This is a genomic window from Actinoplanes sp. L3-i22 (assembly GCF_019704555.1).
GTDB lineage: Bacteria > Actinomycetota > Actinomycetes > Mycobacteriales > Micromonosporaceae > Actinoplanes.
In genome coordinates, this window is the sequence record NZ_AP024745.1 from 10,095,659 (window position 1) to 10,152,500 (window position 56,842).

The window sequence follows — 56,842 nt, forward strand, 5'->3', positions numbered from 1 at the left end:
CGCCGGACGTCGAGCGGTACTACGCGTTCGGGCTGGACCTGCTGATCTCCGGGGTGGAGTCGATGGCGGAACGCCGCCCTTGATCTTCGTCCGCTCTTAACCCCGGCTGCCCCGGCGATCCACCCGCTGCCGATTGGCTGGATCGTCATGCGGGGGACACAAACACTGACGGCAGCCGTTCTGTGCGTCGTGACAGCCATGTCGTACGAATCGCCGGCCTACGCCGGCACGGCCACCCAGCTCACCGGAGGCGGTGACACGGTCGCCGCCACCGCGGTCGATCAATGGGCGGCCGAACTCGGCATGACCGGGCTCCGGATCAACTACAACGGTGTCGGCTCGCGGGCCGGCCTGACCCAGTTCGGCAGCGACCTGACCGATTTCGCGGTCACCGACGTTCCGTTCGACACACCGCCGGCGCGACCGTTCGCCTACGTGCCGATGGTCGGCGACGCGGTCGACCTGGCGTACACCGTGACCGCCGGAGGACGGCGCCTGACCGATCTACGGCTGTCCGAGCCGGCCCTCGCCGGGATCTTCACCGGAACCATCACCCGATGGAACGACCCGGCGATCGCCGCCGACAACCCCGGCGTGGCGCTGCCCGGCGAGGTGATCCGTCCGGTGATCCGATCCGACGCCAACGGCACCACGCTCGCGTTCACCTCCTGGCTGGCGGCGCGCCGCCCGGCCGCCTGGGCCGACTACTGCGGCCGGGCCGGGCAGACCACGCCCTGCGGGCCGACCAGCCTCTATCCGTACGCCGGGGGCGACTTCACCGCGCTGGCCGGAGCCCAGAACAGCGCCGGCTTCGCCCGGGAGACCGAGGGCGCGATCGCGTACGTCGACCACCACACCGCCCGGGCGATCGGCAACCGGGTCGCCCGGATCGGCAACGCCGCCGGCATCCCCACGGCCCCGGCCGCGACAAGCATCGCGATCGGACTCACCCGGGCCGGCGTCGCCACCGACGGGACGGCCGATCTCCAGCCGGTCTACGCCAACCCGGACCCGCGGGCCTATCCCCTGGCCTACTACCACTCCCTGGTCGTACCCACCGCTACCAGCGCCCGGTTCCCCGCGGCGGCCGGCGGCGCCCTGACCCGCTTCGGCGGCTTCGCGATCTGCGCCGGGCAGGAACAGGTCGACCAACTCGGGTATGCGCCGCTCCCGATCAACCTGACCAGGGCGGCCATCGACCGGCTCGGCCGGGTGCCCGGCGCCGACCCGGCCGCGCTGCAGCTCTCGACCTGCGCCAACCCGACGTTCCGGCCGGACGGGACCACGATCCTGGACACCGCGCCGTACCCGCCGTCGCCGGACCTCACCGAGCTGATCACCACGACCGTGGAGGCCGGCACACTCACCGTCTCGGTCGAGACCGGGGACGTCGTGCTGCCCGCTCCGGTCCTCACCGCGGACGGCGAAGCACTCACCACCTCCGGCGACATCCGGACGGTCACGGTCACCGACACCCGCGCCGGCAACCCCGGATGGAACGTCAGCGGCCAGATCACCGACTTCACCGACGGTGCCGCGCACACCATCCCGGCCGAGCGCCTCGCCTGGACCCCGGCGGTGGTCGACCACCTGCCGTTCCAGCACGTGACGGCCGGGCCGGGCGCCGTGCTGGGCCGGCCCGCCACGCTCGGCTCCGGCGACAACGGCACCGCCCGGCTGGGCGCGCATATCGTCCTGAACGCGCCGACCGAGACCCTGCCCGGCACTTACTCGGCCCTGCTGACCTTCACGGCCATCTAGCATCGGACCTCGGAACATGACGTTCATGGAGGAGGTCCGATGCGGCAGGCGCAGCGGCTGAAGAGTGTCCGGTACGACATCCGCGGCCCGGTGCTGAAGCGCGCCCAGGAACTGGAGGCCGCCGGCCACCGGATCCTCAAGCTCAACCTGGGCAACCCGGCGCCGTGGGGCCTGGCCACGCCCGAGCCGATCGTCGCCGACGTGGTGCAGAACATCGTGGCCGCTCAGGGCTACAGCGACGCGCGCGGCATCTACTCCGCCCGGGTCGCCGTCGCCCAGCACTACCAGACCCTCGGCGTGCCGAGCGTCCAGCCGGACGACGTGCTGCTCGGCAACGGGGTCTCCGAGCTGATCGTGATGGTGCTGCAGGCGCTGCTGGACACCGGCGACGAGGTGCTGGTGCCGAGCCCGGACTATCCGCTCTGGACCGGCGCGGTCAACCTGTGCAGCGGCCGGGCGGTGCACTACCGCTGCGACGAGAGCGCGGACTGGGCCCCGGACCTGGAACACATCGAGTCCCGGATCACCGACCGCACCCGCGCCCTCGTGGTGATCAACCCGAACAACCCGACCGGCGCGGTCTACTCCAAGGACATCCTGCTCGGCATGATCGAGCTCGCCCGCAAACACGGCCTGCTGATCTTCGCCGACGAAATCTACGACAAGATTGTGTACGACGGAGCCACGCACCACACGCTCGCCGCCCTCGCGCCGGACGTGCCGGTGGTCAGCATGGGCGGCCTGTCGAAGGTCTACCGGGCCGCCGGCTTCCGCTCCGGCTGGCTCGCGACCAGCGGTTTCAACAGCCCCGACTCGGACTACCTGGACGGGCTCCAGCTGCTCGCCAACATGCGCGTCTGCCCGAACGTCCCGGCCCAGCACGCGATCCAGACCGCACTCGGCGGCTACCAGAGCATCGACGAGCTGACCCGCCCCGGCGGCCGCCTCCTCGAACAGCGCGACCACGCCTGGCGCGCCCTGGTCGACATCCCCGGCGTCGACTGCGTGAAGCCGGCCGGCGCCCTCTACCTCTTCGCCCGCCTCGACCCGGCCATCCACAAGATTCACGACGACGAACGCCTGGTCATCGACCTGCTCGAACAGCAGCACCTGCTGATCTCCCACGGCTCCGGCTTCAACCTCGACACCCCGGACCACCTCCGCCTGGTCTTCCTGGCCCCCACCGACGTCCTCACCGACGCCACCACCCGAATCCGAACCTTCCTCTCCACCTACCACCAGTAGCCCCGCCGGCCGCTCCCCGCCGGCCGCTCCCCACCGTTCCCGCCCGGCCGCTCCCCGCCGTTCCCGCCCGGCCGCTGCCCGCCAGGTGGCGCCACACCCTGCCCAGACGACCCCGCGCGGCCGCGCCACCCCACACCGCGGCCTGCCGTTCCACGGCGATGGCCTGCCAGGCGGCGGGGCTGCCAGGCCATGCCCCGCGTGGCGACCCAGCGCGGGGCATGGCCTGGCCGCGCCTGGCCCCTCACACCCGCCGCGCCGAGGACGCCTATTCCACAGGCGTGAAGCCCGCACCCGCCGACCGGGCTCGCGCACCACCGCGCCCGGGCAGCTCGCGCGGGCCGGCTTCACCCTGGCTGGGTCAGCTTCGGCCCGGTCAGGTTGTTGTCCCGGACCCAGTTGGTGATCGCGACCCGATTCGGCAGTCCGAGCTTGCTCTGGATGCCTGCCACATGCCCTTTCACCGTGCTGAGCGAGATGAACAGCGCCGCGGCAATCTCCTGATTGGTCCGCGCCTGGGCGATCTGGCACGCCACCGCCAGCTCCCGATCGGTCAACCGATGCCGAACCGGCCCAACCGCCGGCCGGCTCGCGGTCAACTGCCGAACGAGCCGAACGGCCACCGACGGCGAAAGCAGCGTCTCCCCCCGATGCGCTGCCCGGACCCCTTCCAGCAGCAGCTGCGCGCCCGAATCCTTGAGCACGAACCCGAGCGCACCGGCATGCAACGCCCCGTCGACATACTCATCCTCGCCGAACGTGGTGACCACCAGCACCCGCATCGGATCCCGGACCCCGGGCCCGGCCAGCGCCCGAGTCACCTCGACGCCGTCCATGACGGGCATCCGGATGTCGACCAGGCAGACGTCCGGCCGCAGCCGCCGCGCCATCGCCAGCGCCTCCACCCCGTCCGCGGCCTCGCCGATCACCTCGATGTCCGGCTCGTTGTCCAGGATCACCCGAAGCCCCCGCCGGATGACCTCCTGGTCATCAGCGATCAGAACCCTGATCGTCATCGGTCCCTCCACCGCTGTCGCTCAATAGCTCGCCACCGCCAGACCCTCCGCGACGAGCCGACCACCAGGCATCCGCCACCAGCGAGACCTCGGTGACCACCCGTCCGCCCATCCACGACCGGCGAGACCTCGATGACCGACCGTCCGACCAGCCGCCACCGGCAAAGGCCTCGACGAGCAGCCGTCCGGGCATCCGCCACCAGCGAGACCTCGGTGACCATCTGTCCGTCAGTCGTAGCCGGTCGGCAGAGTCGCGGCGACCAACCATCCCGTGCCGTCGCGTGGACCGGCCTGGAGCGTGCCGCCCAGGGCCTCCACCCGCTCACGCATGCCGATCAGACCGTATCCCCCGCGGCGGCTCGATCGCCCGCCCGGCGGCCCGTCATCCGCGATCCGCACATGCACGCCGCCGTCGCCGTCCTCGCTGACCGAGACGGTCACCTCGCGTGCCTGCGGCGCGTGCTGGGCGATGTTCGTCAGCGACTCCTGCACCACCCGGTGCACCGTGCCCGCCACCTCCGGCGGCCAGGCGCCAACCGCCTCCGGCAGGTCGAGCCGCACCGGCGGCCCATGCCGCTCGAACCGTTGAACCAGCGCACGCACCTGCTCCGGCGCCGGCCGCCGGGACATCCCGTCGCCGTCGTCACGGAGCAGCCCGACCACTCGCCGGATCGCGTTCAGCGCCTCCGACCCGGCGCTCTCGATCTCCGCCAGTGAACCGTCCAACTCCTCGGGCCGGGTCCGCGCCAGGATCCGCGCGCTCTCGGCCTGCAGCACCAGGCCGGTCAGGTGATGAGCCGCCATGTCGTGCAGCTCGCGGGCCAGTTGCAGGCGCTCCTCACTGCGTACCCTCGCCTCGGTCTCTTTCCTGGTGGCATCCGCCAACCGCAGGGCCAGGCCGGTCGCGACCGCGCCGGCGAAGCCGAACGCGTTCAGCGCGGCCACCACGTTGACCTCGCCGCCCACCGGCTGGCTGGCCAGGAAGACCACCACGACCAGGGTCAGGGCACCGGCGGTGACGGCGGCGGCTTTCGAATACGCACCCCGGCGCACCACCATCCCGACCAGCACCGCGAGCGCGAGAATGCCGGCCGGACCGGGCTCGCGTGGCAGCCCCGCGAGGTTAGCGACCAGGACCGCGCCCATCGCCAGCACCAGGCCGAGGGTGGCCGCCGCGACCGGTTTCCGCCGCCGCGCCAGCGCGATCGCGCCCAGGCACAGGCCCATCGCGGCGCCGAACAGCCAATACCACCCACCCCAGCTGGTCGCGATCGCCGCAGCGGTCAGCACCACCGCGGTCACCACCGCGGCGGCAAGTCCGAGCTCGGTGAGCCGTCTGCGCATCTCCACAGCGGACACGGTACGTCGGCGCGGAGGCCGCCGTACCGGCCGAAAGTACTGCTCACCCCTTCTTTGGAAGGGTGTGCGCGGCCTCCCCGATCAGCACGATTATCGGCATGTCCTCCTTGCTCAAGGCCACCGGCCTCACCAAGCGATACGGCAAGCACCTCGCCCTGACCGACTGCGACCTCGACGTTCCGGCCGGCCGCGTGACCGGCCTGGTCGGGCCGAACGGCGCCGGCAAGTCCACTCTGCTGCAGCTCGCCTGCGGCCTGATCGAGCCCACCGCGGGCACGCTGGAGGTGCTCGGCGGCCGGCCCGGCGCGACCGCCGCCCACCTGGCCCGGGTCGGCTTCGTCGCGCAGGACACCCCGGTCTATGCCTCTCTTACTGTCGAGGAGCACCTGCGCCTCGGCGCCCGCCTCAATCCCCGCTGGGATGCCGGCCTCGCGCGCCGCCGGGTGGAGCGTTCCGGCCTGCGCCCGGGGCAGAAGGCCGGTCGCCTCTCCGGCGGCCAGCGCGCCCAGCTCGCGCTGACGCTGGCCGTCGCCAAGCGTCCCGAGCTGCTGATCCTCGACGAGCCGGCGGCCGCGCTCGATCCGCTCGCACGGGACGCGTTCCTGCGTGACCTGCTGGAGTCGGTGGCGGAGCTGGGCGCGTCCGCGGTGCTCTCGTCACACCTGCTCGGCGATGTCGAGCGGGTCTGTGACCACCTGATCGTCCTGGCCGGTGGCCGGGTCCGGGTGGCCGGCGACGTCGACGCCCTGGTCACCGGGTCGACCTCGCTCGAGACCCTGGTGCTCGACCACCTGAAGCGGGCGGAGGCGATCCGATGATCTGGCTGAGCTGGCGACAGTTCCGCGCCCAGGCCCTCGTCGCGGCCGTCGCGCTGATCCTCCTCCTGGGCTATCTGGTGATGCTCGGCCGGCAGATCCGGGACGGCGACTACTCCGGCGCCGAGCTGCGGGAGCATTTCCAGGGCCGGGTCTATCTGCTGGACGCGGTGCCGCTGCTGACACCCGCGCTGATCGGGCTGTTCTGGGGCGCCCCGCTGGTCGCCCGGGAGTTGGAGACCGGCACGCATCGCCTGGCGTGGAACCAGAGCGTCACCCGACGCCGCTGGCTGGCCGTCAAGCTGTTGCTCGTCGGGTTCGCCGCGCTGGTCGCCGGGGCGCTGGTGAGCGCGTCGCTGACGTGGGCGGCCAGTCCGCTCGATCAGTTCACGGGAGACCGATTTTCCACGATCTTCTTCGGTACGCGGAATCTCGCGCCCGCGGCGTACGGGATCTTCGCTCTGGTCCTGGGGGTGGTCGTCGGTCTTCTGATCCGGCGGACGGTTCCTGCCATGGCCCTCACCCTGCTGGTCCTCGTGGTGACACAAACCCTGACGCCGAATCTGGTCCGCCCCCACCTGTTGCCTGCCGAGCACATGTCCGCGCCGGTCACCGCCGAGGTGGTGCGGAATCTGAGCTTCCTCGGGCAGCAGCCGGAGATCTCCGGGCTGAAGGTGCCCGGCGCCTGGGTGATCAGCACGAGCGAGCTACGGACCGCCGACGGCTTGCGGGTCGGGGCGGACGCCTACGGCAAGTGCGTGGCGGGCTCGTTCGACAAGGCGGCGGACTGCCTGGGCGCGCTGAACCTGCACGTCGACGTCGACTATCAGCCGACGGGTCGCTATTGGACGTTCCAATGGCTGGAGTCCGGCCTCTATCTGGGCCTGGCGCTGCTGCTGGCGGCGCTCGGCCTGTGGCGAATCCGTCGGGCGGCGCACTGACCGAAAGAGCACACCCGGAAACGCGCACTCGAGGGCGCGCACGTCAGCAGTGCGCGCCCGCAAGACACGCAGGAAAGCAGTTGCCCGGCCCGCGCACGAGGCGCGGACCGGGCCGGGCCGGGGATCAGGCCGGGCCGGGGATCAGGCCGGGCCGGGGATCAGGCCGGGCCGGGGATCAGGCCGGGCCGGGGATCAGGCCGGGCCGGGGATCAGGCCGGGCCGGGGATCAGGCCTTCTCGGCCGATTCGAGGGAGGAGGAGTCGTGGGAATCATCGGACGACGGGGACGGCGCCTGCTCGGCCTTTTCCTTCAGGGCCTGCTCGACCGCCTCCGCAATGCGGGTCTCCTCGCGGGACTTGCGGCGCCTCTTGTTGCGGCGCAGCAGCCAGATGAGCGCGATCACGGCCGCGATCAGGACGATCAGCAGCACCGTCAGCGTCCACGGCAACGCCCACACGTGGGTGGTCGCGGAGACCGTGGCGAGGGCTGTCGTGGAGCCGGAGTCGTCGGTGACCAGCGGGGTCAGCGTGGCGGTCGCGGTGAGCAGGACGGCCGGGGCCACGCCGTGCACCGGCACGGACACCTTCCAGCTCTCGCCGGGCAGCAGCTCCGGGGGCGCGGCGATCGCGCTCGCGTCGGTGCGCAGCCAGCCGAACGGGCCGGAGATCGACACGGCCTGCTTCGCGGACTCGACCGCGTTGCCGGTGTTGTGGATCGTGTAGGTGACCGCCGCGTCGCCCTTGGCGAAGGCCGCGCCGGACCAGTCGACCTTGAGGTCCTCGACGGCGAGCGCGGGCACGAGGTCGCCGCCGACCCGCAGCTTTATCTTGATGCCGAGGCGGCGCTCGACGTTGACCTGCGCGGTCGCGTCGGGCGCGGTCAGCGAGGTGACGATGCCGCCGACGTAGTCACCGGGCGTCGCGTTGGCCGGGACGGTGACCTTGAACGGCACCTCGACGACCTTGCCGGCCGGGACGGTGACCGCGGCGGTGTCCGCCGTGACCCAGACGCCGATGCCCTTCGACTGCTTGTCCCGGGCGAGCAGGTCGAGCTGCCCGGCCGAGGTGGTGAGCCCGTCCGCGGCGTAGACCTCGAGCTTGAGCGGGGTGGTCCCCTTGTTCGCGACGACCAGGCCGTCCTCCGCCGAGCCGCCCGGGTTCACGGAGTAGCTGAAGCTGGAGCGGTCGTTGCCGTACGTGTTGGAGGCGGTCCGGACCGCCCAGGTGACGTCGTTGCCCTCGGCCAGGGCGGGAGTGGCGTTGAAGCCGACGACCGCGGACGCGGCTACCAGGAAAGCGGTGGCCCGCCCGGCGAGACTGAGACGCATGTCAAATTCCTCGAGGGGGTACGGCGGAGCGGGCACCGCTTCGAAAAGCGGCGCCCGCCCCAACTTCCGGTCGAACGATCAGCTGCTCAGCGCGGTGATCGTCAGGGTGGTGCGGTAGTTGCCCTTGTCGACGCTGTCCGGGACCTTGAAGTTCAGGGACGCCCCGAGCGTCGCCGAGCCACGGAGGTGGCCCTGCGCGGCCGAACCCAGCACGCTGGACTCGGCGAGACCCTTGCCGTTGTCGACACCGTTCGCGACAGCGGGGCCGGGGTTCGCGCCGGCACCGGAGGACACCAGGTACGGCGTCCAGCCCAGAGCCGAGCCGGCGATGGTCTTGTCGGCGTCCTTGAAGTCGCCCACGTTGGCCGAGATCGACCACGGGGAGAGGGTGCGCCGGCTGTCCGTCACCTTGATCGGGTTGAGCTTGCCGTCCGCGGAGAGGTTGTACGCCGCGTCCTCGGTGGCGGTGCCCAGGTCGACGAGGCCGTTCTGACCGTCGATCGTCCAGCCGAACTCGCCCGGCGCCAGCGTCGGGACGTTCACCTGGATGTCCTGGTTGTCACCGTGGTACGGGTGCACCGTCACCTTGTCGACGACCGTGCCCACGGCCTTGTCCGAGCCGTTGGTGCACGAGCTGCCCAGCTCCACCGCGGCGTTCGGGGCGGCGCAGGTGCCGCTCCGGACGTCCGCGACGACCAGCTTGTCGTTGCGGACCTGGACCTTGACGTACGACCGCACGTGCTCCTGGTTCTGCACGGAGTTGTACCAGTAGTTCTCCGGCTTCAGCGGGTCGGCGCCGTTGCCCGCGCCGCTGGTGCCGCTGGAGTCCGGAGCGGTGATGTCGTAGTACTTGGAACCCGAGGCCGAGTTCGCGGTCACGTACAGCACACCGCCGGGGCCGGCGAACACGTCGGCCTGGCCGGGCTGCTCGGTCGGGTCGGCCTTCTGGCCGTTCTTGATCAGGTAGCTGCGGGTGTACACATGGTCGTGGCCCTGCAGAACCAGGTCGACACCGAGCTTCGAGAAGGTCGTCGGGAAGTCCACCCGGCGAACCTTGTTGTCCGCGTCCTTGGCGTGCGCCGCGGCCGAGTAGATCGAGTGGTGGTAGACCAGCACGGTCCACTTCGCGTCGCCGCCGTGCTTGTTGACGACGTCGGTCACGTACGCGACGTGCGCCGCGTCGCCGCCACCCTTGGTGCTGTCGTAGGAGTTGCTGTTCAGGTCGATGAACAGCGTGTCCTTGTAGATGTACCAGTAGTCGCCGCCGGACGTGGTGGCGCCGGAGCTGTCGGCGTAGTAGGCCGCCGACCGGTCGGTGTTCGGGGTGTACAGGTGCTGCTCGTACGCCTTGCCACCGACGTCGTGGTTACCGATGGTCGCGGCCCACGGGTACTGACGCAGCTTGTCGGACGCCAGGAAGGCGTTCCACTGCGACTCCGTGTTCGCGGTCTCGACCTGGTCGCCACCGGAGACCAGCAGCTCGGCGTTGGGGTTCGCGGTGGTCGACACGGCCAGCGTGTCCTCCCAGCCGGCCTGGTCCTTCGCCACGTTGCCGGAGGCCCCGATCTGCGGGTCGCCGTAGAACAGGAAGTCGTAGTCGCCCTCGAAGTTCTGCGTCTTGAACTCGTACGTCGACGACCAGGCACCGACGGCGCCCACCCGGTACGTGTACGCGGTGTTCTCCTGCAGACCCGACACGGTCGCGTGCCGGTTGTACCCACCGCTGGTGGCGATGTTGGCCGCACCGGCCGCGGCGAAGGTCACGGCGTTCGCCGGGAAATCGCCGTTGACCAGGGAGGCGGTCGGGGCGACCTGGACCTGCTGCGCGGTGTCCACGCTGGAGTACCAGGTCACGATGCGCTGCGCCTCGTTGGCGCCCACACCGAGGATGATCGCGGAGACGGAGCTGTCCGCCGCGACCGCAGGGGTGACAAGACCGCTGCCGAGGGCGACGGCCATGCCGAGGAAGACCGCGGTGGCCCCTGCGGCCACGCGGTTCCGAGCAAGCCCGGAAGCCTGCTTCGAGTGATTGGTTCTCATCGGTGTCCGTTCCTTGTTCCGGATGAGAGAGATGGCTTCCCGCTGAGAAAGTTCTGGGAAGCGAGATCAAGCTGGCCTCGCCGGATGAACCGGGAGTTAACAAGATCAAGAGCGACGGTGGCACCCACCGGAAGACCTCAGCCCTGCGTGATCCGCTGCACGAACCAGATCAGCCCCATCACGGACACACCGGCCGAAATGATTCCGGTGGTCCACAGGCCGGCCCGGGGTGACCTACGTCGCAGGACGATGAGCAGCGGAAAGACCAGAGCGATGAGACTCAGTTGGACGGTCTCGATGCCCACGTTGAACACGAGCAGAGACCAGAGCAACGTCCAGGAGAACGCCTCGTCGATGCCGAGTGCCCCGGCGAAGCCGAGACCGTGCACCAGACCGAAGCAGAACACCACGCCGAGGCGGATCCACCCGGCCCGGTCGAGGCTGAAGTGCCCGCCGCCGCTCTCCAGGTCGGCGACGTGAACGCCGTGCTGCCGCAGCCGCCACAGGTGCCAGGCGGCGACGACGGCGATGGACAGCGCGATGATCGGCTCCACGACCGCGGCCGGTGCGTCGACCAGACCCAGCGCGGCCAGCATGAACGTGACCGAGTGCGCCGCGGTGAACGCGGTGGCGGCCAGCACGATCTCGCGCAGCCGTCGCGAGCCGGCGATCAGCGCCAGCAGGAACAGGATGTGGTCGATACCGGTCAGCAGATGCTCCGCGCCGAGCAGGAAGAACTCACCGAACCGCTGCTCCCACGACTGCCCGGTGGAGAAGCTCGGCTGGCCGGTGTCGAGCGCGGCACTACCGGTGCGACCGTCCAGTTCGTACGTGACGATGGTTTTCGCGCCCTTGATGTAGGTCTCGCTGTCCGGAAAGAGCGCACTGCGCACCTCGTGCGCGTCCGAGGCCTTCGGGCAGGTCCAATCCAGGATCAGGGTGGCGTACGGGACGGCCTCCCGCACGCCCGTCGTGAAGTCCCCCACCGGCGACGCCACGCAGTCCACGCCCGCCGACCGCACGCCGAACCGCTCGGTGACGTAGCGGACCGCGGAGTCCCGGTGCGCGTTCAGCGCCGTGCCCATCGCCGCGTCGTCCTCGGCCTCGAACGCGTCCGTGCCGGCCCGGAACAGCGGGTCGTCCTTCTCGTAGTCCGCGGCCGAGACGATGAACAGGTCGTACTCCAGCTCTACCGAAGTCCGGACGTGACCCGCGTCTCCCGCGGTCACGTCGACGTAGACGGTCGAGCTGAAGCCGTGGGCGAGCACCGGCCCGGCACTCAGGAGGACGGTCGCCGTGGCGGCGACCCCCAGGACGGCGGCGGCAATGACACGGCGCAACACGGTGGCTCCTTCAGATATGGCCTGAGCACCGTGCACGCCGTCGGTGAACAAGATCAAGACGGTAGGCGAACCGCTGGCGACAAGGTGTTCCCGCCCTCTTGAAAAGGCCCGGATCCGGTGTAGGAAGGGGCGTCACCACCCCCCACCACGAGGCAGATTCCCCTTGCGCCACCCGTTCCGGGCCGTCGCCGTTCTCGCCGCGGCCGCCATGCTGATCACCGGGTGCGGCTCCGGCGACGACTGGTCCGAGCCGCACGCCGCGCCGACCCCGATCGGCTCCCTCGCCCCGGGTTTCCTGGCGCCCTCGGCCAGCCCCGCGCCGGAGAGCACGATCACGCCCGCGCCGGGTTCGTGGTCCGGTGTGCACCCGCCCGCCGGCTACCGGGTGGTGCTGCTCACCGTCGGCGACGACGCGCCGACAAAGGCGCTGGTCACCGCCGTGAAATCATGGGCCGAAGCCGAAAAAGCCGATTTGCGGACGATCAATGCCAGCGCTCATGATCCGGTCCCGGGGATCAGTGCGGCGGTCGGCCTCAACCCGGATCTGATCGTCAGCGCCGGTGACTCCCTGGTCGACCCGCTGGCCCTGGTCACCGCCAGCCACCTGGACCAGCAGTTCCTGGTCGTCGGCGCCGAGCTGGCCGAGCCCACCGCGAACGTCACCGCCACCGACTGGGCCGGCGCGTCGTTCCGCGGCGAGGGCCTGGGGTCGGCCACCAGCTACGACCCGGCGTCGTTCACCGCCGAGCGCTGCGACAACGCCATCCGCGCGGGCGTCGCCGCCGTCCTCCACAACGTCACCGGCGTCATCGTCTGGCTCAGCTAGCTCGGCAAGAACAATGTGGACGGACAACCGTCCGGCCGGCGCAAGGCCGACCGGACGATCCCTCCTACGCCGGCGCAAAACCGGCCACATGCGGTGAGAAACCCAGGCCGGCTCGAAACCAGCCGGCCACATGCGGTGAGAAACCCAGGCCGGCTCGAAACCGGCCGGCCACGTGCAGGGAGAACCTAGGCCGGCTCGAAACCGGCCGGCCACGTGCAGGGAGAACCTAGGCCGGCTCGAATCCGGCCACGTGCAGCGAGAACGCCCGGATCGACCCAACGTCCGACCCGGCCCGGTCAGCCACGTGGAACGTCCACGTCCCGTCAACCGGCGACACCCGCAGATCGGCCAACGGATCCGCCGGCCGCCACGAGCCCGTGAACGGCGCGTTCGCCGACGACGCGGAACTGAACGGCGTAGCCGCGGCATCGTCGAACACCACCTGGCACAGGTTGTTCCCGCCACCCCCGGTCCGGGCGAACAGCGTCGCGGTCCGGCCGTCCGGCCCGGTCAACGTGCCGACCAGGTCACCGACGAAGGTGTGATCGAGGCCGACCGTAGCCGAAGCCGTGTCGGTCGAGCACGCCGTGCCGTCGATCGAGAAGGTCAGCGACGACGCGTACCCGACCCCGCTGACGGCCACCGTGGCCGAGATCCCGGTCGGGTCGTTGTCCGGAATCGCGACCGGCGGCCCGGCATAGGCGAAGTCGGTCACGGCCGTCGCGGGTTGACCGGTCGGCACCACCACGGTGCTGCTGGTCGGCGACAGGAACCCGGCGAACGAGATCTTCACGGTCAGCCGGACCGGCTTGCCGAGCGGATATCCGGCGGCCAGTTTCAGCGTGAAGTTCTTCGACTTCGTGGCGCCCGCGGCGAGGTTCCCGTACGACGCGGCGTGCGGCGTGACGGTCGCCCGCGCGTCGTCGGCGTCGACGACCACGCTGACCCCGGTCGCCGTACCGTCGCCGATGTTGATCGCCGGAAGCGCGACCGTCGCGTTCTCCCCCGGCTCCAGATAGGCGTCGCCGTCCCCGGTGACCGGGGTGACCGTCGGCGTGCCCGCTTTGACCAGCGGCTGCGGGGTGGCGCCGGTGTTGCGCAGCAGCAGGTCGGCCCGGACCACGCCGTTGCCGGTGCGGTTGTCGTAGCCGGTGGGGGCCAGGTCGAGGGCGGTCCCGGTGAGCGCGGAACGGATCTCCGCGTTGGTCATCCCGGGGTTGCCGGAGAGCGCGAGCGCGGCGATCGCGGCGGCGTGCGGCGCGGCGGCCGAGGTACCGAAGAACGGCGCGAAGTCGGGGATCGAGGTCAGCACCCCGTCGGCCGCGGTGATCTCCGGCTTGTTCCGGACCGAGCCGCCGGTCGAGCTGAAGTTCCCGGGGGTCAGCGGGGTCCCGTCGGCGTTGAAGAAGACCCGCCGCGGCCCGTCCGAGGTGAACCGTTCCGGCTTGGTCTGCTTGGTGAAGACGTTCGGGTACGGCCCGGCCGGGTTCGGCGGGTCGCCGTCCTCCAGGTCGAACGGCAGCGGCGCGGCGGCCGGCGCCGCGGCGACCGAGAACGCGCCCACGGCGGCGCTGTGCCCCCGGGTGATGCCGGGCGTCGAGAATGCCTTGAGCGTCCCGTCGGGCGAGTCCGCGAACCGGCCACGGAACACGCTGAGCTGGAAGTACCGGTCGGCGCCGGAGTACTTCACCACGGCCAGCTTCTGGTTGCTCCCGGCTCCGGTGGCGAGGATCTCGAACGGATCGTCGTTGCCGTCCTGGGTGTCCTGGGAGAAGTCGGAGACGTTCCCGGCGGCGTCGATCAGGTAGAGGTCGTAGTCGTTGGCCGACGCGCCGAGCGGGTCCGCCCACCAGAGCGCGGTCACGCAGTTCGCGCTGCCCGGCGAGAGCGGGTCGAAGACCTGCACGCCGGCGCCCGGGTCGAAGTCGTGCGCCTCGCCGGCGAACTTGCCGATCCCCCTACCGGAGGCGGCGAAGTCGCCCTCCCAGTTGCCGGCGGTCCCGTCGAGCGTGTTGCCCTCGTTGCCGGCCGAGCTGAAGTAGAAGCCGCCGTCGGCGATCACGGCGTTGACCGCCTGCGCGGGCAGGCCGTCCTGGAACGGGCTCTCGTGGTAGTACACGACGTCGTCCACGATGATGTCGCAGCCGGCGGTGAACCGCAGCGCCCGGATGTTCTCCGCGAAGCTCGCCTCGCTGGTGAACGCGGTGGCGAAGCCGAGCTTCGCGTTCGGCACCAGGTCGTGGATGATCTCCAGCATCGCGGTGCCCTCGTCGCCGTCGCCCTCCTGGCCGGTGAGCACGTCGAGGTCGGCCGGCAGGTCGCCGCTGGCCTGGGACGCGGCGAGCGAGTCGACGCCGTCGGAGAGCGCGCAGACCTTCACGCCGGTGCCGGTGACCTTGTATCTGGTGCGCGCGGTGTCGGCGGCGTGCGTGCGGTCGCCCTCGGAGACGACCGAGCCCTGGTCGGCCGCGACCGCGGCGATCTTCGCCGTGGCGGCCCGCACCGCGCCCTCGACCCGGGCCTCCCGGGTCTCCTTCGACTCCGCGGCGGGCCTGCTCCGCAGATCGGTCTCGTGTGCGCTGATCAGGCCGTGCGCGATGCTGACCCCGGTCACGTCGGACCAGCCGGCGATCGTGGTCAGGGCGCCCAGCGGCGCTTCGACGAGCACCGTCCCGGTCGCCGCGGACGGGTACCGGATGCCGGCGCCCACCTTGCGCAGCCGGCCGAGCAGGTCGTCGCCGATCTTCGCGGCGTGCACCTCGACCCGGGTGGTGCCGGACTTGGTGACCTCGACGCCGGTGCCCAGCCGGGGCAGCGCGCTCGCCGCGACCTTGCCGCTCCGCTGCCGCAGCTCGACGGCGAGCCGGCTGTCCAGCTTCCGCTCGGCGCCGGACAGTGACTTCTTCAGGTCCTGCAATGCCGCGATCTGCCCATATGCCCGATCAGTGACATCTTCTGGTCCCTTCGCGCCGGCTCCCTGCGCCCCGATGCCCACCACCAGCATCCCGGCCGCACATCCGATCACCACACGCCGCAGTCCACGTCCTCTAGCTCCCAAGACATCCCCCACTGACGAACATCGATTCGATGCTCGTGAATGTTAGTTGCCTTCAGAGATCAACAGAACGTGTAACAGCCGATCACTCTCGGTCTTAACAATCAAGATCCGATGATGTACGGACATAGCCCCGTGAACCGGAACACCCACGGATCACGGATCCCCACCAGCGGCGAGACCCGGCAAACCACCCCGAGCCGGCGGGTCCTAGGCGGGAGCCGGCGGATCCTGGGCGAGCCCGCGGAAGACCGCGCCGCAGACGTCGAGGCAGTGCGCCAGCACCACATCCGCGGGTAGCAGCTCGGTCGTGGTGAACACGAAGGCCTCCCGGTCGACCCGCTCGACCGAGTCGACGATCGGCGCCGCGGCCAGCGTCTCCTCGAAGACATCGGTGCCCGGGTTGGACAGGTCGAACCAGATCAGTGCCTCGTCGCCGAAGCTCAGCCCCCACTCCAGGCCGTCGGAGGTGCTCAGGCCCAGCGAGTGCGGCAGGTAGGCGAGCGCCGGATCCCGCGGCAGCCGGGCCAGCGCCTCGGCCACCACCGGGCGCCCGGCCAGCGCGTCGCCTGCCCAGAAGTGCCAGCCCTCGCTGCCGGGGCGCGATTCGACACCGTCGACCGCCCAGCCCGGACGCGAACGTCGTAACCAGCTCATCGGCTCACTATCGGGTAAGGGGGCCCGGTGTCGCCACCGGGCCCCGCGGTCGGGGTCAGGGGTAGAACGAGCCGTTCGACGGGTAGATCTTGAACGGGATCCGCTTGGTCCGCAGACAGTCGAGCAGGTCCTGCGGGATGTCCAGGGTGCCGTCGGCGCCCGGCAGGAAGTGCCACAAAACGTCGTCCACCTTGCCGTTGTCCAGCGCCCACCGGTCCTGCTCGCACTGCTTCAGGTAGCCGGTCTTGTTGTCCTTGCTCGGGTGCGGGCGACCGGTCTTCACCTCGTGCAGCTTGAGCGGCGGCCCGGTCTCCAGGAAGTCCGGCTCGCGGGCCGCGTTCGGGAACGGCACCCCGCCGGTCTCGAACCGCGCGTCCTTGCCGATCTTGCCGGGGACGTTCCCGAGGATCTCCTCGATGACGTACTTCTCGCCGGCCTTCCAGCCGCGGATCCACGGGATCGCGGCGGGCGGCGGCGTGACCGCCGAGGTCAGCGCGTCGGCCAGCCGGTTCAGGCTGTTCTTGCCGTTGGCCGCCATCCGCAGAATGATGTTGTCGGCGAAGCCCGCGTCGGTGAACCGGCCGTACCGGCCGACCATGATGGTCTTGAGCGTGAGGATCTTGACGCTGTCCGAGATCTTGCTGTACTTCGCGACGAACGTGGCGACCTTGTCCAGCCGGTGCAGGTACTTGGCCACGAACTTGGCCGCCTTACCGGGGATCGCGACCGCGTCACCGACGTAGGGGACCAGCCCCATCACCGACAGCCCGGCGCCGACCCAGTCCTGATTGATCAGACCGGCGATGGTGTCCCGCAGGTCCGCCAGGCCACCGAGGACCCAGCCGACCACCGGGATCAGGCTCAGCCCGCCGGAGCACAGGTAGCCCGACAGCCACGCCATCGAGTCCTTCGGCTTGAAATCACCGGCGATCAAACCCACCACAAAATCGCTGACGTACGTCCATTTGCTGACCCGCTCGTCGGCGACCGTCGGGTCCAGTCCCTGGTCCTCGGCGTGCGCCACCTCGTAGGCGTCGGCGATCGCGTCCCCGTCGGTGTCGGCCGACAGCGGATCGGTGTAGTAGTCGCTGATCTCCACCAGGTCGCTGAGCCCGTCCCCGTCGGAGTCCGGGTTCGCGGGATCGGTCCCGGTGTCGTCGACCTCGGTCCCGTCGAGGATGCCGTCCCCGTCGGTGTCGGTGTCGGTCGGCGTGGTCGGCACCGGCGAGGTCGGCTCGCTGACCGGCGGCGGCGGGTTGTCCGCCACCAGCGGGTTCCGGCCCTGGGCCACCTCGGCGCCGTCGGCCAGCCCGTCCCCGTCGGTGTCCGGATCGGTCAGTTTCGTGCCGAGCTCCTGCTCGCGCAGGTTGGTCAGGCCGTCGCCGTCGGCGTCCTCGGCCCCGTCGGTCACGCCGTCGCCGTCGGAGTCCGGGTTGTTCGGCCGGGTGAACGTCGCGAGCTGCTCGATCTCGGTGAGGTCGGTCAGCCCGTCGCCGTCCGAGTCGGCGACCAGCGGGCTCGAGCCGAACCGCAGCTCGGTCACGTCCACCACGCCGTCGGCGTCGTGGTCGCCCTCGTAGGTGATCCCGAACCGGCCGAGCACCGCGAAGCCGTTCTTCCAGCTCTCCGCGGCGTACTCGGTGGCGTCCTCCGGGTCGGCCTCGCCGAGCTGCTCGTCGGCGTTCTTGAGCGCCTTCTTCGCCTTCGTCAGGTCGGCCTGCGCGTCGGCGAGACCGGCGGGCGCCGGCGGCGCCGGGCTGATCACGGTCCACGGCCCGACGATCGCCTGGGCGTCCTGCACGGACGCGTCGGCGAGCAGCCGGACCCCGGTCAGCGACGAGACCAGCGCGTCCAGGTACGGCTGCTTCTCGTCGGCGTCGTCCTCGAGCTCGTCCAGCAGCTCGCCGAGGTTGCCGAACGCCTTCTTCGCGTCGGTCGCGGTCTTGAGCCGGGCCCCGTCGAAGTACCGGGTGTCCAGGTCGTCGACGACCGGCTGGAGCTTCTCCCGGGTGTCCTCGCTGTCGAAGTACGGCGCGACCCGGGTGGTCGCGTCGCGGACGTAGGTGGGCGCGTCCCGGGTGTACTTCGCGGCCGGGATCTTCTTGACCGCGGTCTCCCAGTCCAGGTCGGCCGCGTACGCGGGTGACGCGACCAGGAAGGTCGAGACCAGGGCGGCGACGGACCCGAGGATCCCCGCCTTTCGGGCAGCACGCATGAAGCCTCCCCCGTGTGCGTCACCGGAGGTCGGTGACCGCTGGGCAGACTATCGATGGGCCTGAATGCGTGCAATAGAGCTAGATAAATATGAAAATGAGCTCGGCGGGGGTCAGGACGCGGGCGGGGTGTCGTCGGCAGCGGCGTCGGTGGCGGCGGTCGCCGGTGGCGCGTCCGCGTCGTCGGCGAACCTGCGGTCCGGGTCGCGGGTCAGGTTCTCGCCGGTCGCGGCGTCGAAGACGTGCATCCGTTCCGGGTCGAACCACAGGTCGGCCTTCGTGCCGGAGCGGATCCGGCTGGAGGCGTCCAGGGCGACGACCAGCTGGGTGCGCATCTGCTCGCTGTCGAGCTCGCGTTCCAGCTCCTCGAGCCGCTGGGTGATCTCCGGCGGCGCGCTGTACGGGACGTACGCGTACAGCTGGTTGCCCAGCCACTCGGTGACGTCGACCTCCGCGGTGAACGCCTGCCCCCGGGCCCGCACCCGGCTGTCCACCAGGCCGGCGTCCTCGAAGTGCTCGGGACGCAGGCCGATGATCACCAGTTCCCGTTCGCCGACCTTCCGCAGCCGCGGGCTGGACGCGGCGACCGTCCCGAACGGCGTCTCGATCCGGCCCTTCCGGAACCGCCCGGGCATGAAGTTCATCGGCGGCGACCCGATGAAACCGGCCACGAACAGGTTCGCCGGCTCCTCGTACAGCTGGTGTGCCGTGCCGACCTGCTGCAGGACGCCCTTGCGCAGCACCGCGATCCGGTCGCCGAGGGTCATCGCCTCGGTCTGGTCGTGGGTGACGTAGACCGTCGTCGTGCCCAGCCGGCGCTGCATCCGGGCGATCTCGGTGCGCATCTGCCCGCGCAGCTTCGCGTCCAGGTTCGACAGCGGCTCGTCGAAGAGGAACGCGTCGGCCTTGCGGACGATCGCCCGGCCCATCGCGACGCGCTGGCGCTGCCCGCCGGAGAGGTTCGCCGGCCGGCGTTCCAGGTGCTCGGTGAGCTGGAGCAGGGACGCGGCGTGGGTGACCTGTTCGCGGACCTCCTCCTCGGGCGCCTTGCGGAGCCGCAGCGGGAACGCGATGTTCTCGTAGACGGTCAGGTGCGGGTACAGCGCGTAGTTCTGGAACACCATGGCGAGGTTGCGGTCCCGGGGCGCCTTCTTGTTCACCCGGGTCTCGCCGATGATCATGTCGCCCGAGGTGATGTCCTCCAGGCCGACGATCATGCGGAGCAGGGTGGACTTGCCGCACCCGGACGGGCCCACCAGGATGATGAACTCGCCGTCGGCGATGTCCAGGCTGACGTTGTCGACGGCCTGGAAGCCGTCGCCGTACCGCTTGACGATGTTCCGCATGGTGATGGCGGCCATGAACTCGTCCTCCCCCAGTTCAGCCCTTGACGGCGCCGGCGGTGAGGCCGGCCATGATCCGGCGCTGGAAGATCAGCACCAGGATGACGACGGGAATCGTCACGACCACCGAGGCGGCCATGATGTACGTGATCGGCGACTCGAACTGCGACGCGCCGGTGAAGAACGACAGCGCGGCCGGCACCGTGCGGGCCCGGTCGGTCGAGGTCAGCGAGATCGCCAGCAGGAACTCGTTCCAGCAGAAGAAGAACGTCAGGATCGCCGTGGTGAACACGCCGGGCGCGGCCAGCGGCACGATCACCTTGCGGAACGCCTGCCAGGCGGTGGCCCCGTCGACCTGGGCGGCCTGCTCCATCTCCCAGGGGATCTGCCGGAAGAACGCCGACATGGTCCAGATCGACAGCGGCAGGGCGAACGTCAGGTACGGGATGATCAACCCGATCCAGGTGTCGTAGATGCCCAGGTTGCGCCACATGTTGAAGAGCGGGCCGACGAGCGCGGCCTGCGGGAACATCGCGATCGCCAGGGCCATCGAGAGCAGGAACTTCTTGCCGGGGAACGTCATCCGGGCGATCGCGTACGCGGCGAACATCGCGATCACCACCGCGAGCCCGGTGGCGATCAGGGCGATCCCGACCGAGTTGCGCAGCGCGCTGGTGAACAGCGAGTCGGCGAAGACCGTCCGGTAGTTGTCCCACACCCAGGTCTTCGGGAAGAACGTCGGCGTCCCGCCGCGGAACGTGTCCGGGTCCTTGAACGACAGCGAGACCATCCAGAGCAGCGGGAACAGCGCCCAGACCAGGATCAGCAGACCCCCGACGGTCCACCAGCCGCTGACCCGGCGATCCGTCGCCATCACTGATCACCTCGAACCTGGGAGAGATCGGTGCGGAAGCCCTTGACGAAGATGAACGCGATCACCACGACGGTGAGGAAGAGCAGCACCGAGACGGCCGAGCCGGCGCCCATGTTGACCAGCGTGACGTTCTGCCGGTAGGCCAGGAACGAGAGCGTCTCGGTGTCGTTCGCGCCGCGGGTCATGATGAACGGGTTGTCGAAGATCCGCCACGCGTCCAGCGTGCGGAACAGCAGCGCGACCATGATGGCCGCCTTCATGTTCGGCAGCGTCACCCGCCAGAGCCGCTGCCACGCGGTGGCGCCGTCGACCCGGGCCGCCTCCTGGTACTCCTCCGGCACCTGCACCAGCCCGGCGAGCAGCAGCAGCGAGATGAACGGCGTGGTCTTCCAGATCTCGGACAGCACGATCACGAACAGCGCCGACCAGCGCTGGCCGAAGAAGTTGAAGGTGCCCAGCCCGAGCCACTGGTTCACGAAACCCGAGTCCAGCTGGAAGGCGAACTGCCAGATGTACGCGGAGACGACCGTGACGATCCCGTACGGGATCAGGATCCCGGTGCGGACCAGCGACCGGCCCCGGACGATCCGGTACATCACGAACGCGAACGCGAAGCCGAGCACCAGTTCGACCGCGACGCTGACCACCGTGATGATCAGCGTGGTGCCGAAGTCGGTCCACCACACCGGGTCGGTCAGCACGGTGCCGTAGTTGCGCAGCCCGACGAACTCGCGCCCGGCCGGGTCGGTCAGCCGGTAGTTGTAGAGCGACAGCACCACCGCGTAGATCAGCGGATAGGCGGTCACGAACACCATGACCAGGAACGCCGGTGCCGACAGGGTCAGCCCCAGCCGCCGTTCGCGCCGGGCACGGTCGGTGATCTCGGCGGGTTCCGGTGCCGGTGGAGCGACCCGGACCTCGGTCAGCGCCATGCGGATGCTCCTCTCAGCTCACAGCAGCCGTTTGCCCTGCAGGACATCGGACATGAAGGTCGCGGACTCCTCGGGCGTCGCGGGCGCGGTGACGTCGGTGGCCGGGTGCCAGGTGATCTGCACCGAGGTGGAGACGTCGTTGTAGTACGGCGTGATCGGCCGCGGCCCGGCGTCGTTGATCGACTGACGGATCACCTCGGCCATCGGGTACGCCTTGCGTACCCCCGGATCGTCGTACGCCGCCCCGCGCGCCGCGGGATTGCCGGCGTCCAGCATGTACGCGATGGTGTTCGGCAGCGAGGTGACGCAACGGACCAGGTCCAGGGCCTGTTCGGGGTACTTGGTGAAGGCGCCGACGGTCAGGTTGATGCCGCCCAGCGGCGGCTTGCTCGGCAGGCCGGCGGCCATCCGCGGGTACCGGGCCCAGCCGATGTCGTCGAGCACGTCCTGGGTGATGCCGCCGGACGCGACCGACTCCTTCGCGGCGTTGTACACGTACGGCCAGTTGACCATGAAGCCGCCGGACGAGCCCTGGAAGGCCGAGCGGGCCTCCTCCTCGCCCATCGTCGACATGGCCGGTGGCGCCGCCGCCGACCGGGCCAGGTCACCGATCACCCGGGCCGCCTCGTCGCCGGCCGGCCCGGCGATCTGCGGCTTGGCGTCCTTGCCGGCCTCCACGTCACCGAGGATCTCGCCGCCCGCCGACGCCACCAGCGCGTTGATCCAGACCATGTAGCCCTCGTAGCGGTTGGCCTGCACCCCGATCACCTTGTGCTGGCCGACCGCCGCGCTGATCATCGCGTCCCAGGTGAAACTGGTCGCGGCCGGATCGACACCGGCGGCCCGGGCGACCGACTTGCGGTACCAGAGCAGCTGCGTGTTGGCCCAGAACGGCGCGGCGACCAGCTGGTCCTTCCAGTACGCGGTCTGCAGCGGGCCGCGCAGCACGTCCTTGGTCAGCGTCGCGGCGTCCGCCGGGTCGAACGGCCGCAGGAATCCGGCGTTGGCGAACTCCGCGACGAACGGCGGGTCGAGACTCATCACGTCGATCGAACTGTCCTTGGCCGCCAGCCGCCGGACCAACTGCTCCCGCTGCTGGGACGCGTCGTTCGGCAGCACCTGGACGTCGACCCGGTACGACCCGCCGGCGTCGGCCGCGCATCGCTCGGCGAGCCGGCCCTGCCCGCCGTTGTCGGGGTTGATGTACCAGGTGATGACCGGGACACCGCTGTCGTCGCCGCAGGCCGTCAGCAGGCCGGCGGCCAGGGCGAGGACGGTTGCCGCGGCGAGACGGCGTCTGCCCCGTCCCCCGCGGGTATCGACTGCATGGCCGGCCACGCGCGCCTCCCCGGACAAACTCAGCACCGGGGATCTCGCCGTCTGGCGACGACATCGTCGCGGTGGTGGTCCCCGATCGTGTGCCGCGACGCGCGTGCCGCGCCTCATCCCACAGGAATGAAACGCGGGTCGATGTCTGTGCGCCTACTTCCGCTGGCACACCAGATCGACGGACCGGTCCGACGAGGCGGCCCTGCTCCCGTGCGAACCTCGACAACGCCGCCGACCGCACGGCCACCCACGGCGAGGAATGCGCGAAGTGGGCCCGCCACCGGCCCTGACCACCTGCCCGGGTCCTGGACCTACTGCCGGGCGCTCAACGACGGCGGATCGATGTTCAACCGGGACGCGACCGCGGCGATCAGGCGGACCCGCGCCTCGGAGACGCTGATCCGCGACTTGCGGGAGTAGCACTGCGCCGCCAGCCCGTCGACCAGCGCCGCCGTCTCGATCGCGAACGCGACCGGGTCGGCGCAGGTGAAGACGCCCAGTTCGGTGCCGCGTTCGGCGATCTCCCGCAGCGCGCCACGCCAACCGTCGTAGTGGGTGTTCATCCATTCGCCGTAGGAGTCCTCCCGGGACGCCGCGGCCCAGAAGTCCAGCCAGATCAGCCAGTGCCGGCGGGTGTCCGCGTTGTCCTCGAACATGCCGGCGAGGAAGGTGAACAGCTGCGCCACCGGGTCGTCGGAGTCGCGGACGCTCTCCTGCAACGGCACGTAGAAGTCCGCGGTCTCCGCTTTGATCACCTCCCAGAGCACCTCGTCGAGGCTGCGGAAGTGGTAGACGATCGTGCCGGGCGAGACCGAGCAGGCCGCCGAGATGTCCCGGACCTTGACGTTGAACAGCCCCTTGTCGGCGATCAGGTCACGGGCCGACTCGATCACCAGCCGGCGCCGGACCTCGGTGGGGTGCCGCTGGCGCTCGGCCTCGGGCTTCGCCTTCGCTCTCGGCCGGCCGGAACCGCTTGCGTCGGTCACCACAGATGGAACCCTTCTGTTGTCCCGTGCGGCGTCATACCGAGGAACGATCGATGTCTGTCACGTAGGTCCGTTCGAACCAGACGATATCCCCCAGCGTGGCCCGGACCTCGTTGGACAACCGGAAGTGGGTGGCGGTGGCGGTGATCACCGAGCTGGTGTCGATGGTGACCCGCCAGTCGCCGCGTTCCAGGCCGATCGTCCATTGCGACTCGGCGGTCGCCGACAGCGGATCGTCCCCGGCGATGGTGTACCGCTCCAGCGCGGACTCCCGGTAGGTCAGCCCGTCGGGGAAGGTGCGGTTGCCGCCGTAGTTCGGGTCGACGGTCAGCACCCACCGCTCGGACTCCGGCTCGTAGCGGACCTCCCGCTCGGGCCGGACCGCCGGCGGCGGACCGGCCACGATCGCCAGCGGTGCGGCCTGCTCGGGCTCACCGAATCCGGGATGCGGCCGGTCCAGAGCCGCCGGGGCCAGGTCACCGACCACGAGTTCGCTGGCCGCCGGGTCCACGGTGACCGCCACCCGGGCGCCGTGCGGCCACACCCACGGCCAGTACGTCGTGGACAGCGCCACCCGCAGCCGGTGCCCGGCCGGGACCGTCCACCCGATCGCGGTCAGGTCGAACGTCACGTCCGTCCACTCCCCCGGGGTGAGCTCGTCGGCCCGGTCCATGCCGTCCCGGCGGGCCAGGTTCAGGGCGCCGCGGGTGATCAGCGTGGACGAGCCGTCGGGCGCCACGTCGCAGAGCCGGGCCACCACGTTGGCCCGTGGACCGCTGGCGGCGACCCGCAGCCGCAGCCGGGGGAAACCGAGGATGTTGAGGTCCTCCGCCAGCGGCGGGGTGTCGAAGACGACCGACCGGCCGTCCTCGGCGCGCTGGTCCGGCGGCAGGTCGGAGCGGTTGCCGAACGGGAACCACCGGCCGGCGTCCACCCCGGTGTGCTGCGGCGTGTCGACGAGCACCAGCCCGTCCGGGCCCGCGGCCAGGGTGCGGGTGTCCCGGGCCAGGTTGAAGACCCGGTCGGGCACCTCGGCGGACGGCCAGCCGGGCAACGCGACCCAGGTCCCGGGCCGTTCCGGGTAGTGCGTCGCCGGCCGGGCCGAGTCCTGCTGGTAGACGTGCAGCGGCGGCTCGTCCATCACCCCGTTGTCGGCGTCCTTGAGCCAGTGGTCCCACCAGCGCAGCGTCTCCTGCAGGAAGCCGATGGTCGGGCCCGGGGTGCGCGCGATGTCCGGGTACTGGTGCGACCACGGACCGATCAGCCCGCGGCACGGCGCGTCCAGGTTCTCCATCAAACGCAAAACCGCATTACGGTACGGGTCCGCCCAGCCCCCGACCGCGAGCACCGCCGCCTCGATCCGGGAGTAGTCCTCGCCGACCGACCCGTGCCGCCAGTAGTCGTCACGTTCCTGGTGCGACATCCAGATCTCGGCGTACGGCCGGAGCGCCTCCAGCCGTTCCCGCCACATCGGCTCCCACGCGTCACCGACCCGCCACGGGGCCGGCGGCCGGCTCTGGAAGGCGAGCATGGTGGCCGACCAGGCGGCCATGTCGATGCCGAGCAGCGCGCCACCGTAGTAGTGCACGTCGTCGGCGTACCGGTCGTCGGTGGAGCAGACGGTGACGATCGCCTTGAGCGCCGCGGGCCGTTCGGCGGCGACCTGCAGCGCGTTGAATCCGCCCCAGGAGATGCCGAACATGCCGACCTTGCCGGTCGACCACTGCTGCGCGGCCAGCCAGGCGATCACGTCGACGCCGTCCTGCTGCTCCTGCGCGTGGTACTCGTCGAGCATGACGCCTTCGGAGTCGCCGCTGCCGCGGATGTCGACGCGGACCGAGGCGTACCCGTGGCCGGCGTACCAGGGATGCCGCTGCGCGTCCCGGGGCGCCGTCCAGTCACCCCGGCGGTACGGCAGGTACTCCAGCAGCACCGGCACCGGATTCCGGTCCGCGTCGTCGGGCAGCCAGATGGTGGCGGCCAGCCGGGTCCCGTCCCGCATCGGGATCCACACGTGCTCCCGGACGGTGACGGTCCGGGGGAACTCGGTGGCGATTCTCATCATTCGGCTCCTACGGTGCCGCGCGACGCGAGTTCGGTCACCTCGGCGTGGCAGCGGATGGTGTGGGTGTCGGTGACCTGGAGGGCCGGGGGCGTGTTCGTCCGGCACACGTCCCGGACGATCGGGCAGCGGCTGGCGAACGCGCACCCGTGCTCGGGCGGCGCGTCCGGGATCTCGTCCTGCCGGGGCGGCGCGACCGCGGCGTGGTCGTCCCCGAGCTCGATCACCGCGTCCAGCAGGATCCGGGTGTACGGGTGGCACACCGCGCCGAAGATGTCGTCCACCCGCCCGCGTTCCACCACCCGGCCCAGATAGAGCACCACGATCCGGTCGGCGACCGCGCGGACCACGGCCAGGTCGTGGGTGATGAACAGGACGCCGAGGCCCTTCTCCCGGGAGAGCCGGTCCATCAGCCGCAGGATCGACGACTGCACCGACACGTCCAGCGCCGACACGATCTCGTCGGCCAGGACCAGGCTCGGTTCGGCGGCCATCGCGCGAGCGATGCCGACCCGCTGCCGCTGGCCGCCGGAGAGCTGCCCGGGGAGCCGTTCGGCGTAGCCGGCGGCCAGGTCGACCTCGGCGAGCGCGGACTCCACCGACCGGCCGCGGATGTCGAACAGACGCAGCGGACGGTTGACGCTGTCCCGGACGGTCCGGCGCGGGTTGAGCGAGGTGTCGGCGTTCTGGAAGATGAACTGCACGGCCTGGCGTACGTCCCGGGTGCGCTTGGCCACGGTCGGTGCCAGCGGGGTGTCGCCGCCGAGGGTGAGGGTGCCCGCCTCGTGGCGTTGCAGGCCGGCGACCACGTTCGCGATCGTCGACTTGCCGGAGCCGGATTCGCCGACCAGCGCGACGATCTCGCCCGCGGACACGTCCAGGTCGACGTCCTGGACGGTGGGACCGGTTCCCGGGACGTGTCTGGGCCGGTAGTCGACGCTCAGGCCACGGATCTCGAGCACGGTGGCCGTTTCGGTGGGCGGCTGCCGTACCAGCAAGGGGGTTTCGGTCTGCTCTTCGCCCCGGTCAATGGCCGCGTCGTCGAGGCTCGGCGGGATGCCCGGCACGGCGATCCGCGGGACGCTGGCGATCAACCCCCGGGTGTACGGGTGTCGCGGGCCGCTCAGCACGTCCCGGGTCGGGCCGGACTCGACGATCCGGCCCCGGCGCAGCACGGCGATGTGGGTGCACATCCGGTCGATCACGCCGAGGTCGTGGCTGACCAGGACCATCGACATGCCGAGTTCGCGGTGCAGCCGGGACAGCGTGTCCAGGATCGCGGCCTGGGTGACCACGTCCAGGCCGGTGGTCGGCTCGTCCAGGACCAGCAGCGACGGGCGGGCGGCCAGCGCCATCGCGATGCCGATGCGCTGCTGCTGCCCGCCGGAGAACTGGTGCGGGTACCGGTCCAGGGCGGCCGCCGGGTTCGGCAGCCGGACCATCCGGAGAAGTTCCTCGGCCCGATCCCGCCGCTGTTTGCGGGTGGCCTTGCCGTCCTTGGCGAAGGCCTCGGCGAGCTGGTCCACGATCCGCATGGTCGGGGTCAGCGCGGCGCCGGCGTTCTGCGGCACCATCGCGACGGTGGTGGACCGGAACTCGCGCAGCTGCCGGCCCGTGAGCCCGAACACGTCGCGGCCCTCGACCGTGACGGTCCCGGAGGAGATGAACGACGAGGTCCGCAGCGCGGCGAGCAGGGTTCCGGCCAGGGTGGACTTGCCGGAGCCCGACTCGCCCACCAGGCCCAGCACGTCGCCGCGGCCGAGGCTCAGGGTCACCTCGCTGAGCACGTCGACCTGGCCGCTCCCGGAGGTGTAGGAGACGCCCAGGTCCTTGATGTCGACGACGGCCGTCATCCGGCGATCTCCTTCATCCGGTCCACTCCGAGGCTCTTGGCGAGCCCGTCGGAGGCGAGGTTGAGCCCGACGATCAGGGTCGCCAGTGACACCATCGGCGCGACGGTGGCGAGCGGTACCAGCCCCATCAGGCTGCGGTTCTCCGCGACCATCAGGCCCCAGTCGGGGGTCGGCGGGTTCGCGCCGAACCCGAGGAACGACAGGGAGCTGATCAGCAACAGCACCCAGGAGGCGCGCATCGCGAACTCCACCAGGACCACGTCGAGGATGTTCGGGAGCACCTCGCGGAAGAGGATGTGGAAGGCGCCCTCGCCGCGGGCGCGGGCGGCGGTGACGAAGTCCCGGGGCAGCACGTCCATCGCCGCGGCCCGGACGATCCGGATCACTCCGCCGGTGTAGACCACCACGATCGCCATGATCAGCACCCAGGTGCCGGAGCCGAGGACGGTCACCACCACGAGCAGCGACAGGATGGCCGGTACGGCCAGGATCGAGTCGAGGACCCGGGTGATCAGGTTGTCCAGCCGGCCGCCGTGGTAGGCGGCGATCCCGGCGATGACCGTGCCGAGCAGGACCACCAGCGCGGTCGCGGTCAGGCTGGTGGTCAGCGCGTACCGGCCGCCGTACAGGGTCCGGGAGAGGATGTCGCGGCCCAGCGTGTCGGTGCCCAGCGGGTACGCCCCGCCAGGCAGTTGCAGGACCGCGGCCGGGTCGTTGACGACCGGGTCGTACCCGGCCAGCACCGGGGCCAGGATCGCGAGCACCAGGTGGATCAGCACCAGGGCGAACCCGATGGTGGCGGACTTGGACCGCAGGATGGAACGGACCAGCCGGGTGGCGGTCATCGCACTCTCCTCGGGTAGCGCAGACGCGGGTTGAGCAGGATGGCCGCGAGGTCGGCGAGCAGGTTGCAGACCACGTACGTCACCGCGCTGAGCACCGCGATCAGCAGGATGACCGGCAGATCCCGGTTCTGCACCGAGCGGATCATCAGGGTGCCCAGGCCGGGGTAGTTGAAGATGCTCTCGACCACCACGACGCCACCGATCAGCCAGGCCACGTTCATGGCGATGACGTTCAGGGTGGGCAGGATGGCGCTCGGCACCACGTGCCGCAGGATCAGCCGGGCCGGGGCCACCCCTTTGAGGCGGGCGGTCCGGACGAAGTCGGTCTCCATCACGTCGATGACCGACGTCCGCATCATCCGGATGATGTACGCCGCCGACACCAGCACCAGGGCCAGCGACGGCAGCGCCATCGACGGGAGCAGCTGGCCGATGGTCGCGTTCGACCCGGCGGTGACCACGGCCGGGAACACCGGAAACGTGATCGCCAGGAGCAGCACCAGCAGGGTGGCCACGATGAACTCGGGCACGCTCATCCCGACCAGCGCCAGCGTGGAGATCACCGAGTCCGGCCAGCGGTCCCGGTAGACGCCGGCGACCAGGCCGAGCACACAGGCCAGCACGAAACCGACCAGGATCGTCACCGCGGCCAGGAACGAGGTGTTCAGCAGCGCCCGCCCGACCTCGGAGCCGACCGGATGCCCGCTGGCCAGGGAGGTGCCGAAGTCCCCGGTCACCGCGTTCCCGAACCAGCTGAGGAAGCGCTGCACCGGCGGCTGCTCCAGGCCGAGCTGGGCGCGCAGGGTGGCCACCGCCTCCGGCGTCGCGTTCTGGCCCAGGATCTGGGTGGCCGCGTCACCGGGCAGGGACTGGATCGCCACGAACACGAGCACCGCGGAGAGCAGGATCGTGACGAGCGCCCAGCCCAGCCGGGTGAGCACCATGCGGATCACCATCGGCTATGCCACCAGGCCGATGGCGAGGTAGTCGAACTCGAAGCCGTGCTCCCGGTACCCGGCGACGTTCTTGCTGATCCCGACCAGCCGGTCGGCGAAGAACGGGGTCAGCACCGCGCCGTCGTCGACCAGGATCTTCTGGGCGTCCTGGTAGAGGGTTTTGCGCTTGGCCACGTCGACGGTGGCCCGGGCGGCGTCCAGGGTCTGGTCCAGCTGCGGGTTGGCGTACGCGTTCTCGTTGTACGACGACCCGGACCGGAACAGCTGGTTGAGCAGCTGGTCGATCGGCCGCCCGGTGTACCAGTAGCTGGTCATCAGCGGCTTCTTCATCCACACGTCGGTGTAGTAGGAGTCCGCGGAGGAGTTCTTCACGGTCAGGGTGATCCCGGCGCCGGCGACGCTGCCCTTGAGCGCCAGGGCCAGCGGGCTGAGCACCGAGTCGTAGCTGGAGGTGTAGATGTCCACCGCGAGCGAGGCCATGCCGGCCTGCTGGAGCAGCGACTTCGCCAGGTCCGGGTCGTAGTCCAGGCCGTAGTCGAGGTAGTAGGCGTCGGTCGGCGGGACCGGGTTGTTGCGGGCGATGGTGCCGCTGCCGTGCACGGCGAGCTGCAGCACGTCGGCCGGCTTGTACGCGTGCGCCAGCGCCTTGCGGACCAGCGGGTTACGGAACTCGGCCGAGGTGTTCAGCATCGGCACGGTGTACCACTGGGCGTTCTTGACCGCGGCGACCGTCGCGCTCGCCGAGGCCAGCACGGTCTGCGAGGTGGCGTAGTCGAGGTTGGTCTGGGAGATGAAGTCGATCTGCCCGGCCAGCAACGCGTTCACCCGGGCCTGGGTGTCCGGGATGGAGGAGAACTCGATGGTGTCGAGCTTCGCCTTGCCCCCGAAGTAGGAGTCGTTGCGGGCCACCTTGCCGGGTCCGGCGGCCTGGAACGAGACGAGCTTGAACGGGCCGGTGCCGATGCCGGTGCTGCCGATCGTGGCGGCCGAGCCGTCCGGGATGAGGTAGCAGTTGTAGCTGGTCAGCAGGCTGGCGAACTCGGCGTTCGGCGCGGACAGGGTGAAGACGACGGTGCCGGCGTCCCGGGCCGTGACCGACTTGCCGTCGACGAAGGTGGAAAGCACCGCGGCCTGCGGGGACTTGGTCGCCGGGTCCAGGATGTGCTGGATCGAGTAGACGACGTCCTGTGCGGTGAACGACTTGCCGTCGTGCCAGGTGACCCCGGTGCGCAGGGTGAAGGTCCAGGTCTTGGCGTCCGCGGACGTCTCCCAGGAGGCGGCCAGGTCGGGCTGGACGCTGCCGGCCTCGTCGAGCTTGACCAGCCGGTTGTAGAGGGCGCCGAGATATTCGTACGCCGACAGTGAGCTGGCCGGGTCGAGCGTCTCCGCGGTCGAGGCCGGCGGCCGGGCGATCCGCAGCGTGCCGCCCTGCTTGGCGGTGCCGGTCGCCGCTCCGGAGGCGGCCGGCAGCGCCGATCCGCCACTGCCGCAGGCCGCCAGGAAGGCGGTGGACAGCACCGCCAGGCCGGAGCCGGCGAGCAGCGAGCGACGCGACAACACACCGCTGGCGGGAGTGTTCGAGCGAGCTATCACGGTGACCCTTCCGAGGCGCCTAATCAAACGACTGTACAAGTTATTTGATGTACCGTACGAATAACGCCTAGGGTTCGCAATGGCGGCCTGTAAAGATCATGTAACCGACCGGGGTGGGGAACGTCCGTGCAGTTGGCCTGGCTTCGTCGTCCCGGCACCCTGATGGTGATCACGTCAGCGCCCACCTACGTGGCGACCAGTGAGCTCCTGCGGGTGATCAGCCCGCTCGACCTGACCCCGGTGCGCTTCCTCGGGGCGGCCCTGGTGCTCGGGCTCTACCTGCTGATCCGGCGCCGGCGGCTGGTCGCCCGGCGCGGCGACCTGCTCCGGGCCTTCGGGGTCTCGGCGATCGGCTACGCCGCCTACGGCACCCTGCTCAACATCGGGCAGACGACGGTGCCCGCCGGGACGACGAGCCTGCTGCTGAACACGTCACCGGTCTTCGCACTGATCCTCGGCCGCCTGCTGCTCGGTGAACGGATCACACCCCGCGGCATCGCCGGGACGATCGTCGCGATGACCGGCGTGGCGATGGTCGCGGTCTTCGGCGGGGGGCGTCTCGGCCTCGGCTGGAACGCACTGATCATCCTGTTTGCGGCCTTGATCCTCGCGCTCTACCTTATCTGGCAGCAGCCCCTGCTCAGCCGGATTCCGGCGATCGAGATGGTCTTCTGGGGCTGCCTGTGGGGTGGCCTGCTGACCCTGCCGCCGGCCCCGCTCGACCTGCACCTCGCCGCCTGGCAGGGCCGCACCTGGCTCGCGCTCGCCGTGCTCGTGCTGGTCAGCACCGCGCTCGCCTACGTGTTCTGGGCCCGGGCCCTGGCCGAGACGAGCGTCGCCGAGGGCGGCTCGCTGCTCTTCGCCGTGCCGCTGATCTCCATCACCCTGGGCTGGCTGCTGCTCGACCAGGCCCCGACCCCGGCCGCCGTCATCGGCGGCTGCATCGCCGTCGCCGGCGTGATGCTCGTCAGCCGGTCCGCCGCTCCGCCACCACCCGCCGCCGACGACGTTCCCGCACCCCGACCCGCCCCCGCCGAGGTTCCCGTGCCCGTGCCCGTCGACGAGGCCGTCGTCGATCTCACCATCACGGCGACCGACCGCGCGGCGATCACCGCCGCCGTCGGGCGTGCCGTCGCCCAGATCGGCGCCCGGCTCGCCACCGTCTCGCTGTGGCGGCCCGGCAGCCAGGACCTGGTCCGGATCTACACCTCGATGCCCGAGGTCTACCGGCCCGGCGGCGTCTCGGCCGGCCTCGGCGCCGACTGGATCGACCAGTGCGTGGTCCGGCGGGAGTCCTACCTCACCGACGACCCGGGCGACCCGGAGTCCGACGCGTTCGAACACCACGACACCCTGGCCGCGCTGCGGCTCGGCGCGGCGATCAACGCGGTGGTGGCCCAGGACGGCCGCTTCCTCGGCTGCCTCAACCTGCTGCACAGCCCCGGCAGCTACACCGCCGCGGACCTGCGCGTCGCCGACGCGGTCGCCGCCGACCTGGCCGAGATCCTGGCCCGCCTCGCCCCGCAACCGGACCGCCGCCTGAACGCCTGAGCCCGGCCGGACTCACCACGGCAGCCGGCCGCACACCCCGGCCGAAATGCCGGCCGGCTCGCGCATGCTCCCGCGCGGCGGAGTCGTCGCACCTCGCCATCGAGCAGGCGGACGCCGTTCGCATCCGGTCGGTGCCGCCGACCACCTCCGCGCGCGAGCGTGATCGGCCACGGACCGCCCGGCGATCGCGCCGGGTGCACGCTACGCCGATCTCCGGCAAACATGACGAAAGGCCCACCGCAATGGATCATCGCGGCAGGCCTTTGCGAAGCTCAAAATACTTGTGGGCGATACTGGGATCGAACCAGTGACCTCTCCGGTGTGAACGGAGCGCTCTCCCGCTGAGCTAATCGCCCTCAACGAGAAGGAACTCTACCGGACGCCGAACCGCTCACGCGAATCGGGGGTTCCCGCAGGCGGGAACGGCGATCTCGCCCGCGGCGCCGCCGACCGGCGGAAGCTGGCCTAATGCTTGTCGACGAAGTCCTGCCCGACCTGGATCAGGTCGATCCCGAGGCTGAGCCGTACCGCGAAGTACACGATCGCGGCCACGAAGACCATGCCGACGACGCCGATCAGCCCGCGCATCGGCAGGCTCTGCCGGCCGATCCACTGCGTCCAGTTCTTCACGTGCCGCTTGGTGAACGCGAGCAGGTTCTTCGCCCAGACGAACTCGACGGCCAGGATGGCCAGGCCGAGGATCACGATGGCCCACCCCGGCCCGGGGAACGGGATCAGCACGATGCCGACGGCGACGACCAGGCCACCCAGCACCCCGACGCCGATCTTCAGAGCGAGCCGCCCGGTGGGAGTGGAACGGATACGGTCGAGCAGACGCACGTCAGTAGCCTTCACGTCCGGTTTTACACCCATTTCATCCCCCAGTGTCCCGGGGCCCCGTCACCGCCCGGGACGAATGGACGTTACCGGAGTAAGTCAACTGCTGGACCACCCGACGCCGGGCGGAACCGAGTACATGGGCAGAACAGGACAAGATATCTAATTGCGTCCTGGGCGGAGAGGTTTTCGGAACCGTCTTCCCACTACTGGGTGAGATCAGCGTATGGCGGAGCGTAACGACAGGGATCACCTGAGTATGGGAAACGCGGGGTTCACCAGCCTCGCAGCGGTGCCGGGGGGAGTTCGTCCATGAGTACCATTCGTCCAACGACCGTCGAGGTCGAGACCTCGCTGCGGCTCGTAGCACCAGACGCGACGGCACTGCCGGTGCGCGCCAGTCTGCGCTACGACCCGGCGGACCCTTATGCGGTCCATGTGTTGTTCCACGCGGAATCAGCCGGTGGGGAAGCCGTGAGCTGGTCATTCGCTAGGGAACTGCTGGTTACCGGGCTCGACGAGCCGGCTGGTATCGGCGACGTCCGGGTGTGGCCGTGGGCCACGCCGCGGGGGGATTTCGTCGCGCTGGCGTTGTCGTCACCTGACGGCAACGCGCTGTTCGAAGTGCCGCGCAGTGTCCTCGTCCGATTCCTGCGGCGCACCTATGTGGTGGTGCCGCGTGGACGGGAATCAGAGCATCTGGACGTGGATGCGGCGGTCAACCGCCTGCTCGCCGGTAGGTGACAGGCAGTCCCACTGGAAAGCGGCCAAGGGCGACCCGTACGGACACTGCCGGTCCGTGCGGGTCGCCCTTTATCCGGGGGAAAAGTCTGGATCTCCGAAAAGGAATCGGAATCGGACGTATAGCGAATACCGAGCCACTAATCGGACAAATAGCCCGGTCGGTGCGGTAAGGGATGCGTTAACGGCCATCGACGGTTACCGTCAGGCACGATGCCAGCACTCATTCATCGCGCTGAGCGCGCGCCAGCCAGTACACCGCCCGACTGGGCGGGGGTCGGTGCTTGCGCCCTGCCGGTGGTGGCGGGATCCGCCACCGGGTTACTCGAGTGCCACGCGCTCGTGCTGACCACCACGGGGCCCTTGCATGCCGACGTAGATTTCACCTCCTACCTGGCCGGGCCGGGAACGCTCCTCTGGGTGCGTCCGGGTCAGGCCGTCCACTTCGAGACGGGCAGTCCACCGCCGGACACCGCCACGGTCGTGTTCCGGCCGGGGCTGTTCGGGCCGGAGGAACTTCCCGGGCTGTTCCCGGACGATCCGGATGGGCCGGGGCGGTCACCGCTCGTCCTGCCGGACCCGGAAGTCTTCCGCGCCGCGTTCGACCACCTCGCGGCCGACGCCGCGGGGCCGCCGGGCCGGATCGCCGCCGCCCTGCTGCACCATCAGCTGGCCGCACTGCTGTTGCGGATCCGGCTGCTGGACGGCTCGGGTGACGATCCGGGCAACGTCGAGACCCGCACGTTCGAGCGGTTCCGGCGACGCCTGGAGGACGGTTATCCGCACAGCCGCCGGGTCGAGGACTACGCGGCCGAGCTGGGTTGCTCGGTGCGCACCCTGACCCGGGCCAGCCTCGCGGTGACCGGGCGGACCGCCAAACAGGTGGTCGACGACCGGGTGGCCCTGCAGGCCCGCCGGCTCCTCGCCGCCACCGAGCTGTCGGTGGCGGAGGTGGGTCGCAGCCTGGGGTTCGGGGAGCCGACCAACTTCGGGCGGTTCTTCCACCGGGAGACCGGACTCAGCCCGGGGCACTTCCGGGGCGGGCCACCCGACCCACCCGGGGGCATCCCCGGACCGCGACTGCCCACTGACTGAGGGTTAATTCCCACATCGCCCTGGGGTATGTGCATCCCGGATGCGACGAGGGGGCAGAATAGTCGCGTGCAGATCTCCGCGCGCGGCGACTATGCGGTCCGGGCAGCGCTCAGTTTGGCGCAGGCCTACCCGGCACTGATGTCCGCCCAGGCCATTGCCCAGGACCAGGAAATGCCCCGCAAGTTCCTCGAGGCGGTGCTCGCCGATCTACGCCGCGCCGGGGTGGTGCGGGCGCAGCGAGGTGCCGAGGGTGGGTACACGCTGTCCCACCCACCACGGGACGTGACGATCGGCCAGATTCTCCGGGCGGTCGACGGACCGCTCGCCGGTGTGCGCGGCCTCCGTCCGGAGGAGACGCAGTACACCGGCGCCGCGGAGAACCTGCCGAACCTCTGGGTCGCGGTGCGTGCCGCGGTCCGCGAGGTGGTCGACGAGGTGAGTCTCGCCGAGTTGATCAGCGGCCGGATGCCCGCGCACGTCCGCAAACTGACGACGCGCCCGGACGCGTGGCAACCGCGCTGAGACGCTGACGTTTGTCGAAACGTCTGATCGGGAATCGTGCTGTCATCGCACAGCTGTTCCCCCCGAAGGAGACGTTCCGATGGGCCTCGTATTCCGTAGCCGCAAGAAGTTCGGTCCGCTGATCCTGAACTTCACCGAGAACGGTTACTCGTCGTGGAGCTTCAAGATCGGCCGCTGGTCCTGGAACTCCAAGACCCGCGCGCACCGCGTCGACCTGCCCGGCCCGCTGTCCTGGAAGCAGGACAAGTCCCGGTCCAAGTCATGACGCGCTGATCAGCACGTCCCCGCCGAGCCGGCCGGTCGCCGGGTCGCGGGTGACCGTGCCGGCGTCGAGCATCAGGTGCAGAACCCGGTTCGCGTCGGCCGCTCGATAGACCGTCTCGGTCAGCGTGAACGTACGCAGGTCGCTGACCGTCGCCGCACCCACCTCGGCCAGGTGCGCCAGGATCTCCCGGCGCAACGGGCCGGGGTGCGGCTGCAGCGAGATGTCGATCAGGTGCCGTTCCGGGTCGCCCGGGTCGCGCAACCGCACCCCGGCGAACTCGTCGACGGCCCAGAGCGCCTCCTTGAACTGCTCCAGGCTCTTGCCCGACGCGGTCGCGAACACCACCACCTCACCGGGCTCCTCGCCGACGGCCAGCTCCGCCGCGGTGAGCAACGGGAACGCGTCCCGATAGGGCTCCACCGGCGAGCCCGCCGGCAACACCAGCAGCGCCTCCCCCGGCCGGCCTTCGGCCAGGGCCGTCACGGTGGCCACGGCGGGCGGTTCACTCGCGCTCCCGGCATCGAGAAAACCCAGCGTGGGTACGCCTTTGGCCCCGGCGGCCCGGAGCGCGACCTCGGCCGGAGCCCCGATGGCGAGAACGGACAGCCCCGCCCCCGCGCCGGCCTGGCGCTGAACCTCGGCGAGCCGGGCAGTGATTGTCGTCATGTCGTCACCGACGGCCACCATGAACAGTTCCCGGCCACGGGCCAGATCGGGCAGATCGGCGAGCACCCGGACCGCCGCCTCGGCCGTCGCCCCGGCGTCCACGTCGGCGTATCCGTGCAGATAGATGGCGCGGCGCCCACGATGCAGCGCGGCCGGCGCCCACGCTTCGAGGTGCCGGATCAGCAGTTCGCGTTTGACCGTCGTGACAGACATGCGGAAGTTCTACCCCGTCCCCTCGGTACCGGCCGTCACACCCCAAGACTTGTACCTAGGGTATTCGTCCGAGCACTATGAGATACGTGGCTCCTCCGCTCGCCGAACTCACCGCCCAGGCACAGACCCTCTCGTCAGCCGGCGATCTCACGGGCGCCCGGGCCGTTCTCGCGGACGTCCTGCGCACCGCCGACGCCGATCCCCGCCGCGCCACCGCCGAGCTGGCGGTCGCCGCCGCCCTCTTCGCCCGGGTCCTGATCGCGCTCGGTGACCCGCAGTCGGCCCGGCTCTGGGCCGCCTTCGCGCACGCCGCCGAGGAGCAGTTGCACGGCCGGAACGACGAGCGCACCGTCGCCGCGGCCGCCACCCACGCCGCGGTCCTGCACCGCATCGGACAGTACGGCCGGGCCGCCCTGGTCTATCACGACCTGGTCGGCGCGCTGGCCCATCTGGACGACCCGGAGTCGGCACGGGTGCTGGCCGCCGAGGCCGACCTGGCCACCGCCGAGCACGCGGCCGGGCACTGTGCCGCCGCCCGCGCCCGGCTGACCGGCGCGTGGCGGCGCCACCAGCGCCTCTTCGGGGAGTCCGCGCCGGCCGGCATCAAGATGCTGGCCCGGCTCGGCGCGATGGAGCGCGAGTGCGGGCGGGACGCGGCGTCCCGCGACCACCTGGCCACCGCGCTGCGCCTGAGCCGGGAGCACCTGCCCGCCGACCATCCGCTGGCCCGCCAGGCGGCCGCGCTGGTCGAGGGCGAGCGCTCGGGCCGGCACACCTGCGGGCGGATGACCCGGCCGGGCCGGGACGACGACACCGAGCTGCGGCCCGGCGGCTTCCGGCCGTTCCCGCGCCGCCCCACCGTGCCCGACCCGGGCGGGCGCAAGCCGAGCACGAAGTACCCGCCGAAGCCGGACGACACGTTCGACGACGCCACCCAGCCCCCACCGGACAATCTGACCACCGATCCCAACGGCACGGTCTACCAGCAGCCGTTCTACCTGAGCGACCTGAACCTGCCGGGGGACCCGATCGGCCGGCACGCGCGGGCCGACACCCCGCCACCCCTGCCCGGCTACCGCGCACCCGACTACGGACCGGTCGGCACCGCCCACGCGTCCACCGCCGAGCCGGCGCCGAACAGTCCGGCCGCCCGGCGCGGCGGCCACCCGGCGCTGCTCGCGGCGGCCCTGGCCGGCGGCGTCGCGGTCGCCGCCGCCGTGGTGATCATGACGCTGCCGGACGCGGACGGCGCCACCACCCCGCAGGCCGCCCCGTCGGTGCCCGGCAAACCGACCCTGTTCAGCGCCGGCCCGGGCGCGCCCGGCTCGCCGGACCGGGTGACCCTGCGGGACAACGGCGCCAGCGTGTCGCTGAACTGGGTCTACCCGGCCGCGGCGAAGGGGCCGGTGGTGATCTCCGGCGGCCGGTCCGGGCAGCCGCCGAGCGAGTTCCAGCGGCTCGCCGCCGGCGCCGTCGGCTACGAGGTCTACAACCTGAACGAGCGGCAGGACTACTGCTTCACCGTCGCGGTGCAGCCGCCGGCCGGCAAGCTCGTCTCCTCCGCCCCGGTCTGCACCGCCCGGTGAGCCGCGCAACCGCATCGCACCCGGACGGGACCCGCCCTGCCACCGTGGAGCCGGATTCTTGGCCGTCACGGCGACTACAGGAAGTAGGGACAGTGACGACCGATACGGCGAACTGTGTCCCCACCGCGCTCGACGAGCTCGGTGCCCTCGAGGCCGCCGTCGCGGAGCTCGAGAGCCGGTCCAACTCGCAGTTCCGGACCGTGCGGGATCCGGCCGCCGAGCTCCGTCGCCGGGCCGGTGAGCTCGGCGCGGACGAGCTCTGCCAGCGCGCCGACCTGCTGCTCGCCTCGGTCGACCTGCGGGAGGGCCGGATCGGCGAGGGCGGCCAGACCGCGCACCGGGTGCAGGCCTGGGCCGAGCAGCACAACTCGCCGTACCTGCTGGCCCGGGCGCACCGCCAGCTCTCCCTGTTCTACCGGTACGTCGGCGACTCCGCCGACGGGCTCAAGCACGCCGTGCAGGCCGTCGCGCACATGGACGACGAGTGGCCGGTCACCATGCGTACCCAATTGTTGATGTCCTTGTCGGTGGCGCTGGAGGAGTCCGGGTCGCGGGCCGAGGGCGACCGGCGGGCGCGGGAGGCCCTCGCGCTCACCAAGGCCGACGGCGACCAGGAGATGACCATCCTGGCGCTGAACAACATGGTCTACAGCGCGTATGAGAACGAGGACGAGGCGACCGCCCGCTCGCTGGTCGCCGAGATGCACGAGCTCCAGGCCCGCACCGGGCACCGGTTCGGGGCGAACGAGCTGGACACGATGGCCCGCGTCGAGCTGCTCGGCGGGCACTACGACGAGGTGGAGGCGCTGCTCACCCCGGTGCTGGCCGACCTGGTCGCGGCGAACGAGGGCGACGCGATCGCCGAGTGCCAGCTGACCCTGGCGCTGGCCCGCCGGCTGGCCGGGCGGTACGCCGAGGCGCAGGCCGCGCTCGACGCCAACCTGCGGCTCTGCCAGGACCGTGGGCTGGCCGCGGTCCGGGCCCGGATCCGCGAGGAGCAGGCCGCGCTGTACGCCGCGACCGGCCGCTTCGCCGAGGCGTACGAGGAGCACCGCGCCTTCCACACCGAGAACACCGCCCTGCTCTCCGCGCAGCGGGACGCCCGGGCCCGCGCGCTGCAGGCCGTCTTCGAGGCGAACGAGGCGCGCCGGGCCAGCGAGCACTTCCGCGAGATGGCTCACCGCGACGCGCTCACCGGTCTGTACAACCGGCGGTACGTCAACGAGCGGCTGCCCGCCCTGCTGGGCGAGGCGGCCGGCGGTCACGGCCCGCTCTCGATCGCAATCATCGACCTGGACCACTTCAAGCGGGTCAACGACACGCTCTCGCACGCCACCGGCGACACCGTGCTGCAACAGGTGGCCGAGCTGCTGGAGGAGGCGGCGCCCGGGCTGGCCCTCGCCGCCCGGATGGGCGGCGAGGAGTTCCTGCTGGTCTTCCCGGGGGTCGGCGCGGAGGACGCGGCGATCCGCTGCGAGCGCCTGCGGCTGCGGATCCGGGCGCACGCCTGGGGTCCGATCACCGGCAGCCTGCCGGTGACCACCAGCATCGGGGTCACCACGTCCAGCGACGGGCACGGCACGCCGGCGTCGCTGCTCGCCCAGGCCGACCGCAACCTCTACGCCGCCAAGCGCGGCGGCCGCGACCGCGTCGTCGGTGACCTGGTCATCTGACCGGGTCCGGCGATCGGCGCGCGGCGGTTACTCGCCGACCGCGCCGACCGCCAGTTCGACGACCACGTCCAGGTGGCCGACGTGCCGGGCGTACTCCTGGACCAGGTGGAACAGGATGCGCTCCAGGGTGGGCGGCTCGGCGCCGTCCCAGCGCGGGCCCGGCTGCCCGACCGCGCTCAGCGGATTCTTCGCGAGCACCTCGTCGGTGTGCGCGCCCTGGGCCCGCAGCGCGTCGGCCAGCTCGGTGAAGGACTCGTCCGGGGCGACGTACCAGCGGTCGACGTTGCGGTCGCCCCACGGGTCGTCGAACGCCACGCCCTCGAATCCCCACTCGATCCAGCGCAATTCGACGTACCGAAGATGTTTGACCAGCTCGACCGGGGTCCAGCCGGAAGGTAAGCGGCTGGTCCGCCGCTCCCCCTCGGGGAGCGCGGACGTCTTGGCGAGCAGCGTTTCGCGGAAGTACGACAGGTAGCCCGCGAAGACGTCGGCGGTGCCGGCGGCGGCGCGGGTCGGCGACGGGAACTCGATCGTCATGCCGCGAGTATGCGGGGTGGACCGGCGCGACGCCCGGCCGGATCACCGTGGCGACGTGCTTGTAACACGTCAGAAACGCACGGGAGCCCGGACCGAAACCGATCACCGCGACGCTGACCCGCATGCCCGATCGACTGAACTCCGGGGACACCGCCTGGCTGCTGGTCAGCGCCGCGCTGGTGCTGCTGATGATCCCCGGCCTGGCGCTGTTCTACGGCGGCATGGTGCGGATCAAGAGCACCCTGAACATGCTGATGATGACGTTCGCCTGCCTGAGCGTGGTCAGCGTGATCTGGGTGACCTACGGCTACTCGCTGGCGTTCGGGCCGGACACCGGGCACGGCCTGATCGGGGACCTGAGCCTGGCCGGGATGGCCGGCATCGGGCCGGACTCGGTCACCGGGTCGACGCCCACGCTGGTCTTCGCGGCCTTCCAGATGATGTTCGCGATCATCACGGCCGCCCTGCTCAGCGGCGCGATCGCGGACCGGGCCAAGTTCAGCACCTGGGTGGTCTTCGTGGCGATCTGGGTGACCGTGGTCTACGCGCCGATCGCGCACTGGGTGTTCAGCCCGGACGGCTGGATCACCCAGCACCTGCGGATCCTGGACCTGGCCGGCGGCACCGTCGTGGAGATCAACTCCGGGGCGTCCGGCCTGGCCCTGGCGATCGTGCTCGGGCACCGGATGGGCTTCCGCTCGGAGCCGATGCGCCCGCACAGCCTGCCGCTGGTCGTGCTCGGCGCGGGCCTGCTCTGGTTCGGCTGGTTCGGCTTCAACGCCGGGTCGGCGCTCGCCGCGAACGGCTCGGCCGGGCTGGCGTTCTTCAACACCCAGGCGTCCGGGGCGGCCGGGATCGCCGGCTGGCTGCTCGTCGAACGGCTCCGGGACGGGCACGCGACCACGCTGGGCGCCGCGTCCGGGGCGGTGGCCGGGCTGGTCGCGATCACGCCGGCGTGCGGGTCGGTGAACCCGTTCTGCGCGCTGCTGATCGGGGTGGCGGCCGGCGCGCTCTGCGGGTACGTGGTCGGCCTCAAGCACCGCCTCGGCCTGGACGACTCGCTGGACGTGGCCGGGGTCCACGGGGTCGGCGGCTTCCTCGGCACGATCCTGATCGGCCTGCTCGCCACGGCGACCGCGACCGGCGGGCCGCGCGGGCTGTTCTTCGGCGGCGGGTTCGGGCTGTTCGGCCGGCAGGCGCTGGCCGCGGTCACGGTCGCGCTCTTCGCCTTCGCGGCGACCTGGCTGATCGCGACGGCGCTGAACCGGACGATCGGGTTCCGGGTCACCCCGGAGGACGAGCACGGCGGCCTGGACCTGGCGCTGCACGGCGAGTCGGCGTACGACCTGGGCGTGGCCGCCCACAGCAGCGGCCACCCGACCCGACCGGCCACCGCCCCGCACTGAGTGGTGCCGCGCCGGCGGATCCGCGCGGCGAACCGTCAGATGTCCAGGTCGAGGCGGACCGGGTAGTGGTCGGAGGCGTGCTCGGTGGGGCCGCCGCGCAGCACCCGCATGTCGTGGGCGGTCGTCGCGATCGCCGGCGTGGCCAGCACGTAGTCCAGGCGCATCCCGCCGAACTCGCGCCCGCCGCCCTGCGTGGTCGGCACGGTCCGCCCGTCGCCGTCACCGGCCGTGGTCCACAGGTCGGTCATCCCGAAGGCGGCCACCGCCCGGGTGTCCACCGTCCCGTCCCGGTGCAGGTGGCGTTTGCGGAACAGCGCGGGCTGGCTGGCCAGCGCCGCGGTGTGGTCGGCGACCGGGTCGAGCCCGTTCAGATCACCGGCGACGACGACCCGGTCGCCGCGGACATAGCGCGCGGCCAGCCAGCGTGCCTCCCGCATCCGCCGGTACGGCGCGAACGGGTTCAGATGCGCGCTGATCACGGTCACCGGCCCGGAGCCGGTCGACACCACCGCCACCGCCGCGGCGTGGTGCAGCCGCCACGTGACGCTCGCCGTGTGGGTGATCCGCAGCGGATCGCGGACCAGCACCGCCACCGGCATCCCGAGGCCGGACCGGGCCAGGAACGGGGTCATCCCGACCGCCCCGGCCAGCTCGGTCATCCGCCGCCCGTCGTTGCGGGTGAAGTCGCGCAGCTCCTGCAGGGTGAGGATGTCCGGCTTCTCGGCGGTGATCACCTCGGCGATGGCCGGCAGGCGGAAGCGCTGCCCGCGGTCCACCCCGCCGGTCTTGATGTTCCACGTCATGAAGCGCATCAGGCGTCCACCAGCTGCCGGTTCTCCACCGCTGCCTCCTTCGCGGTGACCGCGTGGGCGTTCGGCCGGACCACGAACCAGAGCGTGGTCAGCCAGGCCGCGGCGAGCAGGCACGCGCCGAGCACGTCGGTCGGGTGGTGCATGCCACGGTACATCCGGGACGTCGCGACCCCGAGCGGCATCACCACCGCGAGCACCGGGAAGATCCAGCGCCACGGCTGCCGGAGCCGGGCGGTCACGATGATCGCGATCGTGACCCACAGGCAGATCGTCGCGGCGATGTGCCCGGACGGGAACGACGAGGTGGGCATCTGCCCGTCCAGCTGCTCGACCCCGGGCCGGGGCCGGCCGACCGCGGCGGCGCTGGTCAGGAACAGGGTCAGCTCGCCGACCATGGCCAGCACCAGGAACAGCACCGGACGCCACTGCCGCCACAGGGCCAGCGCTAGCGGGCAGAAGACCAGCGAGATCATCAGGATCGCGTGGGTGTCCCCGGCCTTGCTCCACACCCAGCTCGCCTGGTCCAGGCCCGGCGTGCGGAACGTCTGCAGCCACCGGCAGAAACCGTCGTCCCAGCTCGGGTTCCAGTTGGTCACGGTCCAGCCGAGGCCGTAGAGCAGGCCGAACGTGAGCACCCAGCCGACCAGGAGCTCCGCGCCCTTGACCCACGGGTGCGGCAGCACCGCCTGCTCGGCCGGCGTGAGCTCGAGGTCGTGGGCGGCCTCCGGTTCGAGGCCGTCGTGCAGGACGTGCTCGGCGGAGTGGCCGGCCTCCCGGCGCCAGACCCGGAAGGCGTACGCGGTCGTGCTGATCCACGCGATCCCGAGCAGCCAGCCGGCCAGCACGTCGGAGAGGAAGTGCACGCCGAGTGCGATCCGGCTGAACCCGATCAGCACCACGATCAGGGCAAAAAACCCCAGGAACAAAGGCCTCCACCGATTTCGTACGCCGGGGAGCAGCACCAGGGCGAGCATCCCGTAGACGATCATCGAGCCCAGCGCGTGCCCGCTCGGGAAGCTGTTCCCCGGGGCGTGCGCGACCGGCGACTCCAGCACCGGCCGGACCCGCCCGACCAGCGTCTTCAGCGACGGGTCCAGGATCATCGCCCCGACCCCGGTGATCACCAGGTAGAGCGCGAGCCGCGGCCGCCGCCGGATCAGCAGCATCGTGACCACCACGGCGACCAGCGAGGTCATGAAGACCCGCCCGCCGAACGTGGAGATCTGCTGGAGGATCTTCACCTTCGTCGCGGAGCCGGCGACCTGATGGTTCAGGCCCTCGGCGACCGCGTGGTCCAGGTCCTGCAGCGGCGTCCAGTGGAACCGCACCAGCAGCAGGAGCGCGGCGAAGCCCAGCCCGACCGCGATCACCGCGATCAGGCCGAGCACGCTGCGCCCGGCGAAATGCCGGACCGGGGCCCAGCCGGCGCGTTCCACCACGCGGTTGTCTTGGTTCTTCGGGTCGGACACGGCACGCTCCCAATGGGGTCGGGGGTGCCGCGTTCTTACCCCGTGGAGTCGGTCGGTACACCGGCCGTGCGTTGCGCGGGCACGTCGTGGCCGGGCTCCCACTGGTCCGGCTGGGCCGGTCTCGCCCCGACCCGGCGGGCCTCCAGCTGCGCGGCGAACGCCAGACCCAGGAAGAACGCCAGGCCGGTCAGGTTCGCCCAGAGCAGCAGCGCCATCATCGCGGTGAGCGGGCCGTAGGTCGCCCCGAAGCTCCCGCTGACCCGGATGTACCCGGCCAGCAGCAGGCTCGCCAGCCACCACAGCACGGTCGCCACCACCGCGCCGAACAGCAGCCAGGACAGCGCCGGCTGCTTGCGCCGCGGCGAGTGCCTGAACAGCGTGCCGACCGCGTAGACGATCAGCACCAGGCTCACCGGCCAGCGCACCACGTCCCACCCGACCCGGAGCCAGCCCGGGAGGTCGAATCGGTGCTCGGCCGACTCCCCGGCGGCCCGCCCGGCCACCAGGATCAGGAACCCGAACAGCGCCGGCAGCCCGGCGGTGAACGCCAGCACCGCGGCCCGGGTGTACTTCTGCAGCGCCGGCCGGTCCCGCTCGACGCCGTAGATGCGGTTGGCGCCGCGCTCGACCTGGGCCATCGCGGTGGTCAGCGCGACCAGCCCGGTGATCAGACCGAGCACCAGGGCCAGCTCACCGGCGTCCTCGGTGCGCTCGTCGTCCATCAGCAGCTCGCGGACCAGCGGCTCGCTGGCACCCGGGGTGAGCGCGATGACGGTGTCCGCGACCACCTCGCCGCCGGACTCGGCGCCCAGGTCGGTGGCGAGGCCGGAGAGGGCGATCAGGAACGGGACGATGGCCAGGCAGAGCTGCAGCGCGAAGGCGCGCGAGTGGCTGAAGCCGTCGCCGTAGCGGAACCGGATGAACGCGTCCCGCAGCAACGGCCAGCCGCCGTAGTTCCGCAGCGCCAGGTAGGCGTCGTCGGCGGAGAGCTCGTCCCCGGCCATGGTCCTGGTCTCGGGGACCGGTTCGGTGCTGCTCACTGGACCTTGGCCCGTTTCGCGACCGCCGCGGCGTCGTAGGCCAGGTCCGGGTCCGCGTCGGGTTGCGGCACACAGAGCAGAAGAGCCTTATGGCGTACGGAAATCTTCATCGCCTTGCCCGACGCGATCAGATCCCCGTCCAACTGCCGCGGCTGCGCGTGATTGCTGTAGATCTCCACCCGGGACGCGGTGAACGTCTCCATCCGCGGCACCCGTTCCCGCCGGCTGGCCACCCCGGCGATCAGGCGCGCCCAGGAGAACAGCCCATCCGGGCTGATGATCGCCACGTCGAGCCGCCCGTCGTCGGGCACCGCCCGCTTCAACAGGTGCACCCCGCCCTGCAGCCGGCCCACGTTGCCGGCGATCACGCTCTGCGCCCGGCGCGGCATCGGGGCGCCGCCGTCCAGCCGGATCCGCACCCGCATCGGCCGGTCCAGCAGGTGCTTGGCCGCCCCGAACAGGTACGCCGGCCAGCCGATGTGCTTCTTCGCCCGCTCGGACGTGTCCTGCAGCATCATCGCGTCGAAGCCCATCCCGGCCATCACCACGAAGTACTGATCGCCGAGCACGCCCACGTCGATCCGCCGGCGGCCGCCCTCGATCGCCACCTGCACCCCGGTCGCCGGGTCGGTGCCCAGCCCCAGGTTCGCCGCGAGCAGGTTCCCGGTCCCGGCCGGCAGCACCGCGAGCGCCACGTCGGTGCCGGTCAGCGCGGTCACCACGGCGGTCACCGTGCCGTCGCCGCCGCACGCGAAGACCAGCTCGGCGCCCTCGGCGACGGCCCGCTTGGCCTGGCCGCGGCCCGGGTCCTCCGGGGTCGTCTCGAACCACTGCGGCTCCGGCCACCCGGCCCGGTTCAAGGTGGCCCGCAGGGTGTTCCGGAGCTGACCGGGATCGGTCACTTTGGCCGGGTTCACCACAACGGCCGAACGAGGTCCTGTCACGGCCACAGTTTGCCCGAGCAACGTCACAGCTGCGACTCAGGAATCAATCCGCCCCGGGAAGGGCACACTTTCCCGGGTGACCCGCTTGACGTACCCCGAGATCGGCCTGACCCGCACCGGACCGCTGCCGGACGGCTACCGCCACCTGCGCTATCGGACCCGACTGGGCTCCGGCGCGGCCGTCTTCGCCACCGCCGGCGAGGCGGTCCTGACCTTCCGGATGCACCGCGCCACCGGCGCGCGAGTCCGCACCGCCGCCGGGCGTGCCGCGCCCGGCGTCCCGCTCACCATCGGCCTCGGCCCGGTCAGCGCCCCCTGCGAGATCGTCTGGATCACCCAGACGGACGACAAGATCGGATTTGGGTACGGAACGCTGCCCGGTCACCCGGCCACGGGTGAGGAGGCGTTCGTCGTGGAACGCGACGAGCACGACGACGTGTGGTTCGCGGCGACCGCGTTCAGCCGCCCGGCCGGCGCCCTGATGCGACTGGCCGGGCCGTTCGCGGTGCTGGTCCAGCAGGCCTACGCACGCCGGTGCGGACAGGTGCTGCGGCGGCTGGGTACCGTGAGCCGGTGAGCACGACATCGGTCACCTGGTGGGGACACAGCACCGTCTGGCTCGCCGACTCCGGGGTCACCCTGCTCACCGACCCGGTGCTCACCGACCGGCTGGCCCACCTCAAGCGGATGGCCGGGCCGGCGCCCCGGCTGCCCGGTGCGCCGGACGCGATCCTGCTCTCCCACCTGCACGCCGACCACTTCCACGTGGCGTCGATCAAGGCCGTACCGGGAAATCCGATTTTGATCGTGCCGCGCGGCGCCGCCGCCTTCGCCGCGAAAGCACTCGGCCCGGCCATCGCGAAGCGATGCGTCGAGGTCGGCGTCGGCGACGAGGTCGAGGTCGGCGCGGTCCGCGTGCGCGCCGTCCCGGCGCGGCACGACGGCGGACGCGGTCCGTGGTCCAGGGAGCGGGCCGAGGCCATCGGCTTCGTGGTCGAGGGCAACACCAAGATCTGGTACGCCGGGGACACCGGCCTCTTCGAGCAGATGCACGACCTCGGACCGCTCGACCTGGCGCTCCTGCCGGTCGGCGGCTGGGGCCCGACCCTGGGCTCGCACGGTCACCTGGACGCGGCCGACGCGGCCGAGGCGCTGCGCCGGGTGAAGGCGTCCTGGGCGGTGCCGGTGCACTACGGGACGCTCTGGCCGATCGGGATGGGGCGGGTCCGGCAGCACATGTTCGCCGGGCCCGGCCCGCGGTTCGCCGAGCTGGCCGCGCGCACCTCGCCGGACGCCCGGGTCCGGGTGCTGGCGCAGGGCGAGACGCTGACCCTGGGACCGGCCGCGTGATCGCCACGCTGGGCGCGCTGGCCTGGCTCTTCGCCGTGGTCTGCTTCGGCGCCATCATCCCGATCGTGCCGACCGGGGCGGCGGTCAGCGGCGCCGCCGCGCTCGCCTTCCACGAACACCATCCGGTCACCATCGTCCTGGTGGTGGCGGCCGGCGCGGCCGGCGCCTACCTCGGCGACCTGGCGATGTACGCGATGTGCCGGCTCGGCGGCGAGCAGCTCGCCCGGCGGCTGCGCTGGCTGCGTGACGAGGAACACCTGGCCGGGGTGAAGGACCGGCTCAAACAGCGGCAGGTCCCGGTGCTGCTGGTGTCCCGGCTGATCCCGGGCGGCCGGGTCCCGGTGCTGCTCGCCGCGGCGTTCCTCGGCCTGTCCTGGCGCACGTTCGTGGTCGCCAACCTGCCGGCCTGCGCGCTCTGGGCCACCGTCTACGCCGGCATCGGCGTGGCCGGCGGCTCGATCTTCCCCCAGCCGTGGCAGGGCATCGTCGCCGCGGTCGCGCTGATCCTGGTGGTCAACCAGGCCATCTCCTGGTGGACCAAGCGCCGGGCGGCGGCAACAACTCGAGGGGCTAGTACTTGAGGTAGGTCCGGGTCATCTTGACCGCCTTCTCGATCACTTTCTCGCCGTCCGCCTGCGTCTTGTGCAGGTGCGAGAGGACCGCGATCGAGACGTCCACGTCGTCACCGGTGATCCGGCCCACCGAGTTCACGATCCACAACCCGTTCTCGGTCGAGCGGTCCAGCCAGCCGTTCTTCACGGTGAACTCCTCGCCCGGCTGCGCCACCGCCGGGACGCCCCACTGCTGGGTCTCGTTGACCGTGCTCATCAGGGTGTGCGCGTACGCCCGGCCCTTCGCGGCGATCGGGCTCTTCTCCGCGACCAGCTGGGACAACAGCTTCACCTGGTCCTTGACCGTGGTCCGGGTCAGACCCCAGGAGCTGTTCACGGTGGTGCCGGTCAGGCCCAGCCGCTTGTCACACTTCTGGATCGCGGTCTGCTTGCCGAGGCTCTTGAACAGCGCCGTGGTCGCGTTGTTGTCGCTGTTGCGGATCATGTTCTTGGCGTTCGTGTCCTCGGTCGAGGTGAGCTTGCGACCCTGATCCTGAGCGGTCAGCAGCAGGCACGCGAGCACCTGCACCTTCACCACGCTGGCGGTCTCGTACTTCTCGTCGCCGCGGTAGGCGTAGAGCTCCCCGGTCTTCTTGTCCAGCACCGCGACCGAGAACTCCGGAACCGTCGCCGCGTACTTCGCCAGGGCCGCGTCCAGCGCCTTCACCTGCTTGGCGCGCGCGGCCTTCGCCAGCTCCTCCGGGCTCGGCCCGGTCGGTGTCGGCGAGGCCGCCGACGTGCTGCCGGTCAGGAACGTGGCGGCGGCGCTGTCACTGCCGATCACCCCTTTGGCCAGCAAGGCCACACCTCCCAGGACGATGACGACCGCCACTGACAGAAACCACTTCGGGGAACCTCGCACCAGAGCATGATGCCCTCTCCGCGCCCCTCCTGGTGACGTCCATGACTGTGAATCATCCACGAATATCCGAATTTCCACGGTCCGCCCCGTCCCCGCTACGGTCCGTCACCGCTGTGGTCCGCACCAACCGCGCATCAGGTGTTGGGCCGGCCGCTGGAGGGCAGAATGAAGATATGGCGTCCCTGCTGTACCGAGCAGTCCAAGTGTCCCGAGCCGCGCTGGCCGCGCCGGCTGTCGCCGCCGACCTCACCCGCGCCGCGATCGGCCAGGTGATCGAGACCGCCGGCGCCGTCGCGACCGTGCCGGTCCGCGCGCTGGGCCTGCTCAGCCAGGCAGAACTCCTGGTCAACCGGGCCGGGCTGGCGGTCGGCCAGGTCGAGGAGCTGATCCAGCGGGTGACCGCGGTGACCACCGCGGCGGAGAGCACGATCACCGAGGTCCGCACGATCACCGCCGGAGCCGGCGCCACCATGGCCGAGGTCCGCACCATCACCGGCACGGTCGAGGCGCTGCTCGGCGACGTCCGGGCGATCAGCACGGCCGCCGCGATCACGGTCGAGGAGGCCGGCGCCATCTCCAACGCGGCCGGCGAGGTGGTCCGCCGGGCCGCCGGCACCGCCGACGCGGCCGGCACCATCGTGATCGAGGCCGGTTCGCTCACCACCTCGGCCGCCGAGATCGTCGCCGAGGCGGGCGCGGTCAGCGCCGCGGCCCGCACCATCGTCACCGAGGCCGGCACGGTCAGCACGGCCGCCCGCGACCTGGTGACCGAGGCGGGCGCGATCAGCGGCGCCGCCCGTGACCTGGTCAGCGAGGCCGGCACGGTCAGCACGGCCGCGCGTGACCTGGTGACCGAGGCGGGCGCGGTCGCCGGCCGGGCGTCGTCCGTGGTCGCCCGCGCCGACCAGGCCGCCGAGGTCGCCACCGAGCTGCTCGGCGAATACGCGCCGACGCTCCGCAAGGCCGCCCCGCTGGCCGGCCGCTTCGTCGACGAGCTCACCCCGGACGAGGTCACCGCCGCGATCCGGATGGTCGACCAGCTCCCGGCCCTGCGCGACCACATGATCGACGACGTGATGCCGCTGCTCAACAAGCTCGACCAGGTCGGCCCGGACCTGCACAAGCTCCTCGCCGTCACCGAGGACCTCCACCTGGCGATCGCCGGCCTCCCCGGCCTGAAACTCCTCCGCCGCCGCGGCGAGGAACGCACCGAGGACCACCACATCAAGTCATGATCAGGCGGTTGTCCACAGCGGCGCGCTGTCCACAGGCCACCGACCTGATCTTCCGGATTTCCGCCACACTGGTCAGCGGATCTTCCCCCAGGGCGGGTGGGTTGTGACGTTGGCCCCTGCCTCGCGGCGCCACCAGCACGCGGCGCCACGATCAGGCAACGGCACGGCGCCGGTGCTGCTCACCACGACCCGGCACCACCAGCACGTGGCGCCACGATCGGGCAGCGGCACGGCGCCAACGCCGCTCGCCACGACCTGACAGACGGCCCGGCTGCCCGCCGGGCAACGTCGCCATCGCTGCCCGCTGCGGCCCGCGGGTGGTCATTGTCCTGGACACCGCCTCCGGCCACGGTTCCAGCCGGTGCCCACTTCGGGCGCAGGCTCGGGATCGCGGGCCGGGCGCGGGATTGTGGCGGGCGGGCGTGGCTGCCGCCGTACCCGGGAATGGGTTTGCGGCGGGGCCGCGACCGCGACCCCGCCGCGCGGACCTTGCGCACCGGACGACCCTGCGTCGGAGAGTGGACTTCGGACAAAGTCACGTTCCTGCCGGCCGGTGACGCGAAGGCCGAATGTGGCCGGCCTCCCGAGCGACGATCGCGCTCGTGGAGTGGCGGCCGAGGGCCGGCCCTCAGAGTGAGGACCGGCCTCTCGGTTGAGCGATCGAGCGGTTGAGCGATCGAGCGGTTGAGCGGTGGGTCAGGGTCAGAAGACCGAGACGCCGTAGACGCTCAGGGGCTCTACGACCGGCTGGAAGTAGGTGACGCCGCCCGAGCTGCAGTTCCCGCTGCCGCCGGAGGTGAGGCCGAGGGCGGTGGTGCCGGAGTAGAGCGAGCCGCCGCTGTCGCCGGGCTCGGCGCAGACGGTGGTCCGGATGAGGCCGGAGACGGAGCCCTCCGAGTAGTTGACCGTGCTGTTCAGCGCGGTGACCCGGCCGGAGTGGATGCCCGTCGTGGAGCCGCGGCGGTAGACGGTCGCGCCGACCGCCGGGGTGCCGGCCGAGGTGATGTCCTGCGAGCCGACCGCGCCGCTGATGGTGACCGACGTGGTCGTGTAGCGCACGATGCCGTAGTCGTTGCCCGGGAAGCTGGTGCCGGCCCGCGTGCCCAGCGTGGTGGACCCGTTGGTCCAGGTGGCGCCGATGTTGGTGCAGTGGCCCGCGGTCAGGAAGTACTTCGTCCCGGAGCTGCTCTGCACGTTGAAGCCGAGCGAGCAGCGCGCGCCGCTCACGTAGATCGCGTCGCCGCCGGAGATCCGGGTGCTGATCTTGCCGGCGATGGTCTCGATCCGGGCGCTGTCGCCGAGCTTCGCGACGGTCGCCTTGACCGCGGCCAGCTTGGCGCCGGTGATGCTCTCGTCGACGCTGACCACGACCTGGTTGGTGACCGGGTCGACGGCGAAGGCCGTGCCGGGCGTCTTCAGGTTCGTCTTCAGGCTGGCGTCCGCCGCCGCGAGGGTCGCGCCGCTGCGGGCGACGTAGCGCGGGGTGGCACCGGAGGCCGTCACCTCGGCCGCGGTGGCCGCGTCGGTGACGTTGACCACCAGCTTGCCGGAGGAGTCGAGGTAGGACCCGGCGTCGCGGGTGCCCAACTGGCTGTCCAACTTACTGGCAAGTGCGGACGGCGCGAAGGACGCGTCAGCCACGGCCGGGGCCGCCGAGGCGGGGGACGTGACGGCCATGACGCTGCCCGCGAGAATGCCGACCGCCATGCCGACGATCGGTCGGCGAAGCTTCGGGTTGAGCACGGTTCCTCCCAGGGGGATTGGGTAGGTGGCATACCGGTCCGGCATGCCAGTGCTCGCAAGTATTCAAAGTGATCGATGATGCCGCAAGGACCGGCCAATCTGGCACAATAGTGATCAAGTCACTGCTGACCTGCGGAAACCCGCTCCCCATAGCCTTGGCGCTATGACCCTTTCGGGATGAACCATCACCGTTCCAGTACGGCGATGGGCGCGTCATCGGCCAGCCGGTAGCCCAGCCCGTACACCGTCGTGATCAGCTCCGGATCGTCCAGCTTGGTCCGCAGCCGGCTCACGTGCACGTCCACGGTCCGGTTCGTGGTGTGCCGGTGACCCCACACGTGGGTGAGCAGCTGGGTCCGGCTGAACACCTGGCGCGGGTGCTGGGCCAGGAAGAGGAGCAGGTCGTACTCCAGGCGGCTGAGGTCGAGACGCCGGCCGGCGCGCAGCGCGGTACGGGCCCGCGGGTCCAGCACGATCTCACCGTCCCGCCCGGCCACCACCTCCGGCAGATCCACCTCGACCGCGGCGCCCGGCCCGGCCGCGTCGACCAGCTCGCGCAGCGCGGCCAGCACCCGGTCCCGCCCACCGGCGCCACCGGCGATGCTGATCGTCACGGTCACCGGCGCCTCCACCGGCGCGCCCTCCGGCAGATCGGGCACCGGGCGCAGCCCCGGGCGGGTGTGGGTGGCGCGCGGGTGGGCGATGGCGAGCGCGGACATGTGCGACTCCTCAGACGGCGACGGCCACCGGATCCGGCGGCGCTTGGCAAGGATATAATTCCTATCTGTTAGATAGGCATACCGCATGCTAGTCATGCTCGCCACATCACACCAGGCCCCACACCGCGCGATCCGCCCCGATCCGGCCCCGGCTAGGCGCTTCGCGACCGTCCTAGCTGGCCCTACACCCACTTCCCCGATATTTTTACTAGGATTTGGGACTGTCGTTGACCAATGCCTGTCGACCCCCCAGGGTGAGGCAGGTAGAGAAGTTCTCAACTGGTGGACATCTGAGGGAGAGGAGGCGCGGCGCATCACGGGCCGCACCGGTCCCGCGCCGCGAAACCGATGACTGCAATCGTTGTGGTGTCCGGCAATCCCCGCGCCGGGTCCCGGACCTCGGCCCTGGCCATCGCGGTCGGCGAGGCGATCGCCGCCCGGCTCGGCGCGGCCACGCCCGCCGTGATCGAGGTGGGCGAGCTCGGCGCCGGCCTGCTGACCAAGGGCGACGAGCCGACCGCCGCCGCGGTGGCCGCGCTCGCCGGGGCGGACCTGCTGGTGGTGGCGACCCCGACGTACAAGGGCAGCTACACCGGGCTGCTCAAGGTGCTGCTCGACCAGCTGCCGAACCAGGGCCTGGCCGGGAAGCGGGCGGTGCCGGTGGTGACCGCCGGGATCGCGCCGCAGGCCGCCGCCGCCGAGGCGCTGCTCCGGCAGCTGCTGGTGGAGCTCGGGGCGACGGTCCTCCAGCCCGGCCTGCCGGTGGTCGAGGCCGACCTGCCGGAGACGGCGGAGATCGCCCAGAAGTACGCCGCGGCCGCCCTGTAACGCCGCACGAAGCCGGCCGCCGCGCCCGGATCGCTCCCGGGCGCGGCGGTTTTCGCAGCTCAGAACCGTCAGGTCAGACCTGCGCGGGATCCACCTGGAGGGTGAACGCCGCGGTCGCCGCGCCACCCCAGGTGTCGGTGAACCGGACGGTGAACGTCGTCGTCCCGGCCGTCATCGGCGCCCCGCTGATCTCCCCGGTGCCCGCGTCCAGCGCCAGGCCGGCCGGCAGCGCGCCGTCGGTCACCGACCAGGTGCCGGCCCGGCCGTCCGCGGTGCGCAGCTGGGCCGAGTAGGCCACGTCGGCCTCGCCCTCGGGCAGCTCGGCGGTGTCGATCACCGGGACGCCGGCCGTCACCGGGATCACGATCACCCGGGTGACCGCCTGCGGCACGTAGTCGGTGAACCGCACGGTCACCGCGAAGTCGCCGGGCGCCTCCGGGACGCCACTGATCACGCCCGCGCCGCTCAACGACAAACCCGCCGGCATGCTGCCGGAGACCAAAGACCATGTTCCCGTACGGCCGGACTTCAGCGCGAGCCGAGCGGAGTAGTCGGCGCCGACCGTCCCGGCGGCGGTGCGCGCGGTCGCGATCACCGGCTTGGCGGGCGGCGCCGTGACGAAGAGCAGCCGGTTCGGCGAGCCCTTGCGGTCGGTGACCTTCCCGGTGGTGGCGTTCGCCACGAGCTTCGCGCGGACCTGCGACGGGGTCAGGCCCGGGCTCGCGTCCAGGAGCAGCGCGGCCGCGCCGGCGACGTGCGGGGACGCCATCGAGGTACCGCTGTAGACGGCCGAGGCGGTATTGCTGTTCGCCACCGACGACCGGATGTTCACGCCGGGCGCGAAGATGTCGACCAGGCCGCCGTAGTTGGAGAAGAAGGCCCGCTTGTCCTTGCTGTCGGTGGCGCCCACGGTGATCGCCGCGGGCACGTCGGCCGGGCTGCTCCAGACCGCGCTGGTGTCCTCGTTCCCGGCCGCCACCACGTAGGTCACCCCGGACGCGATCGAGTCCTCCACCGCCAGGTCCAGCGACGGGCTGTTCTCGCCGCCCATGCTCATGTTCGCGACGGCCGGCTTGACCGCGTTCCGGGTCACCCAGTCCACGCCGTCGATCACGTCGGAGATGTAGCCGCCGCCGTCGCAGTCCAGTACCCGGACGGCGACCAGCCGCACGTTCTTGGCCACCCCGTAGTGGGTGCCGCCGATCGTGCCGGCCACGTGCGTGCCGTGCCCGTTGCAGTCCGCGGCGTTGCTGTCGTCGTCGGCGAAGTCGTAGCCGTACGACGCCCGGCCGCCGAACTCCTGGTGGGTGATCCGGATCCCGGTGTCGATCACGTACGCGTGCACCGACGAGCCGTCGTCGGTCGGCGTGTACGTCTTGGACAGCTTGGCCGTCCGCTGGTCGATCCGGTCCAGTCCCCAGCCCGGGCTCTTCTGGGTCGTCGCGATGTGGATCCGCCGGTCCTGCTCGACCGAGCGCACCGCCGGGTCGGCGGCCAGCCTGCGGGCCTGCGCGGCGGTCATCTCGGCGGCGTAGCCGGAGATCGCCCGGAACGTGTGCAGCACCTTGCCGGACCCGAGGGCGTGCACGCTCGGGCCGGTCCCCCGGTTCTTCATCGTGACGATGTACCGCCCGGGCACCGCACCGGGCGCATCCGCCCCGATCACCGTGCCGGCGGCAAACGCGGGAGCAGCGGGCGCCGCGAGAGCGGCCGAGGCGGCAACCGCCGAGGTCAGGAAGGCACCGAAGGTCCACTTTCGCATACCCGCCGAGATCGGTCGCCGGCCCGCCCGGTTGAGCCGTGCACCGTTCTGCCCCCGAGCTGCCCCATTCCTGCTGCGCCGCTCCCGGTATTCCGGGCAAAAAGAAAAGGCCCACCCCGGATGGGGTGGGCCTAATCTGTAAGTTGAGTCCGGCGGCGTCCTACTCTCCCACACCCTCCCGAGTGCAGTACCATCGGCGCTGGAGGGCTTAGCTACCGGGTTCGGAATGTGACCGGGCGTTTCCCCTCCGCTATGACCACCGTAACAACGGTCAGCGGTAGAACAAACCAGCAACCCGACTCTTACGAATCAGGGTGGTTGTTCGTTTGCTGTGAATCACACAGTGGACGCAAGTAAAATGTTTAGGGTGGTTAAGCCCTCGGCCTATTAGTACCGGTCAACTCAACACGTTACCGTGCTTACATCTCCGGCCTATCAACCCAGTAGTCTAGCTGGGAGCCTTACCCACTCAAGGTGGTGGGATACCTCATCTCGAAGCAGGCTTCCCGCTTAGATGCTTTCAGCGGTTATCCCTTCCGAACGTAGCCAACCAGCCATGCTCCTGGCGGAACAACTGGCACACCAGAGGTTCGTCCGTCCCGGTCCTCTCGTACTAGGGACAGCCCTTCTCAAGTATCCAACGCGCACGGCGGATAGGGACCGAACTGTCTCACGACGTTCTAAACCCAGCTCGCGTACCGCTTTAATGGGCGAACAGCCCAACCCTTGGGACCTGCTACAGCCCCAGGATGCGACGAGCCGACATCGAGGTGCCAAACCATCCCGTCGATATGGACTCTTGGGGAAGATCAGCCTGTTATCCCCGGGGTACCTTTTATCCGTTGAGCGACACCGCTTCCACACGCAAGTGCCGGATCACTAGTCCCGACTTTCGTCCCTGCTCGACCCGTCAGTCTCACAGTCAAGCTCCCTTGTGCACTTACACTCAACACCTGATTGCCAACCAGGCTGAGGGAACCTTTGGGCGCCTCCGTTACCCTTTAGGA

Annotated in this window: 47 protein-coding genes, 1 tRNA gene, 2 rRNA genes and 1 pseudogene (2 of these 51 cut by a window edge); 19 read left to right on the top strand and 32 right to left on the bottom strand. The window is 70.9% G+C overall.

The genetic code is table 11. The features are described 5' to 3' along the window. The 3 genes from L3i22_RS44810 to L3i22_RS44820 all read left to right on the top strand — a co-directional run. Window positions 1-83 carry the 3' portion of a TetR family transcriptional regulator gene (locus L3i22_RS44810; protein WP_255657629.1) on the top strand. The gene continues 583 nt to the left of window position 1, outside the view, so only the last 83 of its 666 coding nucleotides appear in the window; its start codon lies off the left edge, out of view; the stop codon is at window positions 81-83. A gap of 115 nt (window positions 84-198) precedes the next feature. Next, complete coding sequence (locus L3i22_RS44815) at window positions 199-1,761, top strand: substrate-binding domain-containing protein (protein ID WP_221323507.1); 1,563 nt, start codon at window positions 199-201, stop codon at window positions 1,759-1,761. Between the two features lie 39 nt (window positions 1,762-1,800). After that, window positions 1,801-3,006 carry a pyridoxal phosphate-dependent aminotransferase gene (locus L3i22_RS44820; RefSeq protein WP_221323508.1) on the top strand — a complete coding sequence of 402 codons (1,206 nt, stop codon included), beginning with the start codon at window positions 1,801-1,803 and terminating at the stop codon, window positions 3,004-3,006. A 344-nt stretch (window positions 3,007-3,350) separates the two neighbouring features. Here the strand turns inward: L3i22_RS44820 and L3i22_RS44825 are convergent, their stop codons facing one another. Both L3i22_RS44825 and L3i22_RS44830 read right to left on the bottom strand, forming a co-directional pair. Continuing rightward, window positions 3,351-4,019, bottom strand: coding sequence for a response regulator transcription factor (locus tag L3i22_RS44825; protein ID WP_221323509.1), 669 nt, complete (start codon window positions 4,017-4,019; stop codon window positions 3,351-3,353). 228 nt (window positions 4,020-4,247) lie between these two features. After that, window positions 4,248-5,363, bottom strand: coding sequence for a sensor histidine kinase (locus L3i22_RS44830; protein ID WP_221330455.1), 1,116 nt, complete (start codon window positions 5,361-5,363; stop codon window positions 4,248-4,250). A gap of 113 nt (window positions 5,364-5,476) precedes the next feature. Between L3i22_RS44830 and L3i22_RS44835 the strand changes: the two are divergent. Then, window positions 5,477-6,130: pseudogene (locus L3i22_RS44835) on the top strand (ABC transporter ATP-binding protein); the annotation flags it as partial. A gap of 62 nt (window positions 6,131-6,192) precedes the next feature. After that, window positions 6,193-7,134 (top strand): ABC transporter permease subunit, encoded by a 942-nt coding sequence (locus L3i22_RS44840; RefSeq protein WP_221323511.1) that lies wholly within the window; start codon window positions 6,193-6,195, stop codon window positions 7,132-7,134. Between the two features lie 226 nt (window positions 7,135-7,360). Here the strand turns inward: L3i22_RS44840 and L3i22_RS44845 are convergent, their stop codons facing one another. The 3 genes from L3i22_RS44845 to L3i22_RS44855 all read right to left on the bottom strand — a co-directional run bounded on the left by L3i22_RS44845 (window position 7,361) and on the right by L3i22_RS44855 (window position 11,844). Next, window positions 7,361-8,461 (bottom strand): WxL protein peptidoglycan domain-containing protein, encoded by a 1,101-nt coding sequence (locus tag L3i22_RS44845; RefSeq protein WP_221323512.1) that lies wholly within the window; start codon window positions 8,459-8,461, stop codon window positions 7,361-7,363. A 78-nt stretch (window positions 8,462-8,539) separates the two neighbouring features. After that, on the bottom strand, window positions 8,540-10,501 hold the full coding sequence (locus L3i22_RS44850) for a fibronectin type III domain-containing protein (protein ID WP_221323513.1): 1,962 nt from the start codon (window positions 10,499-10,501) through the stop codon (window positions 8,540-8,542). A 137-nt stretch (window positions 10,502-10,638) separates the two neighbouring features. Next, on the bottom strand, window positions 10,639-11,844 hold the full coding sequence (locus L3i22_RS44855; RefSeq protein WP_255657630.1) for a HupE/UreJ family protein: 1,206 nt from the start codon (window positions 11,842-11,844) through the stop codon (window positions 10,639-10,641). Between the two features lie 163 nt (window positions 11,845-12,007). Between L3i22_RS44855 and L3i22_RS44860 the strand changes: the two genes are divergently transcribed. Beyond that, window positions 12,008-12,670, top strand: a complete 663-nt coding sequence (locus tag L3i22_RS44860) for a hypothetical protein (RefSeq protein WP_221323514.1) — start codon at window positions 12,008-12,010, stop codon at window positions 12,668-12,670. 226 nt (window positions 12,671-12,896) lie between these two features. On the opposite strand, the gene L3i22_RS44865 is transcribed toward L3i22_RS44860, so the two are convergent. The 13 genes from L3i22_RS44865 to L3i22_RS44925 form a co-directional block, all read right to left on the bottom strand. Next, window positions 12,897-15,698, bottom strand: a complete 2,802-nt coding sequence (locus L3i22_RS44865) for a S8 family serine peptidase (RefSeq protein WP_255657631.1) — start codon at window positions 15,696-15,698, stop codon at window positions 12,897-12,899. Window positions 15,699-15,935: 237 nt separating this feature from the next. Then, on the bottom strand, window positions 15,936-16,382 hold the full coding sequence (locus L3i22_RS44870; RefSeq protein ID WP_221323515.1) for a hypothetical protein: 447 nt from the start codon (window positions 16,380-16,382) through the stop codon (window positions 15,936-15,938). A 55-nt stretch (window positions 16,383-16,437) separates the two neighbouring features. Continuing rightward, window positions 16,438-18,597, bottom strand: a complete 2,160-nt coding sequence (locus L3i22_RS44875) for a hypothetical protein (protein WP_221323516.1) — start codon at window positions 18,595-18,597, stop codon at window positions 16,438-16,440. 111 nt (window positions 18,598-18,708) lie between these two features. After that, a complete protein-coding gene (locus tag L3i22_RS44880; RefSeq protein ID WP_221323517.1) occupies window positions 18,709-19,956 on the bottom strand; it encodes an ABC transporter ATP-binding protein in 1,248 nt (415 codons plus the stop codon). Window positions 19,957-19,975: 19 nt separating this feature from the next. Continuing rightward, the gene (locus L3i22_RS44885; RefSeq protein WP_221323518.1) at window positions 19,976-20,812 is read right to left on the bottom strand and encodes a carbohydrate ABC transporter permease; all 837 of its coding nucleotides are present in this window, start codon (window positions 20,810-20,812) and stop codon (window positions 19,976-19,978) included. Continuing rightward, the gene (locus tag L3i22_RS44890; RefSeq protein ID WP_221323519.1) at window positions 20,812-21,744 is read right to left on the bottom strand and encodes a carbohydrate ABC transporter permease; all 933 of its coding nucleotides are present in this window, start codon (window positions 21,742-21,744) and stop codon (window positions 20,812-20,814) included. The genes L3i22_RS44885 and L3i22_RS44890 overlap by 1 nt, the downstream gene beginning before the upstream one ends. An 18-nt stretch (window positions 21,745-21,762) precedes the next feature. Continuing rightward, the gene (locus tag L3i22_RS44895) at window positions 21,763-23,082 is read right to left on the bottom strand and encodes an extracellular solute-binding protein (RefSeq protein WP_221323520.1); all 1,320 of its coding nucleotides are present in this window, start codon (window positions 23,080-23,082) and stop codon (window positions 21,763-21,765) included. 302 nt (window positions 23,083-23,384) lie between these two features. Next, window positions 23,385-24,062, bottom strand: coding sequence for a TetR/AcrR family transcriptional regulator (locus L3i22_RS44900; protein WP_221323521.1), 678 nt, complete (start codon window positions 24,060-24,062; stop codon window positions 23,385-23,387). Between the two features lie 31 nt (window positions 24,063-24,093). Continuing rightward, window positions 24,094-26,121 carry a CocE/NonD family hydrolase gene (locus L3i22_RS44905; RefSeq protein ID WP_221323522.1) on the bottom strand — a complete coding sequence of 676 codons (2,028 nt, stop codon included), beginning with the start codon at window positions 26,119-26,121 and terminating at the stop codon, window positions 24,094-24,096. After that, window positions 26,121-27,974 carry an ABC transporter ATP-binding protein gene (locus L3i22_RS44910; RefSeq protein ID WP_221323523.1) on the bottom strand — a complete coding sequence of 618 codons (1,854 nt, stop codon included), beginning with the start codon at window positions 27,972-27,974 and terminating at the stop codon, window positions 26,121-26,123. The genes L3i22_RS44905 and L3i22_RS44910 overlap by 1 nt, the downstream gene beginning before the upstream one ends. Then, window positions 27,971-28,819: an ABC transporter permease gene (locus tag L3i22_RS44915; protein ID WP_221323524.1), complete on the bottom strand. Its 849-nt coding sequence runs from the start codon at window positions 28,817-28,819 to the stop codon at window positions 27,971-27,973. Before L3i22_RS44915 ends, L3i22_RS44910 begins: the two co-directional genes overlap by 4 nt. Then, on the bottom strand, window positions 28,816-29,763 hold the full coding sequence (locus tag L3i22_RS44920) for an ABC transporter permease (RefSeq protein WP_221323525.1): 948 nt from the start codon (window positions 29,761-29,763) through the stop codon (window positions 28,816-28,818). Before L3i22_RS44920 ends, L3i22_RS44915 begins: the two co-directional genes overlap by 4 nt. Window positions 29,764-29,778: 15 nt before the next feature. Next, window positions 29,779-31,335, bottom strand: a complete 1,557-nt coding sequence (locus L3i22_RS44925) for an ABC transporter substrate-binding protein (protein ID WP_221323526.1) — start codon at window positions 31,333-31,335, stop codon at window positions 29,779-29,781. Between the two features lie 159 nt (window positions 31,336-31,494). Here L3i22_RS44925 and L3i22_RS44930 point away from each other — a divergent pair, with 159 nt between their 5' ends. After that, on the top strand, window positions 31,495-32,919 hold the full coding sequence (locus L3i22_RS44930; protein WP_221323527.1) for a DMT family transporter: 1,425 nt from the start codon (window positions 31,495-31,497) through the stop codon (window positions 32,917-32,919). A gap of 284 nt (window positions 32,920-33,203) precedes the next feature. On the opposite strand, the gene L3i22_RS44935 is transcribed toward L3i22_RS44930, so the two are convergent. Both L3i22_RS44935 and L3i22_RS44940 read right to left on the bottom strand, forming a co-directional pair. After that, window positions 33,204-33,275 (bottom strand) — tRNA-Val (locus tag L3i22_RS44935). A 109-nt stretch (window positions 33,276-33,384) separates the two neighbouring features. Next, a complete protein-coding gene (locus L3i22_RS44940; RefSeq protein WP_221323528.1) occupies window positions 33,385-33,792 on the bottom strand; it encodes a TIGR02611 family protein in 408 nt (135 codons plus the stop codon). 276 nt (window positions 33,793-34,068) lie between these two features. Between L3i22_RS44940 and L3i22_RS44945 the strand changes: the two genes are divergently transcribed. From L3i22_RS44945 to L3i22_RS44960, 4 genes are all read left to right on the top strand, one after another. Then, a complete protein-coding gene (locus L3i22_RS44945) occupies window positions 34,069-34,500 on the top strand; it encodes an SsgA family sporulation/cell division regulator (protein WP_020514863.1) in 432 nt (143 codons plus the stop codon). A 360-nt stretch (window positions 34,501-34,860) separates the two neighbouring features. Next, window positions 34,861-35,592: a helix-turn-helix transcriptional regulator gene (locus L3i22_RS44950; RefSeq protein ID WP_370644302.1), complete on the top strand. Its 732-nt coding sequence runs from the start codon at window positions 34,861-34,863 to the stop codon at window positions 35,590-35,592. A gap of 66 nt (window positions 35,593-35,658) precedes the next feature. Next, a complete protein-coding gene (locus L3i22_RS44955) occupies window positions 35,659-36,114 on the top strand; it encodes an Rrf2 family transcriptional regulator (protein WP_092554613.1) in 456 nt (151 codons plus the stop codon). A 79-nt stretch (window positions 36,115-36,193) separates the two neighbouring features. Further along, entirely contained in the window at window positions 36,194-36,379 is a 186-nt protein-coding gene (locus L3i22_RS44960; protein ID WP_221323530.1) for a DUF4236 domain-containing protein, read from the top strand. Here the strand turns inward: L3i22_RS44960 and L3i22_RS44965 are convergent. Beyond that, entirely contained in the window at window positions 36,374-37,258 is an 885-nt protein-coding gene (locus L3i22_RS44965) for a hypothetical protein (protein ID WP_221323531.1), read from the bottom strand. The genes L3i22_RS44960 and L3i22_RS44965 overlap by 6 nt on opposite strands. Window positions 37,259-37,335: 77 nt before the next feature. Between L3i22_RS44965 and L3i22_RS44970 the strand changes: the two genes are divergently transcribed. Together L3i22_RS44970 and L3i22_RS44975 are read left to right on the top strand one after the other, a co-directional pair. Then, window positions 37,336-38,844, top strand: a complete 1,509-nt coding sequence (locus L3i22_RS44970) for a tetratricopeptide repeat protein (RefSeq protein ID WP_221323532.1) — start codon at window positions 37,336-37,338, stop codon at window positions 38,842-38,844. A 92-nt stretch (window positions 38,845-38,936) separates the two neighbouring features. After that, window positions 38,937-40,517: a GGDEF domain-containing protein gene (locus L3i22_RS44975; protein ID WP_221323533.1), complete on the top strand. Its 1,581-nt coding sequence runs from the start codon at window positions 38,937-38,939 to the stop codon at window positions 40,515-40,517. Window positions 40,518-40,544: 27 nt separating this feature from the next. Here L3i22_RS44975 and L3i22_RS44980 read toward each other — a convergent pair whose 3' ends face one another. Next, window positions 40,545-41,054: a DUF664 domain-containing protein gene (locus tag L3i22_RS44980; RefSeq protein WP_221323534.1), complete on the bottom strand. Its 510-nt coding sequence runs from the start codon at window positions 41,052-41,054 to the stop codon at window positions 40,545-40,547. Between the two features lie 122 nt (window positions 41,055-41,176). Here L3i22_RS44980 and L3i22_RS44985 point away from each other — a divergent pair, with 122 nt between their 5' ends. Continuing rightward, window positions 41,177-42,460: an ammonium transporter gene (locus tag L3i22_RS44985; RefSeq protein WP_221323535.1), complete on the top strand. Its 1,284-nt coding sequence runs from the start codon at window positions 41,177-41,179 to the stop codon at window positions 42,458-42,460. Between the two features lie 35 nt (window positions 42,461-42,495). Here L3i22_RS44985 and L3i22_RS44990 read toward each other — a convergent pair whose 3' ends face one another. Genes L3i22_RS44990 through L3i22_RS45005 form a run of 4 tightly spaced genes read right to left on the bottom strand, consistent with a single transcriptional unit; the run spans window position 42,496 to window position 46,725 of the window. Next, window positions 42,496-43,272: an endonuclease/exonuclease/phosphatase family protein gene (locus tag L3i22_RS44990; protein ID WP_221323536.1), complete on the bottom strand. Its 777-nt coding sequence runs from the start codon at window positions 43,270-43,272 to the stop codon at window positions 42,496-42,498. Further along, the gene (locus tag L3i22_RS44995) at window positions 43,272-44,741 is read right to left on the bottom strand and encodes a phosphatase PAP2 family protein (RefSeq protein WP_255657632.1); all 1,470 of its coding nucleotides are present in this window, start codon (window positions 44,739-44,741) and stop codon (window positions 43,272-43,274) included. Before L3i22_RS44995 ends, L3i22_RS44990 begins: the two co-directional genes overlap by 1 nt. Before the next feature lie 35 nt (window positions 44,742-44,776). Next, window positions 44,777-45,781: a YihY/virulence factor BrkB family protein gene (locus tag L3i22_RS45000; RefSeq protein WP_221323537.1), complete on the bottom strand. Its 1,005-nt coding sequence runs from the start codon at window positions 45,779-45,781 to the stop codon at window positions 44,777-44,779. Next, window positions 45,778-46,725 carry a diacylglycerol kinase family protein gene (locus L3i22_RS45005; RefSeq protein ID WP_255657633.1) on the bottom strand — a complete coding sequence of 316 codons (948 nt, stop codon included), beginning with the start codon at window positions 46,723-46,725 and terminating at the stop codon, window positions 45,778-45,780. Before L3i22_RS45005 ends, L3i22_RS45000 begins: the two co-directional genes overlap by 4 nt. Window positions 46,726-46,801: 76 nt before the next feature. Here L3i22_RS45005 and L3i22_RS45010 point away from each other — a divergent pair, with 76 nt between their 5' ends. From L3i22_RS45010 to L3i22_RS45020, 3 genes are read left to right on the top strand one after another with little or no spacing between them, the layout of a single operon-like run. Then, window positions 46,802-47,302, top strand: a complete 501-nt coding sequence (locus L3i22_RS45010; protein WP_221323539.1) for a DUF1990 family protein — start codon at window positions 46,802-46,804, stop codon at window positions 47,300-47,302. Continuing rightward, window positions 47,299-48,075 carry an MBL fold metallo-hydrolase gene (locus tag L3i22_RS45015; RefSeq protein WP_221323540.1) on the top strand — a complete coding sequence of 259 codons (777 nt, stop codon included), beginning with the start codon at window positions 47,299-47,301 and terminating at the stop codon, window positions 48,073-48,075. The genes L3i22_RS45010 and L3i22_RS45015 overlap by 4 nt, the downstream gene beginning before the upstream one ends. Beyond that, on the top strand, window positions 48,072-48,656 hold the full coding sequence (locus L3i22_RS45020; RefSeq protein WP_221323541.1) for a DedA family protein: 585 nt from the start codon (window positions 48,072-48,074) through the stop codon (window positions 48,654-48,656). The genes L3i22_RS45015 and L3i22_RS45020 overlap by 4 nt, the downstream gene beginning before the upstream one ends. Here L3i22_RS45020 and L3i22_RS45025 read toward each other — a convergent pair. Beyond that, window positions 48,646-49,491, bottom strand: coding sequence for a serine hydrolase (locus tag L3i22_RS45025; RefSeq protein WP_370644575.1), 846 nt, complete (start codon window positions 49,489-49,491; stop codon window positions 48,646-48,648). The two genes, L3i22_RS45020 and L3i22_RS45025, sit on opposite strands and share 11 nt — an antisense overlap. 230 nt (window positions 49,492-49,721) lie before the next feature. Between L3i22_RS45025 and L3i22_RS45030 the strand changes: the two genes are divergently transcribed. Next, entirely contained in the window at window positions 49,722-50,783 is a 1,062-nt protein-coding gene (locus L3i22_RS45030) for a hypothetical protein (protein ID WP_221323543.1), read from the top strand. Window positions 50,784-51,485: 702 nt separating this feature from the next. Here L3i22_RS45030 and L3i22_RS45035 read toward each other — a convergent pair. After that, window positions 51,486-52,526 carry a S1 family peptidase gene (locus tag L3i22_RS45035; RefSeq protein WP_221323544.1) on the bottom strand — a complete coding sequence of 347 codons (1,041 nt, stop codon included), beginning with the start codon at window positions 52,524-52,526 and terminating at the stop codon, window positions 51,486-51,488. 185 nt (window positions 52,527-52,711) lie between these two features. Then, window positions 52,712-53,245, bottom strand: a complete 534-nt coding sequence (locus L3i22_RS45040) for a winged helix-turn-helix domain-containing protein (protein WP_221323545.1) — start codon at window positions 53,243-53,245, stop codon at window positions 52,712-52,714. Between the two features lie 348 nt (window positions 53,246-53,593). Between L3i22_RS45040 and L3i22_RS45045 the strand changes: the two genes are divergently transcribed. After that, window positions 53,594-54,073, top strand: coding sequence for an NADPH-dependent FMN reductase (locus L3i22_RS45045; RefSeq protein WP_221323546.1), 480 nt, complete (start codon window positions 53,594-53,596; stop codon window positions 54,071-54,073). A gap of 73 nt (window positions 54,074-54,146) precedes the next feature. Here L3i22_RS45045 and L3i22_RS45050 read toward each other — a convergent pair whose 3' ends face one another. From L3i22_RS45050 to L3i22_RS45060, 3 genes are all read right to left on the bottom strand, one after another. After that, a complete protein-coding gene (locus L3i22_RS45050; RefSeq protein ID WP_221323547.1) occupies window positions 54,147-55,835 on the bottom strand; it encodes a S8 family peptidase in 1,689 nt (562 codons plus the stop codon). A gap of 147 nt (window positions 55,836-55,982) precedes the next feature. Then, window positions 55,983-56,099 (bottom strand): 5S ribosomal RNA (gene rrf, locus L3i22_RS45055). Window positions 56,100-56,202: 103 nt separating this feature from the next. Then, a 23S ribosomal RNA gene (locus tag L3i22_RS45060) occupies window positions 56,203-56,842 on the bottom strand (it continues 2,442 nt past the right edge of the window).

Bases quoted from the DNA above. Each gene is read 5' to 3' on its own strand.
- L3i22_RS45050 (WP_221323547.1), bottom strand. From the start codon at position 55,835: ATGCGAAAGTGGACCTTCGGTGCCTTCCTGACCTCGGCGGTTGCCGCC.
- L3i22_RS44970 (WP_221323532.1), top strand. From the start codon at position 37,336: ATGAGATACGTGGCTCCTCCGCTCGCCGAACTCACCGCCCAGGCACAG.
- L3i22_RS44850 (WP_221323513.1), bottom strand. From the start codon at position 10,501: ATGAGAACCAATCACTCGAAGCAGGCTTCCGGGCTTGCTCGGAACCGC.
- L3i22_RS44945 (WP_020514863.1), top strand. From the start codon at position 34,069: ATGAGTACCATTCGTCCAACGACCGTCGAGGTCGAGACCTCGCTGCGG.
- L3i22_RS44825 (WP_221323509.1), bottom strand. From the start codon at position 4,019: ATGACGATCAGGGTTCTGATCGCTGATGACCAGGAGGTCATCCGGCGG.
- L3i22_RS44965 (WP_221323531.1), bottom strand. From the start codon at position 37,258: ATGTCTGTCACGACGGTCAAACGCGAACTGCTGATCCGGCACCTCGAA.
- L3i22_RS44870 (WP_221323515.1), bottom strand. From the start codon at position 16,382: ATGAGCTGGTTACGACGTTCGCGTCCGGGCTGGGCGGTCGACGGTGTC.
- L3i22_RS44980 (WP_221323534.1), bottom strand. From the start codon at position 41,054: ATGACGATCGAGTTCCCGTCGCCGACCCGCGCCGCCGCCGGCACCGCC.
- L3i22_RS44840 (WP_221323511.1), top strand. From the start codon at position 6,193: ATGATCTGGCTGAGCTGGCGACAGTTCCGCGCCCAGGCCCTCGTCGCG.
- L3i22_RS44910 (WP_221323523.1), bottom strand. From the start codon at position 27,974: ATGACGGCCGTCGTCGACATCAAGGACCTGGGCGTCTCCTACACCTCC.
- L3i22_RS44820 (WP_221323508.1), top strand. From the start codon at position 1,801: ATGCGGCAGGCGCAGCGGCTGAAGAGTGTCCGGTACGACATCCGCGGC.
- L3i22_RS44905 (WP_221323522.1), bottom strand. From the start codon at position 26,121: ATGAGAATCGCCACCGAGTTCCCCCGGACCGTCACCGTCCGGGAGCAC.
- L3i22_RS45040 (WP_221323545.1), bottom strand. From the start codon at position 53,245: ATGTCCGCGCTCGCCATCGCCCACCCGCGCGCCACCCACACCCGCCCG.
- L3i22_RS45030 (WP_221323543.1), top strand. From the start codon at position 49,722: ATGGCGTCCCTGCTGTACCGAGCAGTCCAAGTGTCCCGAGCCGCGCTG.
- L3i22_RS44830 (WP_221330455.1), bottom strand. From the start codon at position 5,363: ATGCGCAGACGGCTCACCGAGCTCGGACTTGCCGCCGCGGTGGTGACC.
- L3i22_RS45045 (WP_221323546.1), top strand. From the start codon at position 53,594: ATGACTGCAATCGTTGTGGTGTCCGGCAATCCCCGCGCCGGGTCCCGG.
- L3i22_RS44885 (WP_221323518.1), bottom strand. From the start codon at position 20,812: ATGGCGACGGATCGCCGGGTCAGCGGCTGGTGGACCGTCGGGGGTCTG.
- L3i22_RS44915 (WP_221323524.1), bottom strand. From the start codon at position 28,819: ATGACCGCCACCCGGCTGGTCCGTTCCATCCTGCGGTCCAAGTCCGCC.
- L3i22_RS44845 (WP_221323512.1), bottom strand. From the start codon at position 8,461: ATGCGTCTCAGTCTCGCCGGGCGGGCCACCGCTTTCCTGGTAGCCGCG.
- L3i22_RS44990 (WP_221323536.1), bottom strand. From the start codon at position 43,272: ATGCGCTTCATGACGTGGAACATCAAGACCGGCGGGGTGGACCGCGGG.
- L3i22_RS44960 (WP_221323530.1), top strand. From the start codon at position 36,194: ATGGGCCTCGTATTCCGTAGCCGCAAGAAGTTCGGTCCGCTGATCCTG.
- L3i22_RS44920 (WP_221323525.1), bottom strand. From the start codon at position 29,763: ATGGTGCTCACCCGGCTGGGCTGGGCGCTCGTCACGATCCTGCTCTCC.
- L3i22_RS44815 (WP_221323507.1), top strand. From the start codon at position 199: ATGTCGTACGAATCGCCGGCCTACGCCGGCACGGCCACCCAGCTCACC.
- L3i22_RS44880 (WP_221323517.1), bottom strand. From the start codon at position 19,956: ATGGCCGCCATCACCATGCGGAACATCGTCAAGCGGTACGGCGACGGC.
- L3i22_RS44875 (WP_221323516.1), bottom strand. From the start codon at position 18,597: ATGCGTGCTGCCCGAAAGGCGGGGATCCTCGGGTCCGTCGCCGCCCTG.
- L3i22_RS44985 (WP_221323535.1), top strand. From the start codon at position 41,177: ATGCCCGATCGACTGAACTCCGGGGACACCGCCTGGCTGCTGGTCAGC.
- L3i22_RS44890 (WP_221323519.1), bottom strand. From the start codon at position 21,744: ATGGCGCTGACCGAGGTCCGGGTCGCTCCACCGGCACCGGAACCCGCC.
- L3i22_RS44940 (WP_221323528.1), bottom strand. From the start codon at position 33,792: ATGGGTGTAAAACCGGACGTGAAGGCTACTGACGTGCGTCTGCTCGAC.